General features: G+C 65.3%; 46 protein-coding genes (1 of these 46 running past the window's edge). 20 read left to right on the top strand and 26 right to left on the bottom strand.

What is annotated here, in order from left to right; all coding sequences use genetic code 11:
* The 3 genes from HNS03_RS21210 to HNS03_RS21200 all read left to right on the top strand — a co-directional run.
* Positions 1-1,915, top strand: partial view of a molybdopterin oxidoreductase family protein gene (locus tag HNS03_RS21210; RefSeq protein ID WP_367198054.1) — the 3' portion only. Its footprint begins 902 nt before the window's first position; only the last 1,915 of its 2,817 coding nucleotides appear in the window; the start codon falls outside the window, past its left edge; it ends in the stop codon at positions 1,913-1,915.
* Positions 1,912-2,679, top strand: coding sequence for a 4Fe-4S dicluster domain-containing protein (locus HNS03_RS21205; protein ID WP_367198053.1), 768 nt, complete (start codon positions 1,912-1,914; stop codon positions 2,677-2,679). The genes HNS03_RS21210 and HNS03_RS21205 overlap by 4 nt, the downstream gene beginning before the upstream one ends.
* Before the next feature lie 322 nt (positions 2,680-3,001).
* Positions 3,002-3,928 (top strand): dimethyl sulfoxide reductase anchor subunit family protein, encoded by a 927-nt coding sequence (locus HNS03_RS21200; RefSeq protein WP_367198052.1) that lies wholly within the window; start codon positions 3,002-3,004, stop codon positions 3,926-3,928.
* 239 nt (positions 3,929-4,167) lie between these two features.
* On the opposite strand, the gene HNS03_RS21195 is transcribed toward HNS03_RS21200, so the two are convergent.
* Both HNS03_RS21195 and HNS03_RS21190 read right to left on the bottom strand, forming a co-directional pair.
* On the bottom strand, positions 4,168-4,968 hold the full coding sequence (locus HNS03_RS21195) for a metal ABC transporter permease (protein WP_367198051.1): 801 nt from the start codon (positions 4,966-4,968) through the stop codon (positions 4,168-4,170).
* A complete protein-coding gene (locus HNS03_RS21190) occupies positions 4,961-5,698 on the bottom strand; it encodes an ATP-binding cassette domain-containing protein (RefSeq protein ID WP_367198050.1) in 738 nt (245 codons plus the stop codon). Before HNS03_RS21190 ends, HNS03_RS21195 begins: the two co-directional genes overlap by 8 nt.
* Positions 5,699-5,914: 216 nt before the next feature.
* Here HNS03_RS21190 and HNS03_RS21185 point away from each other — a divergent pair, with 216 nt between their 5' ends.
* On the top strand, positions 5,915-6,910 hold the full coding sequence (locus HNS03_RS21185; protein ID WP_367198049.1) for a zinc ABC transporter substrate-binding protein: 996 nt from the start codon (positions 5,915-5,917) through the stop codon (positions 6,908-6,910).
* A gap of 123 nt (positions 6,911-7,033) precedes the next feature.
* Here HNS03_RS21185 and HNS03_RS21180 read toward each other — a convergent pair whose 3' ends face one another.
* Positions 7,034-7,633, bottom strand: coding sequence for a nuclear transport factor 2 family protein (locus HNS03_RS21180; RefSeq protein ID WP_367198048.1), 600 nt, complete (start codon positions 7,631-7,633; stop codon positions 7,034-7,036).
* Between the two features lie 165 nt (positions 7,634-7,798).
* On the opposite strand from HNS03_RS21180, the gene HNS03_RS21175 reads away from it, so the two are divergent.
* A complete protein-coding gene (locus HNS03_RS21175) occupies positions 7,799-9,040 on the top strand; it encodes an SLC13 family permease (RefSeq protein ID WP_367198047.1) in 1,242 nt (413 codons plus the stop codon).
* On the opposite strand, the gene HNS03_RS21170 is transcribed toward HNS03_RS21175, so the two are convergent.
* Both HNS03_RS21170 and HNS03_RS21165 read right to left on the bottom strand, forming a co-directional pair.
* On the bottom strand, positions 9,030-10,196 hold the full coding sequence (locus tag HNS03_RS21170; RefSeq protein WP_367198046.1) for an FkbM family methyltransferase: 1,167 nt from the start codon (positions 10,194-10,196) through the stop codon (positions 9,030-9,032). The two genes, HNS03_RS21175 and HNS03_RS21170, sit on opposite strands and share 11 nt — an antisense overlap.
* A 252-nt stretch (positions 10,197-10,448) precedes the next feature.
* The gene (locus HNS03_RS21165) at positions 10,449-10,775 is read right to left on the bottom strand and encodes a hypothetical protein (protein WP_367198045.1); all 327 of its coding nucleotides are present in this window, start codon (positions 10,773-10,775) and stop codon (positions 10,449-10,451) included.
* Between the two features lie 207 nt (positions 10,776-10,982).
* Between HNS03_RS21165 and HNS03_RS21160 the strand changes: the two genes are divergently transcribed.
* Entirely contained in the window at positions 10,983-12,806 is a 1,824-nt protein-coding gene (locus HNS03_RS21160) for an ATP-binding cassette domain-containing protein (protein WP_367198044.1), read from the top strand.
* On the top strand, positions 12,806-13,624 hold the full coding sequence (locus HNS03_RS21155) for a TrmH family RNA methyltransferase (RefSeq protein WP_367198043.1): 819 nt from the start codon (positions 12,806-12,808) through the stop codon (positions 13,622-13,624). Before HNS03_RS21160 ends, HNS03_RS21155 begins: the two co-directional genes overlap by 1 nt.
* 36 nt (positions 13,625-13,660) lie before the next feature.
* Here HNS03_RS21155 and HNS03_RS21150 read toward each other — a convergent pair whose 3' ends face one another.
* From HNS03_RS21150 to def, 4 genes are all read right to left on the bottom strand, one after another.
* Positions 13,661-14,206, bottom strand: coding sequence for an adenine phosphoribosyltransferase (locus tag HNS03_RS21150; RefSeq protein WP_367198075.1), 546 nt, complete (start codon positions 14,204-14,206; stop codon positions 13,661-13,663).
* 136 nt (positions 14,207-14,342) lie between these two features.
* Positions 14,343-15,080, bottom strand: coding sequence for a tRNA pseudouridine(38-40) synthase TruA (truA, locus tag HNS03_RS21145; RefSeq protein ID WP_367198042.1), 738 nt, complete (start codon positions 15,078-15,080; stop codon positions 14,343-14,345).
* Between the two features lie 162 nt (positions 15,081-15,242).
* Entirely contained in the window at positions 15,243-16,175 is a 933-nt protein-coding gene (gene fmt / locus HNS03_RS21140; protein WP_367198041.1) for a methionyl-tRNA formyltransferase, read from the bottom strand.
* 72 nt (positions 16,176-16,247) lie between these two features.
* Positions 16,248-16,781: a peptide deformylase gene (gene def / locus HNS03_RS21135; RefSeq protein WP_367198040.1), complete on the bottom strand. Its 534-nt coding sequence runs from the start codon at positions 16,779-16,781 to the stop codon at positions 16,248-16,250.
* A gap of 160 nt (positions 16,782-16,941) precedes the next feature.
* Between def and rmuC the strand changes: the two genes are divergently transcribed.
* Positions 16,942-18,120 carry a DNA recombination protein RmuC gene (rmuC, locus tag HNS03_RS21130; RefSeq protein ID WP_367198039.1) on the top strand — a complete coding sequence of 393 codons (1,179 nt, stop codon included), beginning with the start codon at positions 16,942-16,944 and terminating at the stop codon, positions 18,118-18,120.
* Positions 18,121-18,168: 48 nt separating this feature from the next.
* Positions 18,169-19,113 carry a 2-hydroxyacid dehydrogenase gene (locus tag HNS03_RS21125; RefSeq protein WP_367198038.1) on the top strand — a complete coding sequence of 315 codons (945 nt, stop codon included), beginning with the start codon at positions 18,169-18,171 and terminating at the stop codon, positions 19,111-19,113.
* A gap of 438 nt (positions 19,114-19,551) precedes the next feature.
* Here HNS03_RS21125 and HNS03_RS21120 read toward each other — a convergent pair whose 3' ends face one another.
* The 3 genes from HNS03_RS21120 to HNS03_RS21110 all read right to left on the bottom strand — a co-directional run bounded on the left by HNS03_RS21120 (position 19,552) and on the right by HNS03_RS21110 (position 22,194).
* Positions 19,552-20,415, bottom strand: a complete 864-nt coding sequence (locus tag HNS03_RS21120) for an NlpC/P60 family protein (RefSeq protein WP_367198037.1) — start codon at positions 20,413-20,415, stop codon at positions 19,552-19,554.
* Positions 20,412-21,788 (bottom strand): M17 family metallopeptidase, encoded by a 1,377-nt coding sequence (locus HNS03_RS21115; protein WP_367198036.1) that lies wholly within the window; start codon positions 21,786-21,788, stop codon positions 20,412-20,414. The genes HNS03_RS21120 and HNS03_RS21115 overlap by 4 nt, the downstream gene beginning before the upstream one ends.
* Positions 21,789-22,029: 241 nt before the next feature.
* Positions 22,030-22,194 (bottom strand): hypothetical protein, encoded by a 165-nt coding sequence (locus HNS03_RS21110; RefSeq protein ID WP_367198035.1) that lies wholly within the window; start codon positions 22,192-22,194, stop codon positions 22,030-22,032.
* An 861-nt stretch (positions 22,195-23,055) separates the two neighbouring features.
* Here HNS03_RS21110 and HNS03_RS21105 point away from each other — a divergent pair.
* Entirely contained in the window at positions 23,056-23,553 is a 498-nt protein-coding gene (locus HNS03_RS21105) for a MaoC/PaaZ C-terminal domain-containing protein (RefSeq protein WP_367198034.1), read from the top strand.
* A 112-nt stretch (positions 23,554-23,665) separates the two neighbouring features.
* Here HNS03_RS21105 and HNS03_RS21100 read toward each other — a convergent pair whose 3' ends face one another.
* From HNS03_RS21100 to HNS03_RS21080, 5 genes are all read right to left on the bottom strand, one after another.
* Positions 23,666-24,697: a histone deacetylase family protein gene (locus HNS03_RS21100; RefSeq protein ID WP_367198033.1), complete on the bottom strand. Its 1,032-nt coding sequence runs from the start codon at positions 24,695-24,697 to the stop codon at positions 23,666-23,668.
* A gap of 196 nt (positions 24,698-24,893) precedes the next feature.
* Positions 24,894-26,393 (bottom strand): phosphomannomutase/phosphoglucomutase, encoded by a 1,500-nt coding sequence (locus HNS03_RS21095; protein WP_367198032.1) that lies wholly within the window; start codon positions 26,391-26,393, stop codon positions 24,894-24,896.
* 129 nt (positions 26,394-26,522) lie between these two features.
* A complete protein-coding gene (gene upp / locus HNS03_RS21090) occupies positions 26,523-27,152 on the bottom strand; it encodes a uracil phosphoribosyltransferase (RefSeq protein ID WP_367198031.1) in 630 nt (209 codons plus the stop codon).
* 115 nt (positions 27,153-27,267) lie between these two features.
* Positions 27,268-28,503 (bottom strand): DUF1688 family protein, encoded by a 1,236-nt coding sequence (locus HNS03_RS21085; protein WP_367198030.1) that lies wholly within the window; start codon positions 28,501-28,503, stop codon positions 27,268-27,270.
* Complete coding sequence (locus HNS03_RS21080) at positions 28,487-29,752, bottom strand: GTP cyclohydrolase II (RefSeq protein WP_367198029.1); 1,266 nt, start codon at positions 29,750-29,752, stop codon at positions 28,487-28,489. Before HNS03_RS21080 ends, HNS03_RS21085 begins: the two co-directional genes overlap by 17 nt.
* Before the next feature lie 275 nt (positions 29,753-30,027).
* Between HNS03_RS21080 and glk the strand changes: the two genes are divergently transcribed.
* The gene (gene glk / locus HNS03_RS21075) at positions 30,028-31,059 is read left to right on the top strand and encodes a glucokinase (protein ID WP_367198028.1); all 1,032 of its coding nucleotides are present in this window, start codon (positions 30,028-30,030) and stop codon (positions 31,057-31,059) included.
* 48 nt (positions 31,060-31,107) lie between these two features.
* Here the strand turns inward: glk and HNS03_RS21070 are convergent, their stop codons facing one another.
* The 3 genes from HNS03_RS21070 to HNS03_RS21060 all read right to left on the bottom strand — a co-directional run bounded on the left by HNS03_RS21070 (position 31,108) and on the right by HNS03_RS21060 (position 36,606).
* On the bottom strand, positions 31,108-34,338 hold the full coding sequence (locus HNS03_RS21070) for an autotransporter domain-containing protein (protein ID WP_367198027.1): 3,231 nt from the start codon (positions 34,336-34,338) through the stop codon (positions 31,108-31,110).
* A gap of 852 nt (positions 34,339-35,190) precedes the next feature.
* A complete protein-coding gene (locus HNS03_RS21065) occupies positions 35,191-35,889 on the bottom strand; it encodes a TIGR00266 family protein (RefSeq protein WP_367198026.1) in 699 nt (232 codons plus the stop codon).
* A gap of 258 nt (positions 35,890-36,147) precedes the next feature.
* On the bottom strand, positions 36,148-36,606 hold the full coding sequence (locus HNS03_RS21060; protein WP_367198025.1) for a MarR family winged helix-turn-helix transcriptional regulator: 459 nt from the start codon (positions 36,604-36,606) through the stop codon (positions 36,148-36,150).
* Between the two features lie 56 nt (positions 36,607-36,662).
* Between HNS03_RS21060 and HNS03_RS21055 the strand changes: the two genes are divergently transcribed.
* From HNS03_RS21055 to HNS03_RS21045, 3 genes are read left to right on the top strand one after another with little or no spacing between them, the layout of a single operon-like run.
* Positions 36,663-37,535, top strand: a complete 873-nt coding sequence (locus tag HNS03_RS21055) for a p-hydroxycinnamoyl CoA hydratase/lyase (protein ID WP_367198024.1) — start codon at positions 36,663-36,665, stop codon at positions 37,533-37,535.
* 7 nt (positions 37,536-37,542) lie between these two features.
* Positions 37,543-39,642, top strand: coding sequence for an acetate--CoA ligase family protein (locus tag HNS03_RS21050; RefSeq protein WP_367198023.1), 2,100 nt, complete (start codon positions 37,543-37,545; stop codon positions 39,640-39,642).
* A 20-nt stretch (positions 39,643-39,662) separates the two neighbouring features.
* Positions 39,663-40,814 carry an acyl-CoA dehydrogenase family protein gene (locus tag HNS03_RS21045; RefSeq protein WP_367198022.1) on the top strand — a complete coding sequence of 384 codons (1,152 nt, stop codon included), beginning with the start codon at positions 39,663-39,665 and terminating at the stop codon, positions 40,812-40,814.
* A 97-nt stretch (positions 40,815-40,911) separates the two neighbouring features.
* Here the strand turns inward: HNS03_RS21045 and HNS03_RS21040 are convergent, their stop codons facing one another.
* Positions 40,912-41,850, bottom strand: a complete 939-nt coding sequence (locus HNS03_RS21040) for an acyl-CoA thioesterase (protein ID WP_367198021.1) — start codon at positions 41,848-41,850, stop codon at positions 40,912-40,914.
* Positions 41,851-42,037: 187 nt separating this feature from the next.
* Between HNS03_RS21040 and HNS03_RS21035 the strand changes: the two genes are divergently transcribed.
* The 5 genes from HNS03_RS21035 to HNS03_RS21015 all read left to right on the top strand — a co-directional run bounded on the left by HNS03_RS21035 (position 42,038) and on the right by HNS03_RS21015 (position 48,519).
* A complete protein-coding gene (locus HNS03_RS21035) occupies positions 42,038-43,054 on the top strand; it encodes a TAXI family TRAP transporter solute-binding subunit (protein ID WP_367198020.1) in 1,017 nt (338 codons plus the stop codon).
* A gap of 188 nt (positions 43,055-43,242) precedes the next feature.
* Positions 43,243-44,256, top strand: a complete 1,014-nt coding sequence (locus HNS03_RS21030; RefSeq protein ID WP_367198019.1) for a TAXI family TRAP transporter solute-binding subunit — start codon at positions 43,243-43,245, stop codon at positions 44,254-44,256.
* Between the two features lie 105 nt (positions 44,257-44,361).
* Positions 44,362-46,305: a TRAP transporter permease gene (locus HNS03_RS21025; RefSeq protein ID WP_367198018.1), complete on the top strand. Its 1,944-nt coding sequence runs from the start codon at positions 44,362-44,364 to the stop codon at positions 46,303-46,305.
* Positions 46,306-46,357: 52 nt separating this feature from the next.
* A complete protein-coding gene (locus HNS03_RS21020; protein WP_367198017.1) occupies positions 46,358-47,350 on the top strand; it encodes an amidohydrolase family protein in 993 nt (330 codons plus the stop codon).
* Between the two features lie 440 nt (positions 47,351-47,790).
* Positions 47,791-48,519, top strand: coding sequence for an SDR family NAD(P)-dependent oxidoreductase (locus HNS03_RS21015; RefSeq protein ID WP_367198016.1), 729 nt, complete (start codon positions 47,791-47,793; stop codon positions 48,517-48,519).
* A 31-nt stretch (positions 48,520-48,550) separates the two neighbouring features.
* Here HNS03_RS21015 and HNS03_RS21010 read toward each other — a convergent pair whose 3' ends face one another.
* From HNS03_RS21010 to HNS03_RS20990, 5 genes are all read right to left on the bottom strand, one after another.
* The gene (locus HNS03_RS21010) at positions 48,551-50,158 is read right to left on the bottom strand and encodes an FAD-dependent monooxygenase (protein ID WP_367198015.1); all 1,608 of its coding nucleotides are present in this window, start codon (positions 50,156-50,158) and stop codon (positions 48,551-48,553) included.
* Between the two features lie 12 nt (positions 50,159-50,170).
* Positions 50,171-51,187, bottom strand: a complete 1,017-nt coding sequence (locus HNS03_RS21005; RefSeq protein ID WP_367198014.1) for an amidohydrolase family protein — start codon at positions 51,185-51,187, stop codon at positions 50,171-50,173.
* 73 nt (positions 51,188-51,260) lie between these two features.
* Positions 51,261-52,040 carry an IclR family transcriptional regulator gene (locus tag HNS03_RS21000; RefSeq protein ID WP_367198013.1) on the bottom strand — a complete coding sequence of 260 codons (780 nt, stop codon included), beginning with the start codon at positions 52,038-52,040 and terminating at the stop codon, positions 51,261-51,263.
* A 2-nt stretch (positions 52,041-52,042) separates the two neighbouring features.
* Complete coding sequence (locus HNS03_RS20995; protein ID WP_367198012.1) at positions 52,043-53,983, bottom strand: TRAP transporter permease; 1,941 nt, start codon at positions 53,981-53,983, stop codon at positions 52,043-52,045.
* Between the two features lie 486 nt (positions 53,984-54,469).
* The gene (locus tag HNS03_RS20990) at positions 54,470-55,417 is read right to left on the bottom strand and encodes a TAXI family TRAP transporter solute-binding subunit (RefSeq protein ID WP_367198011.1); all 948 of its coding nucleotides are present in this window, start codon (positions 55,415-55,417) and stop codon (positions 54,470-54,472) included.
* Positions 55,418-55,690: 273 nt separating this feature from the next.
* Between HNS03_RS20990 and HNS03_RS20985 the strand changes: the two genes are divergently transcribed.
* Complete coding sequence (locus tag HNS03_RS20985) at positions 55,691-57,406, top strand: thiamine pyrophosphate-requiring protein (protein WP_367198010.1); 1,716 nt, start codon at positions 55,691-55,693, stop codon at positions 57,404-57,406.
* The last annotated feature ends 265 nt before the right edge of the window (positions 57,407-57,671 follow it).

Genomic DNA, 57,671 nt, shown 5'->3' with positions numbered 1-57,671 from the left:
GGCGCTGAAAGGAACGGTCACGCTGGCCGACGGCAGGCGCGCTCGGCCGGTGTTCGAGCTTCTGGCGGAAAAGGTGCTCGCGCCGGAGCACGCCCCGGACAAAGTCGCGGAGACCTGCGGGATCTCCGCCGCCACCATCCGCCGGATTGCCGCCGAGATCGCCCACGCGGCCTTCCAGGAGGAGGTTGTGATCGATCAGCCGTGGACCGATATGCGCGGCGTCCGCCACGAGAAGATGATCGGCCGGCCGGTCTCCTTCCATGCCATGCGCGGCATCTCCGCCCATTCCAACGGTTTCCAGACCTGCCGGACACTGCATGTGCTGCAGCTTTTGATCGGCTCGGTGGAGACGCCCGGCGGCTTCCGCTTCAAGCCGCCCTACCCCAAGCCTGTCGACAGCCATCCGAAGCCGCATTGCGGCGTAACGCCGGGCAAGCCGCTCGACGGCCCGCATCTCGGCTATCCGATGGGGCCGGAGCATCTCTGCCTCGACGACGACGGGAACGCGGCGCGCATCGACAAGGCCTTCACCTGGGAGGCGCCGCTTTCCGCCCATGGCATGATGCACATGGTGATCGCCAACGCCCATGCGCGCGATCCCTACGGCATCGACGTCCTGTTCATGTACATGGCCAATATGGCCTGGAACTCGTCGATGAACACGCGCGGCACCATGGAGATGCTGTCGGCGACGAACGACGACGGTTCCTATGTCATCCCGAAGATCATCTATTCCGACGCCTATTCCTCGGAGATGGTCGCCTATGCCGACCTGATCCTGCCCGACACGACCTATCTGGAGCGCCACGACTGCATATCGCTACTCGACCGGCCGATCTCGGAGCCGGATGCGGCCGCCGACGCGATCCGCTGGCCGGTGGTGGAGCCGGACCGCGACGTGCGCGGCTTCCAGTCGGCGCTGATCGATCTCGGCGCCCGGCTCAAGCTGCCCGGCTTCGTGACGGAGGACGGCGCGCCGGCCTACCGCGACTACGCCGACTATATCGTGAACCACGAGCGCCGGCCCGGCATCGGCCCGCTTGCCGGCTGGCGCAACGACGACGACCGTCCCGGCCGGGGGGCGCCGAACCCCGACCAGCTTCAGCGCTATATCGAGAATGGCGGCTTCTACACCGCCCACATCCCCGACGAGGCGCAGTTCTTCAAGCCGTTCAACGCCGCCTATCAAGAGTGGGCGGTGGGCATGGGCCTGTTCGATAAGCCGCAGACCACCGTCTTCAACCTCTATTGCGAACCGCTGGCGAAATTCCGGCTTGCCGCCAAGGGCTATGGCGACCGGCAACCGCCCGACCATCTGCGCACGCGTATTCTGGAGACGTTCGACCCCCTGCCCGCCTGGTATCCGCCGTTCGAGGGCGAAATGGTCGATGGTTTCCCGATCCACGCGATTACCCAGCGCCCGGCGGCGATGTACCATTCCTGGGGCTCGCAAAATGCCTGGTTGCGCCAGATCCACGGTACCAACCCGCTCTACGTACCGGGCGCGATCTGCGATGCCCACGGTCTTCAGGACGGCGACTGGGCTCGGCTCACCTCCCATCACGGCACCATCAAGGTGCCGATCAAGCGGATGGACGCGGTCAATGCCCACACGGTCTGGACCTGGAATGCGATCGGCAAACGCTCCGGGGCCTGGGCGCTCGACAAAAACGCGCCCGAGACGACCAAGGGCTTCCTGCTCAACCACCTGATCCACGAGCTCCTGCCGCCGAAGGGCGACGGCCAACGCTGGTCGAACTCCGATCCGATCACCGGCCAGGCCGCCTGGTATGATTTGCGCGTGAAGATCGAAAAGGCGGAGCCCGGCCCCTTCAGCGAACCGCACCTGCCGGCGCAGGCCTCGCCCGTCGGCGTCGGCCCCGACGATCTCGCCTACGGGGAGGAATGGACATGACCACGCTTCCCGAAACCACGGAGAAGAAGCTCGGACTCGTTATCGACCTGGATACCTGCGTGGGCTGCCATGCCTGCGTGATCGCCTGCAAGGAGTGGAACACCGGCGGCTACGGCGCGCCGCTCTCCGATCAGGATCCGTATGGCGACGCTCCGTCCGGCTCGTTCCTCAACCGCATCCACACCTTCGAGGTGGCGCCCGCCGAAAGCCGCTGCGGCGGCGCGGCCTCGAGCGCCCAGATCGTTCATTTTCCGAAATCGTGCCTGCATTGCGACGACGCACCGTGCGTCACGGTTTGTCCGACCGGGGCAAGCTACAAGCGCTCCGCCGACGGCATCGTGCTGGTCAACGAGGACTGGTGCATCGGCTGCGGGCTGTGCGCCTGGGCCTGTCCCTATGGCGCCCGCGAAATGGACGCGGACGCCGGCGTCATGAAGAAATGCACGCTCTGCGTCGACCGAATCTACAACGAGAACATTCCGGAGGTGGACCGGGTGCCCTCCTGCGTGCGCACCTGCCCCGCGAACGCCCGCCATTTCGGCGACCTTGCCGACCCGGAGTCCGAGGTCTCCAAGCTGGTGGCGGAGCGCGGCGGCGTGGAGCTGATGCCGGAACAAGGCACCAAGCCCGTCAACCGCTACCTGCCGCCCCGGCCCAAGGCGGACATCGACGCGCCGGATAAGATCGACCTCGCCGCGCTCTGCGAACCGGAGGCGACCGGTTTTCTCGGCTGGCTCGACCGAGCGCTGGAGAAGCTCGGATGAGGAGCCATTTTGATGAGAAACGACAGCCCGAAACTCCGCGCATTCCCGCGAAGGCCACAGAGGCTTGCTCTTGGCAAACACCTTTTACTCCGCTCATTCCCGCGAAAGCGGGAATCCATAGGGCGGCAGAGCCGATCTCTGCGGGACTGACCGCGTGGGCTTTGGTAGCATTCAGGATCAGAAACGGCTCCGCTGCTCCGGTTCGTCGAAAGTCAGCATGGATTCCCGCTTTCGCGGGAATGAGCGGAGGATGGGGGACCGGTGCGGGTCGAGCGAAACGCCGTGACAGCGGGATGTTTCTCATCAAACGGGAGACCATCTGATGCATCCGGCCCCCTCCATCATCGTCTTCACGACGCTGTCCGGCATCGGGTTCGGGCTGATGGTCTGGCTCGGGCTGGGGCTCGGGCCGGACGGGATCGTCTTTGCCCTGCTGGCCTCCGGGCTTGCGCTGGCGTTCGCCTCCATCGGCCTGCTGGCCTCGCTCGGCCATCTGGGCAATCCTCAGCGCGCCTGGCGTGCCCTCTCCCAGTGGCGGACGTCCTGGCTCTCGCGCGAAGGCGTGGTCTCGATCGCGACCCTCATCCTGTTCGGCCTCTACGCGCTCGCCTGGGTGGTTTACGGACAGCGCACGCTCTGGCTCGGGCTGCCGGCCGCTGCCGGTGCGGTCGTCACCATCTATTGCACCTCCATGATCTACGGCTCGCTAAAGGCCGTGCCGCGCTGGTCTAAGCCGCCGACCTCGCTCCTGTTCCAAGCGATCGCGCTCGCCGGCGGGGCGCTGACCCTCTCCGCGCTCGCCCCCGTCTCCGGCGCGCCGGAACCGACGCTCCTGACACTGGCCGAATTGATCATGATCGCCGCCGCGGCAACCTGGCTGTTTTGGAGCGCGCGGGCGGCCGATGTCCGCCTCGACGCAGACGGCTCCAGCCCGGAGACGGCGATCGGGCTTCCCGGGATCGGGCGGGTGCGGCTGCTGGAAGCGCCTCACACCTCGCCGAACTATCTCATGAAGGAGATGGTGTTTCGGATCGGCCGACAACGAGCGGCGGCGCTGCGCCGCGTCGCCCTCGTGCTCGGCTTCGTGCTGCCGTTCTTCGCAATCGCGCTGGTGCTTGCCGTCCCCGCGCTATGGCCGGTCCTGCTGGTCGCAATCCCGGTCCATCTCGCCGGCATTGCCGCCTCACGTTGGCTGTTCTTCGCCGAGGCCCAGCACGTCGTTTCGCTCTATTACGGCCACCGCGCCTGAAAATCCCGAAGCCAGCGCGCGACCGCGCGCCGGGCTTTGTCGCGACGCGTTTCCGGACGGTGAACCGGTTCCCACTTCGCCTGAAAACGCTCCGAGGCCGCCCTCGCGCGAGCCGCGAGCGAGGCGAGCTGGCGTGAGCGGCAAAAACCTACAAAAACCCGTGCCCACTTTTCCTGGATTTGGCCTTTCCCGCGCAAATCCGGACGGAAAACCGGTGCCCACTTTTCCTGGATTTGCGTTCAATGCTGATCGTGGCCGCGGATCATGATCGCCCCGCCGGATATCGCGAACAACGCAAGCGCGGCCGATACGATGGTCGGGCCGGTGGGCGTGTCGAAATGGAACGATGCCCAGAGGCCGAGCAAGGCCGATGCCGCCCCGATGAGCGTGGCCAGCACCGCCATGGTTTCCGGCGTCCGCGAGAACGGTCGGGCCGCGGCCGCCGGAATGATCAGCATCGCCGTGATGAGAAGCGCGCCCACCACCTTGATCGCGACCGCCACCAGCACCGCCAGCGCCAGCGTCAGGATGATCTGCTCGCGCTTGGGATCGAGACCGCTGGCGGCCGCGAGATCACGGTCGAGCGTGGCGGTCAGAAGCGCGGACCAGCGCCAGCCAAGCAGTGCGAGCACGGCCAGTGCGCCGCCCCAGATCACCGCCAAGTCGGACCGGCTGACGGCCAGGATCTCGCCGAACAGATAGGCTTCGATATCGAGCCCGGCGCGCGCCGTGAGCGCAAACGCCACCAGGCCGACGGCCAGGGCGCCATGGGCGGCAACGCCCAACAGCGTGTCCATCTGAAAGGTGCGCCCGGCGAGCGAGGAGACGGCCAGCGCCATGGCGATCGCCACCCCGAGCACGCCGACGAAGATCGACGCTTCGAACGCAAACGAGAGCGCGACCCCCAGGATCGCCGCGTGGGCCGTGGCGTCACCGAAATAGGCCATCCGCCGCCACACCACGAAGCACCCGATCGGTCCCGCAGCCACTGCGAGCCCAACGCCGGCAAGGGCCGCGCGGACGAGAAAATCGTCAAGCATCGGAGGCCGTCCCCTCGCTCTCGGGATGGTGGTGGTCGTGTTTGTGCTGGTAGAGCGCGAACGCGCCCTGGGTGCCGGAGCCGAACAACGCGCGATATTCCGGCGCGGCCGAAACCACCGTCGGCGTGCCCTCGCAGCAGATGTGGCCGTTGATGCACAACACCCTGTCGGAGGCGCTCATGACAACGTGCAGATCGTGGCTCACCATCAGCACCGCACAGCCGAGTTCCCGGCGCACCGTCTCTATCAGCCGATAGAACGCCGCCGTGCCGGGCTGGTCGAGGCTCTGGGTTGGCTCGTCCAGCACCAGAAGATCGGGCTTGGACAAGAGCGCCCGCGCCAAAAGCACGCGCTGGAACTGGCCGCCAGAGAGCGCGCTCATCTGCCGCCGGCCGAGCCCGGCAACGCCGACATGTTCGAGCATCGCCGCCACGTCCGCCGCCGGGCGCCGCTTCGGCAGGCCGAGAAAGCGCGCCACGGTCAGCGGCATGGTGGCGTCCAGCGACAGCCGCTGGGGCACATAGCCGACCACCAAGCCCGGCGCACGGCTCACCTGACCTCGCGACGGCCGGATCGCCCCCACCAGAACGCGGATGAAGGTCGACTTCCCGGACCCGTTCGGCCCGACGACGGTGACGATCTCGCCGCGCTCGATCGCAACGTCGATGTCGCGCAGGATCGTGCGTCCCCCAAGCTCGACGCTGACCCCGCGCCCCGTTATCAGGCTCATTCGTTCTCCAATCCTCGCCGACGCCACAAAATGCTAGACGCCGTCGGTCGCGCCCTCTCCGATCTCACGGCTGGTGCACTGTGTCACGCGGCTTGCTCACTTTCTTGGCTGAGACGGCTGGACAAGCCAGTTGCTTCCGGTGCAAAAGAGTAATGTTATAATATTACGTAAATTCGGATCATGGCCACCCGCCATGGCCCGCTTGAAGGAGTACTCATGAGACAGATCGGATTGGCCCTTGTCGGCGCTGCGCTGCTGGGGACCACGGCCGCCCGGGCCGAGCCGCCGGCCGTCGCCACCGACATTCCGCCGGTCCACTCGCTGGTCGCCCGGGTGATGCAGGGTGTCGGCGAGCCGAGCCGGATCCTGCCGCCGAACGCCTCGCCTCATGGCTACGCGATGCGGCCCTCCGAAGCCGCCCTCCTGGATAGGGCTGAGGTGGTGTTCTGGGTCGGGCCGGAGCTGACCCCCTGGCTGGAGCGGGCGATCGGCACGCTTGGAAGCGATGCGACCTCCGTTGCCCTGATCGACGCGCCCGGCACCATGCGGCTGGATTTCCGCGAGGGCGCGACCTTCGAGGCCCACCATCACGACGACGAGGACGGCCATGATCATGACGAGGATCATGAGGCGCACGACCACGACGATGGGGAGGCACATGATCATGCGGACGAGCATGATCACGCGCATGAGCACCATGGCATCGACCCGCATGCCTGGCTGGACCCGGAAAACGCCAAGGTCTGGTTGGACCGGATCGCCGAAACCTTAGCCCAGGCCGACCCGGACGACGCGGCGACCTATCGCAAGAACGCCGAGGCCGGCAAGGCGGAGATCGATATCGCGGCGGCCGAAGTCACCGCCGAACTCGCCCCCGTCCGCGACAAGCCGTTCATCGTTTTCCACGACGCCTACCACTATTTCGAAAATCGGTTCGGCCTGGAGGCTGCGGGCGCCGTCTCGCTCAGCGATGCCTCAAAGCCGGGGCCGGCGCGGGTGCAGGAAATCCGCGACACGATCCGGTCGCTCGACGCCACCTGCGTGTTCGTCGAACCGCAGTTCAATACGAGCCTGATCGCCATCTTGATCGAGGGAACCGATGCGCGCCAGGGCACTCTGGACCCGCTCGGCGTCGACCTCACACCCGGTCCGGCGCTTTATCCGAACCTGCTTCAAGAGTTGGCGGGCGACATGGTCGCGTGCCTGAAGTAAAGCGTTTTCGGGCGAAGCGGATACCGATTCTCCGCCGAAAAACGCGTTAAAACAATTATGTGGGCTCTTAGGTGCGGCACGCTCGACAACAGCGTGTCGCCTCTTTGCAAGCCAAAAGCGCCGTCAGAGCGGCTTGCCCGACAACCAATCCGCACCGCGCGCGTAAAGACCCTCGACTACCTCGCCGAACAATCCCGGCATGTCGGGCTTCACGGTGAAGCCGAGCTTGGTTTGCAGATAGGCCAGATGGCGATAGCCGACCGGAAAGCGCGCCAGCAGTTCGGGATCGAGCTCCATTTTCGCCGCAGGATCGACCGGGTCCATGCGGTCCTTCTCGTAGATCGGCTGGCGTAGCACCAGGAGCCAGGCTCCGTCGCGCTTCTCCAAAAAATCGTAGAAGCGGCCGGTGCAGACCACGTCGACGAGTACCCCGGCGACCTCGGCGCGCTGGTTGATCGTCATCTTGGTCTGGGCGATGGCGCGGTTGCCGGCGAGATCGATCGACGTCCCGCCCAGAAAGTGCAGGATGTTGACGCCATTCTCGAAACCGCGCTTGCTCACCGCGATGAATTCGTCCCCCGTTCCCTGGAACCAGGTCGCCATCATGCGGCCTTCCGGCGCCCAGACCGTGCGAAACCGCTCCCAATCGCCGGCGTCCCGCCAGACCGCCCAGTTTTCCACCAGGTCGCGGATCGCCAGGCGATCGATCAGCTCTTCGGTCATGATTTTCTCCCCGCTCGATGGCCGCGTTGCCCGCACATTCATGGCAACGGGCACGCCTCTCGCCGCCTTCTACACGCGGCACGGAGTCGGTCCAATGCGACCTTGTGAGCGAATGAGCGAAACAATCATGGCGCCCCTCGTCAGGCCGCATGAGCCGGCGACGCCATGCCGTTGAGCCTCGCCGTCTCGATCGTCGTCTTCCTCCTGATCGCCGTGCGCGAATGGCTCCCAGCCGGGCTCAAGATCTGGCACGTCATGCTCGGCGGCGCCGTGGTGCTCCTTGTCGCCGGCGAGATCGGTCCCGCCGACGCGCTCAACGCGATCAACTGGACGGTGATCTTTTACCTGTTCGCCGTGTTCTCGATCGGGGCAGCGCTGCATTGCTCCGGCGCCTCCGATGCCCTGGCGACCCATTTGGCGCGGAAACGCTCCCCCCACCTGCTGGTCGGTGGATTGGTGTTCACGTTCGCACTGGTCGCCGCGCTCCTGACCAACGATGCCGCCGCCATCATCGGCACGCCCGTTGCCATCCGGCTTGCCACGCGGGCCGGGCTCGACCCACGCCGGTTGCTGGTCGCGCTTTGCGTCGCGGTTACCGTCGGCTCCATGGCGACACCGATCGGCAATCCGCAGAATCTCCTGATCGCGAGCGCCGGCCAGTTGGAGCATCCGTTTCGCGTCTTTCTCGTTTGGCTGATCGTGCCGACATTCGCTTTACTCGCCCTCACGGCCTGGTGGTACGGCCGGGCCATCCCGCCCGCACCCGAGGTCGCGCACGCGTTTGCGCACCCGAAGGCTTTGCGCGAACGCACCTGGCCGGCGCTCGTCTCGGCGGGACTGCTCGCCATCGTCGTGATCGGAACCGGGCTTACGGGAAGCGTGAGCGAAACCGGTCCCCTCTCGCTCGGAGCGCTCGCTCTGCTCGCCTGCGCTCCCACCTATCTGTTTGCGCGCCATCGTTGCGCACTTCTGCGCGCAGCGGACTGGCCGACGCTGGTGTTCTTTCTCGCCATGTTCGTGGTGACGGAAGCGCTGATTGAGTCCGGCTCGCTTCAGCTTTTGCTCGGAGACCTGCGGACCCGTCTCGGCGAGCCGCTTGTGGCTGCCATCGTCGCCTTCGTCGGAAGCCAGCTCTTTTCCAACGTGCCGTTGGTCGACATGTATCTGAAGCTCGCGCCGAGCCTGACCACGCCGACGCTGATGGCCCTTGCCGCAGTCTCCACACTCGCCGGCAATGTTTTCATCATTTCCGCGGCAAGCAACGTGATCGTGGTTCAACAGGCCGAGCGGCTGGGCGTTCGACCTTTCACCTTCACAGCCTTCACCCGCACTGTCCTGCCGTTCGGACTGGTGTCGACGGCCGTGACCACTGGCTGGGTTCTGGCAGTCCGCACCCTCACTGAGTGATGGCAGCTCCACCGATTTTCGACACCAGCCGGCGCAGTTTTCTGAGCTTTCGGGCCGTCCACAGGCCGAACCGCAGCTCCGCCGTCGCGCCGTCCAGCCGGTAGCGCGTCCGCAGACGCGTCAGCGTCGCCGTATCCTCGCGGACGCCGCCGAGCTGCGCCTTAACCGGCTCCAGGAGCGCCGACAGGCTTGCGCTATCCGGTTCGCCCGCGCCGGCCCCGGTCTGACTGAGACGGCTGGTGGCGGTATCGAGCGCCGTCTCCAGCGCGATCAAATCGGCATGCATCGCGGCGACCACCGCATCGAATTGGCGGAAGCCGTCGAGCACGCTGACGGGACGATCGAACGCGGCCGCCAGTTCGCGGCTTTCCTGCCGCACATAGTACATGTTGAGGCCGTCGAAGAAGACCCGCTCATATCCGGCCTCGAGCAGGATCGGTTCCCACGTCTGATGGCTCGGCGTCGACGACGTCGGAACAGTGGCCTCCACCACGATGAGCCACGGCCGGTGACGCGTCCAGTCGGCGGAGCGCACGACGTCGGCTTCCGAGCCTTCCACGTCGATCTTCAGGAAATGAATGTCCTGGCCGCCAGCATGCAGGTCGAGAATGTCTCGCAAGCGCATGGCCAACCGCCGTCGGCGTGCGGTCGGCCAGGAGAGCACGGCATTTGCCCCACGCCCGGCAACGTAGGAGAGCCCTTCGCCACCGTTCAAGACCTCGTGGAAATCGACCTCGCCGACCGTCTCACCGACCACGACCTGAAGATTGGTGTCGCGCGGCCGGGCGGCCGCGAGCCTGGCGTAGCTGGAGCCGGGCTCGACGTTCACGCCACTCCAACCGCGATCGTAGAACAGCTTGGTGACGGAATCGAACGCCGGATCCAGCGCCCCGACATCGACATAAAAGCCGCGTTCGACGTCGCTGAGCGCGCGCCAGAGATACACATCTTCCCAGTTTTGGGCGAAACTGAAATTCTCCCGGACCACCTCTGAGGGGTCCGGATAGGAAGCGAAGCGGCGCGGACGCACCGGGTTCGCGAGCGCGACCGGAACCGGCCGCCGCCAGGGGCCATAGGCTCCCGGACGCGCGGACTTCTCCGGCCACTTTCCGGGCATGACCCCGGATGGCCGATCGACCACATCGTTCCAAGCCAACTTGGCGCTTCCCCCCAAGATACGCAGGTACAAAAAACTCGAGGCGGGAGCATCCTGCGGCATGACTAATGCCGTCAAGATGCACTATGGTAGTCTAGAGTCGCTCTATCTTAATGCTTAAGATAAGCGCTTCGCGACAACCCACTGAGACTCAAGGGGCATCGCGCAAATGCAGTCACGCTTCAGGCGCGAATCATTCTCCGCATTTTTTTGAGCTAACAGAAAACTCGGGCGCGTGGCCTTAACACGGCCTTAAGCGGCGGCCGCATAGATCCGCTCAGCGACCTCGCGGGCCACATAGCGCCCCTTCCACGACCGCTCGGGCGCGAACAGCCAGCCGAGCGCACTTTGGGACAGCCATGGGAAGAAGTCGCGGGTGATCTCGGCTATGAACAGCCGATCGCCGGAATGGACGCTGCCTTTCAGGGCTCCGTAGATCGCATCCGCCTCGCGCCCGGTGTCGATCAGCCATAGCTCGTTGCTGACGCGGTAGGTCTCGCCGAAACGCTCGCTCAGCGTCTTGTCGAAGTCACTCGAGCGGGTGGCGCTCGCACCGTAATAGACCGTATAGACTGCCATATTGCCCTCCTCACCCTCTGATCTTCGGGCGGTTCGGATCCCGTCCCGATGCAACCGAGGATCAAGGTCGCTCCGAATTGGTTAACACCGGCTTAACCTTCCTGTCCGCGACGCTGTGGCAGGGCACGCACCGGTCCGGTTTCATCGCGCCGCGATCGGGCTTATCTGTCGAGCGATCGCACAACTGATTGGGACCGCCGCACGCTTATGGCTCAACCACCGATCCTGATGCTGCAGGACATCCGCCTGACCTTTGGCGGAACCACCCTTCTCGATGGCGCCGAACTCGCGCTCGGGCCTCAGGAGCGCCTTTGTCTGGTCGGTCGCAACGGATCGGGCAAATCGACGCTCCTGAAGATTGTGGCCGGGCTGATCGAAGCCGATTCCGGCCGCCGCTTCCTGCAGCCGGGCGCAACCATCCGCTATCTCGGCCAGGAGCCGGACCTTTCGGGTTTCGCCACCGTACGGGACTATGTCGACGACGGTCTCGCGCCGGGCGATGCCGACCATTCCGGCCAGATCCTGATCGAGGCGCTGGGACTGACCGGCGAAGAGGATCCGGCGCGCCTTTCCGGCGGCGAGGCTCGCAGGGCCGCGCTTGCGCGCGCCCTCGCGCCGGAACCGGACATTCTGCTTCTGGACGAACCGACCAACCACCTCGACCTGCCGGCGATCGAATGGCTGGAAGCCACGCTGAAGGCGCGACGCGGCGCCCTCATTCTCATTAGCCATGACCGGCGCTTTCTGGAGGCCCTGTCAAACGCGACGGTTTGGCTGGATCGCGGCACCACCCGCCGGCTCGATCGGGGCTTTGCCCATTTCGAAGACTGGCGCGACGAGGTGCTGGCGGCGGAGGAGAAGGAGCGGTCCCGGCTCGATCAGCGCATTGCGCATGAGACCGAGTGGCTGCGCTACGGCGTCACCGCGCGGCGCAAGCGCAATATGGGCCGGCTGCGCGCACTTCAAAACATGCGCGACGAGCGCCGCAACCTGCGCCGCTCGGCCGGCACCGTTTCCATGGCGGCGACCGAGGCCAGCGCGTCCGGCAAACGCGTGATCGCGGCGGAGAACGTGTCCAAGTCGTTCGAGGGCCGTCCGATCGTCCGCGACCTCTCCATCGAGATCAACCGGGGCGATCGGCTTGGCATCGTCGGCCCGAACGGAGCCGGCAAGACCACGCTGATCAATCTCCTGACCGGCAATCTCGCCCCGGACGAAGGCAAGGTTCGGCTCGGCACCCAGCTCGAGATGGTCTCCCTCGACCAGCGCCGCGCGGCGCTCGACCCCAACGAGACCCTATGGCGCACTCTGACCGGCGGTTCCGGCGACACCGTAATGGTCGGCGGAACCCCGCGCCACGTGGCCGGCTACCTGAAAGACTTCCTGTTCCTGCCCGAGCAGGCCCGCTCGCCGGTTTCCGCGCTTTCCGGCGGGGAGCGAGGCCGGCTGATGCTGGCGCGCGCCTTCGCCCGCCCTTCCAACCTGCTGGTGCTGGACGAGCCGACCAACGACCTCGATCTGGAAACCCTGGACCTGCTTGCGGAGCTGGTGGCCGACTATTCCGGCACCGTGCTCCTGGTCAGCCACGACCGCGACTTCCTCGACCGCACCGTGACCTCGGTTCTGGTGGCCGAGGGCGACGGGCACTGGATCGAATATGCCGGTGGCTATACCGACATGCTCGCCCAGCGCGGCGCACGCCCCGGCGCCTCGGAGCCGAAAGAGGAAGCCAAGCGCACCGCCTCCCCCGACAAAGGCAAGGACAAGCCGGCGCGTGCGGAGACGCGCCGCAAGCTTTCTTTCCGCGAAAAGCACGATCTGGAGACACTGCCCGGCAAGATCGAAACGCTGGAAAGCGAGATCGCGAAACTCCAGGAGAGGCTTGCCGACCCGGCCCTCTTCACCAAGGACCCCGACGGCTTCCACACCGCCACCAAGGCGCTGGAGACGAAGGCCGCCGAGCGCGATGCGGCGGAGGAGCGCTGGCTGGAATTGGAGATGCTCCGCGAGGAGCTTGAGAGCGCACGCTGATGGCGGATGCGGCCGGCCCCGCCTTTTTCTCCATCGACGACCCGGACGATCCGCGCATCGAGGCCTATCGCGATGTCCGCGAGCGCGATCTCGTCGGCCGCCAAAACAGCTTCATCGCCGAAGGCGTCGTCGTGCTCCGGGTGCTGTTGACGCGGTCCCGCTTCAAGCCGGTATCGCTTTTGGTCGCGGAAAACCGCGTGGATGCCGTGCGCGCGCTCGTCGAGGAGACCGGCTCGACTTGCCCCGTCTATGTGGCGAGCCGCCCGGTGATGGACCGGATCGCCGGCTTTCCCATTCATCGTGGGCTCCTGGGCCACGGCGTCCGCGACCCGTTGCCCGACTGGCGCGATCTGCTGCCGCCGCGAGACGAGTCCGCGCTGGTGGTGGTCGCGATCGGACTGGCCAACCACGACAATGTCGGCGGCATCTTCCGCAATGCCGCCGCCTTCGGCGCGGATGCGGTGCTTCTGGACGCAACTTCCTGCGATCCGCTCTACCGCAAGGCGATCCGGGTCTCCGTCGGCGGCAGCTTGCTCGTACCGTTCGCCCGGTTCGACGACGCGGAGGCTCTCTCGGCGGGTCTTGAAGCGGCCGAACTGACGTGCCTCGGCCTCGCCACCGACGGAACCACAACGCTCGCCGCCCGGCCCCGGCTTCGCCGGGTGGCGGTATTTCTCGGCGCGGAGGGCCCCGGTCTCCCCGCCTCGGTTCTGGAGCGGTTGCAGACGGTCCGGATCCCGATTGCGGCCGGATTCGATTCCCTCAACGTGGCGACCACCTCGGGAATCGTTCTGCATCATTTCTCGAAGGAGGAATAAGCGCCACGGCCGCTCGCTTGCATAAAAAACGAAGGATTAGTCCCCGGCGAACGACACCAGGGTGTGCACCACAACGCTCTTCTCGCGCAGCTTCTGCGAGCCGCCAAGGTCCGGCAGATCGACCACGAACGCCGCCCCGACCACACTCGCGCCCGACCGGCGCAAAAGCTCGGTTGCCGCGATTGCGGTTCCGCCGGTCGCGATCAGGTCGTCGATCACGAGGACACGCTGGCCCGGCGCGATCGCGTCGGCGTGGATCTCGATCGTGTCGACACCATATTCCAGGGTGTAGTCCTGGCCGATGGTCTTGCCGGGAAGCTTGCCCTTCTTGCGGATCGGAACGAAGCCGCGGCCAAGCTCGTGGGCGACCGCGCCACCCAGGATGAAGCCACGCGCCTCGATGCCCACGACCACATCCACCGGCTCGCGCAGATAGGGCCACAACAGCCCGTCGACCGCCGTCCTCAACCCGACCGGGTCGGCAATCAAGGTCGTGACGTCGCGGAACTGGATTCCGGCCTTGGGATAGTCGGGGATGGTCCGGATGAGGTCGGCAAGCGCGGGTTTGCCAAAGTCGGACATGTCGGCCATCGCCCCTTCCATCGTCGCATTCGTCGATCGGCCCGCCCGGCGGGGGACCCGTCATTACCTCGCCCGCTTAAGATGCTTTCCCGGATATGGCAAGGCAGACGGGCGGCAGCCCATCCTTCCGTCCGGGTTAGTAATCGACGCGCGTCAGATAGAGCCCGTCGGGCGGGGCGACCGGGCCGCAGCGGGCACGGTCGGCGGCATCGAGCGCGGCCTTGAGGTCCATGGGGCGCCACTTGCCGAGCCCGACCTGAACCAGCGAGCCGACCATCGAGCGCACCTGATTGTGGAGGAACGACCGGGCCGAGGCCTGCACGCTGATCTCGTCGGCGGCCCGCATCACGTCGAGCCGGTCAAGTGTCTTGTCCGGGCTCGCCGCCTGGCACTGTGCGGACCGAAAGGTCGTGAAGTCATGACGACCGAGAAGCGTCTGGGCGGCGGCATGCATCGCTTCGGCGTCGAGCGGCGCCGCCACCTGCCAGGCGTGCCCGGCGTCGAGGCAGAGCGGCGCGCGCCGGTTGACGATCCTGTAGAGATAGTGGCGCGCGCGGGCGGAAAAGCGCGCGTCGAAATCGTCCCCGACTTGGTCCGCAGCCACCACCGCGATCCTGTCGGGACGGAGGTGGGCGTTGGTGGCGTCGCGCACCGTATCGCTGGGCCAATCGCGGGGAAGGTCGACATGAGCCACCTGGCCAAGTGCGTGCACGCCGGCGTCGGTGCGCCCCGCCCCGCCGACGGTGACCGTTTCGCCCGCAAATGCCGCAATCGCCTGTTCTAGACGGCCCTGGACGGACTTTCCCTCCGCCTGGCGCTGCCAGCCAACGGTGCCGGCCCCGTCATATTCGATGATCAGTTTGTAGCGGGGCATGGAGGGACTGCCTGGAAGTCTGTCCGGTTGGTCCGGGAGCTGCCCCACCCTCCGCTCACTCCGGCGAAAGCCGGAGTCCTGTGAAGGTTTCGCAAGCACCCGTCGGATCGCCCTGGCTTCCGGCCTTCGCCGGAGTGAGCGCAAGATGGAACAGGCTGGGCTTTACAGCAGCTTCGCGCCCGGCTCCAGTCGGAGCCCGCGCAGGACGTCCTCCGCGGTCATCGGCGCCTTTCCGGCTCGCTGCACCTGGATCAGACGGAGGGCCCTGTCCCCGCAGGCAATCGTGCCCTCGCCGTCCAGAAGCGTACCCGGCACTCCCGATCCCTCGACCTTGCGAGTGCGCAGGATCTTCATGCGCTCGGCCTTGTCGCCCACCGGCACCTCGCACCAGGCACCGGGAAAAGGCGACAGCCCTCGGATTTGGTCGTGAACGGCGGCCGCCGGCTTCGACCAGTCGATCCGTGCCTCCGCCTTGTCGATCTTGTCGGCATAGGTGACGCCATCATCCGGCTGCGGCACGGCGTCGAGCGAGCCGCGCTCCAGCGCACCGAGGGCACGGACCATCAAATCGGCGCCGAGCCGAGCCAAGACGTCGTGCAGATCGCCGGCGGTCATGTCCTCGCCGATCGCCACGCGCTCCACCATGCACACCGGCCCGGTGTCGAGGCCCGCCTCCATCCGCATGATGGCGACGCCGGTCTCCTGATCGCCGGCCATGATCGCACGCTGGATCGGCGCCGCCCCGCGCCAGCGCGGCAACAGCGAGGCGTGGACGTTGAAGCAGCCGGCTTCCGGCACATCCAGTATCGTGCGCGGCAGGATCATTCCGTAGGCGATGACGATGGCGGCATCCGCCCCGTGGGCGGCAAAACCGGCGGCGGCCTCCTCGCCCTTTAGGCTCGACGGCGTCAGCACCGGCAGCCCGAAGCGCTCCGCCGCCTGATGGACCGGCGACTTGCGCGCCTCCATCCCCCGGCCGGCGCGGGCAGGCGCACGCGTATAGACGGCAGCCACATCATGGCCCTGGCCGACGATCTCCGTCAGCGTCGGCACGGCGAAGTCGGGCGTGCCCATGAAGACGAGCCTGAGCGGCATCCTCTCCCGTCTCCCTCAACTGCGATTTCCGGGAACGGGATCCGGGCGAAAACCGGGTCCCACGTAACCTGATCAGGCCAGGATCTTGGACTTGGAGTCGGCGTAGCGCGCCTGCTTGGCGAACTTTTTGGTGATACGGTCGCGCTTCAGCCGCGAGAGATAGTCGATGAACAAAACACCGTTCAGATGGTCGATCTCGTGCTGCAGACAGGTCGCCAAAATGCCGTCGGCATCGATCACCTGCGTCCGGCCCTCCCGGTCGAGATAGCGGATCGAAACCTGGGCGGGGCGCTCGACCTCCTCATAATATTCCGGGATCGACAGGCAGCCCTCGTTGTGGACGCTCATCTCTTCCGATTGCCAGGTGATCTCGGGATTCACCAGCGCCAGCGGCCGCTTCTCCTCGTCGTTGTGGGAGACGTCGCAGACCAGCACCCGCTCAAGCGCGCCGACCTGCGGAGCCGCAAGGCCGATCCCCGGCGCGGCGTACATGGTCTCCAGCATATCGTCGATCAGGGTGCGCACGCGGTCATCGACGGAGTCGACCGGGTCGGCCACCTTGCGCAGGACGGGATCGGGAAGGACGAGAATAGGGCGTTTCGACATAGCCTGGATTTATGGACTCAGAGGCTTTCGGTCAACGACAGCCGCGCCGGAAACGGCGATTCCGGCGCACGATATGCCGCATTTTTCACCTTGAACGAAAACGAGCGCAACCGTTGGCCGCGCCAACCGGAACAAAGCGCGAATCAGCTATAGTTCCTCCATGTCGGATCCGATTCTCGTTCTGTTCGGTCATGCGGTCACGCCGGCCGAGGCGCTGATTGTCGTCTCGGTGCTTGCGCTCGTGGCCCTTATCGTCGTCGTGCTGGCGCTTCTGCGTGCCAACCGCGCCCGGGCAGAAATCGAGCATCAAGCCCAAGAAAAAACCCGGGAATTGGAAACCCAGATCGCTGAAGTGATCCGCATGCAGGCGGAAACCTCCGGCCGGCTGCAGACGGTCGCCGAGGTGTTCGGCAGCCGCCAGTCGGAAATGACCCGCGCGCTGTCGGAACGCCTCGACGGCATGGGCAGCCGGATCGGCTCTTCCATGTCGGAAGCCTCCAACACCACTCACGACACCCTGCGCCAACTGCACGAGCGGCTTGCCGTCATCGACAGCGCCCAGAAAACCATGTCGGGCCTCTCCGACCAGGTCTCCCAGCTCGGCCGCATCTTTGCCGACAAGCAGAGCCGAGGCGCGTTCGGCCAGGGCCGGATGGAGGCGATCGTTCGCGACGGCCTGCCGGAAGACGCCTTCAGCTTCCAGCCGACGCTTTCCAACAACGCCCGGCCCGACTGCGCCATCCATCTGCCCAACGGTGCGCCGGACCTCTGCATCGACGCCAAATTTCCGCTGGAGTCCTTCGCCCGGATCGAGCAGGCGGAAACCGATCACGATCTGAAGGAGGCCCAGCAGGCCGCGCGTCGCGACCTGATCAAGCACATCGACGACGTGCGGAAGAAATATCTGATCCCCGGCGAGACCCAGGATCTCGCCTTCGTGTTCGTGCCGTCGGAATCGCTGTTCGCCCAGATCCACGAGCGGTTTCCGGAGGTGGTCCAGCGCGCCTATCGGGCGCGGGTGGTGGTGCTGTCGCCGACGCTGCTGCATCTGGCGATCCAGGTGGTGGTGACCGTCATTCGCGACGCGCGCATGCGCGAGGAAGCCCATGTCATTCGCGCCGAAGTCGGCCATCTGATGGACGACGTGAACCGGCTATTCGAGCGCGTGATGAAGCTGCAGCAGCATTTCGGCCAGGCCCAGCGCGACGTGGAGCAGATCGTGATCTCGGCGGAGAAGGTCTCCAAGCGCGGGACCCGGATCGAATCCCTCGAGCTCGATGACGACGAAGGCGACAAGGAAAGCCGGACCAAGCCGATGAAGGCCGCCAGCGGGGGCTGATCGCGCTTTCGGCTTGACGCCCTGTCTGCGAGACGGCACCTCGGCCCCATGAGCATCCTGTTTGCATCCCAAGGGTTCGGCGCCAACGCATGGCAGCCCGCCATCGAAGCCGCCGCCGGCGACCGTCCGATCGCCGTCGACGGCATCGACGCCTACGATCCGGAAACGATCCGCTACGCCCTGGTTTGGCAGCCGCCGCGCGAACGCCTCGCCGCCTTGCCGAACCTGGAGGCGATCTTCAATCTCGGCGCCGGCGTCGATGCGCTGCTTGCCGACCCGACGCTGCCCGACGTGCCGATCGTCCGCATCGTCGATCCGAACATGACCATGCGAATGACGGAATGGGTGGTGCTGCAGGTGCTGATGCATCACCGCCACGCGCTCGGCTATCTGCACCAGCAACAGCAAAGAGACTGGCGCGACCTGCCGCAGCCGCCGGCCGCCGTCGTGCGCGTGGGGATCATGGGGCTCGGCGCGCTCGGGGCCGATGCCGCTTCCGCGCTTGCCCGGCTCGGTTTCCAGGTCGCCGGCTGGAGTCGCACGGCGAAATCGGACCTTGAGATCGAAACCTTCGTCGGAGCCGGCGCGCTCGACGCCTTTCTCGGCCGGACCGACATCCTGGTCGTGCTGTTGCCGCTCACGCGGGACACCCACGGCCTCCTGAACCGGGAACTGTTTGCCAAGCTTGCCCAGGACGGCGCTCTGGGCGGCCCGTTCCTGATCAACGCCGGGCGCGGCCGGCTTCAGGTGGAAGCCGATATCGTGGCTGCCCTCGACAACGGTACCCTCAAGGGCGTCTCGCTCGATGTGTTCGAGACCGAGCCATTGCCGGCCGCCAGCCCGCTCTGGACCCGTCCGGACGTGATCGTCACGCCCCACGTCGCCGCCGACAGCTCACCGGATGCCATCTGCCGCAACATCTTCCAGCAGATTGCGGCCTACGAGCGCGGCGAAGGACTAAAGAACGTCGTGGATCGGGGGCTGGGATATTAGAATTTGCCCGTGACCGATTCTGGACGGGCAGACATTTCCAGCAGTGAATCGGCTGATAGCGACTGGCCACCCGTTTTTCTCCGCTCATTCCCGCGAAAGCGGGAATCCATAGGGTGCTGGAGAGGAACGAATAGTCGGACCACCGGCACAAAACTCGACCAAGACAGGCGGAACGCTTTCCGACCTCCCTCAGTCTATTCGCCATTTCACTATGGATTCCCGCTTTCGCGGGAATAAGCGGAGTCTGGGGTTTCCTCAGAAACCCACAGAAAGCCCGAAGCCAAAGGCAAGCTTGTCACCCAACCTTCCCCCCTCGCTCCGTCGTTCCTTCGGACTTGAGCGTGGCGTGCCGTCGGCTCCTACTCGTAACCGTCTCCGGTCCAGGTCGCGGAATTCACCTCAGGTCCGATTTTCTGAGGAGACACGGGCTCAGCCGTCTCACCCCAGCCGCCGCACCGTGCGGACGGGACCGACGACCTCGGCAATCCGCGCGATCGCCTCTGCCACCGGCTCGATCGCCGTCATCATATGAAAGGCGTTGGCGTGGAGCAGACGGTCCGCGTCCAGCATGATGCCGACATGGCCGGGCCAGAACAGCAGGTCGCCCCGGCGCGGTTTCCCCTCAGACACCTGCTCCCCCAATGCCTGTTCCTGCATGTCGGAATCGCGCAGCGCTGCGATCCCGGCCATCCGGCAGGCGATCTGAACCAGGCCGGAGCAGTCGATCCCGAACCGGGTCGTACCGCCCCAGAGATAGGGGGTGCCGACGAAGCTTTCCGCGACGCTCACCCAGTCGGACACCTTTGCGGAGATCGGCGCCAAGTGTTTGGCGACCACATACCCGCCGGTCTCCAAGCGGGCGAAACGAACACCGTTGCGCTCCTCTTCTCCCGTTACCGCCAGCGAGGCGCCCATCGGCACGCTGCCGAGCGGTGGCAGCTTGATGTCCGCCCCCGGAAACAGGAAGGTCGCCGCGACGAAGACACGATGCGACGCGGCCGGATCGGCTGCCCCCAGATCGTCCGCAGAGAGATAGCCGACATAGCCATCCTCCTCTCGCTGCACCCAGGCCCAGCCTTCCGGCGACACCTCGAACACGCGCACGAGATCGCCGGCAAGCGCCTCGGTATCGAGCGGCGCATCGGGCCGTGGCGCCCGACGCATCGGCCCGATTGCCGCCCGCACCCGGCGCGGCTCTCCCTCGGCGAACCGATCCGCCGTCACCGTTCCCTCAAGCCGTACGTCTGCCAGATCCGGCCGGATCGCGTTCAGGCGCGGGTCGAGCGCTTGCCCGTCACTCATGACGTGTAGCGCGCCTTCAAGAGCGCGTAGAGCGCCCGTATCGTCTGCGCGTCGCCGCCTTTCGGATGACCCGGCCGGTCGCTCGACGACCAGGCGTAGACGTCGAGATGGACCCAGGCGGCCGCCTTCTCCACGAAACGCTGCAGGAACAAGGCCGCCGTGATCGCACCGGCGAGCGGCTGCGAGGAGATATGGTTCACGTCGGCGATGTCCGAGCGCAGCCAGGATTTGTAGCCCGGCCAAAGCGGCAGCCGCCACAGGGGATCGTGCATCTTCTCCGCATGGGCGGCGATGTCGGCGGCAAGCGCATCGTCACCCGTGAACAGCGCCGGCAACTCCGGTCCCAGCCCGACCCGGGCCGCACCGGTCAAGGTGGCGAAATCGATCAGAAGTTCCGGCGCCTCCTCGTCGGCGAGCGCCAGCGCATCGGCCAGGATCAGCCGGCCCTCGGCATCGGTGTTGCCGATTTCCACCGTCAGCCCCTTACGGCTCTGCAGCACGTCGCCCGGCCGGAAAGCCGCGCCGGAAATGGCGTTCTCCGCCGACGGGATGAGCACGCGCAGCCGCACCGGCAGCTTGGCGTCCATGATGAGCTGGGCCAGACCGAGCGCGTGGGCCGCGCCACCCATATCCTTCTTCATAAGGAGCATGGAGCTCGGCGGCTTGATGTCGAGACCGCCCGTGTCGAACACCACACCCTTGCCCACCAGCGTCACCTTGGGCGCGTCCGGCGCGCCCCATTGCAGATCGATCAGAAGCGGAGCGCGCGGGCTCGCCTTGCCGACGGCATGCACCATCGGAAAGCCCTCTTCCAAGGCCTGCCCCTCGACCACCGACACGGACGCATCATAGCGCTCCGCCAGGCGCTGGGCGGCATCGGCGATCTCGGCGGGCCCGAGATCGTTCGCCGGCGTATTGACGAGATCGCGCACCAACCGGACCGCCTCGATCTCACGCGCCAGGTCCGGGCGAGCGATGTCGCTCGGCATGACGAGCTGGACGGCTGCCGGCTTTTCGGAGCGGTAGCGCTCGAAGCGGTATCCGGACAGGGCGAAGGCGAGCACGCTCATCGCCAGATCGTCGAAGCCCTGATGGAGCTTGTAGGTCCCGCGCGGCAGCTTGTGGAGCGCGCCGGCCGCGAACGGATCCTCAGAACCGGGGGCGCCCAGACCGAGCAGCGCCACCACGATCTGCCCGCTTGCGTCCGGACAGGCCAGAACGCTGCCGGCCTTGCCCTCGAACCCGTTGGCCTGCGCCCACTGGGACATCGGCTGCGGCAGGCTCGCGATCGTCTCCTCCACCGTCGCGGTGGTGGCGGCATAGACGGGAACGGCACCAGGTTCGGCCGCGGCGTCGACGAGGCAAGCGTCCAAGGTCTCTACTCCCTGTCATCAACAAAAAGGGTGCGCCGAACATCCGCAATCGGAGCTCGACGCACCCTTGTCTTTTAACAGGTTGACGGCGGACAGGAAGACGCGGAAGCGCCGCCCCGTCATCCGTGCCTGTGGGTCGGCTCGTCCGGAGCGCCCCGAATTTTTAAATCGCGGTCGCGCTTCGGATCGTTACCTGTCTGCAGTTTCGAGAAAGCCGGTTTCCCGCCCTTCCGAACCTGCGTCAGATACCAAAGCCGAAAATCCAGCCCACGAGATTGACGATCGGACCGCCCACGGCGACCAGGGCCACGGCGATGGCCGACGCCAGCAATGCTGCCACCAGCCCCAGTTCGCCAGCCTGTCCGTCGCGTTCGATCCGATCCATTTGTTTGACGCGGGTCCGCATGACCCACCTCCCGCTTGTCCGTTTGCTTCGCGTCACGCCGATCTTCTTTTGGCTCACTCGTGACGACGGCCTCATGGACGGGACCATGGCGAGCGGCCCCTTGCCCAAGCGTTAATTGCAGCCGGTCGCGACCTGCTGGCGGGGGCGAATCGAAGGGCAGGGTTAATTTCTTCTGAGCGAAATGACGCCAATTGCGCCGCTTTCGAGCCGGGCAGGAGATGCGCACGGCGTGCGCATAGGCGCCGATCCGGCGTCTGTGGCGACACCGCGCCGGCTCATCAGGAGTGTTTCTATCGAAAATTATCGTTTAATAACAATAAATTAGACCAAAATCCCGAAACACAGGTCGGCGAAAGCGAACGCACATAGTGCTGTTCATCGCACCATCGCATCGAGATTATGCGCACCCATTGCACTTTTTCTCTTGCAATATGAGCGCACCATGTGCATATTCAGCTCACGACAGAGATACGAGAACCTCGAAAGGAGGCTGCCATGCTTAATGAACTCGTCCTGGGTCGTGCCCTGTATTGCCGCCCTCGTTCCGAAGAGGTTCGGCAGCCTAAGTCTCGCCTTGGCCATACGTCCCGTTTGGCGTGGCAGTGGCTGATGGCACGATCCTAACCGAGCACGAAAACGAAGCGCGGGCCCAACGGCCCGCGCTTTTTTGTATCGCGGCACCCTCCGCCTCGCCGAAGATCCGGCGCCCTCGTTTCGCGGGAGTTCGCGAAACGAGGGTATCCGACACAGATCCGTCCCCAGAAAAACCGGTGCTCGCTCTCGTCCGATTTGCTCAAAAGCCTTGACGAACCGCCCTTTCGTTGAAGAGCGTACGGACGGGATTGGGGTTGGGAGAAGCAGATGGCGAGAGCGGACGCGTTCAAATCGGCGGGACAGGACCGCGGCGATCCGGCCGCAGCTCCGCTCTATTTCGAGGACCTTGTCGAAGGCGCGCGACTTCCGGCGTTGAAGGTGACGTTTACCGAAGACGACATCATCGCCTTCGGCCGCAGCTTCGATCCCCAGCCGTTCCATATCGATCCCGACGCCGCCAAGACATCCATGTTCGGCGAGCTGGTGGCATCGGGCATCCACACCCTCGCCGCCTGCACCAAACTCGTGGTGGAGGGGCAAAATGGGCTCGTGGTGCTGTCGGGCCTCGGGATCGATTCCGTCGCCTTCACGAACCCTGTGAAAACCGGCGACACACTGACCGTCGAAGCCTGGTGGAGCGACCTGAAGCGCTCCGCCTCCAAACCCGACCGGGGCTTTGCGCGTCTCAATTGCCGGGTGCGCAACCAGGAGGGCACGATCGTCGCGGACTATGCCTACCGCTATTTGATCGCAAGCCGGCCTTAGAGCCCCCACCGCTCAGATTTAAATATCCGGCCGACAAGAAATGGCTCCGGGTTCAATCGCCTGAGCACGCCCTTTCCGTTCAAATCGCGTCGACTTGAACGGGACAGTAGGCTCAGCCGGCCTCGAACCCGGTCAACACGGCCGCGCAGTTCTCCCCCAACGCATCCACCGCATAGCCGCCCTCCAGCACGAACAGGACCGGAAGGCCGAGCTTGGACAACCGGGTGCCAAGGCGGGAAAAATCGTAGGTCTTCAGCTTAAAGCGCGAAATCGGATCGCCTTCGAACGGATCAAGCCCGAGCGAGACGACCAGCGCATCCGGACCGGCGCGCTCGATGGTCGCGAGCGCAAGTTCCAAAGCGTGCGACCAGGTCTCCCAGTCGGCTCCAACGGCGAGCGGAAGGTTGAAGGTCGCGCCCTCTCCGTGGCCGGCGCCGATTTCGTCGGCGTGGCCGAGGAAATAAGGATACTCCTCCGCTGGATCGGCATGGATGGAGACGAACAGCACGTCGCCGCGCTCCCAGAAGATTTCCTGGGTACCGTTGCCGTGGTGATAGTCGAGGTCGAGGATCGCCACCCGGCGCCCGTCGGCGACCAATCGTTCCGCGGCGAGCGCGGCGTTGTTGAAGAAGCAGTAGCCGCCATAGCGCGCCCGCATGGCGTGGTGGCCGGGCGGACGGCAGAGCGCGAAGGCCGCCCGCTCGCCGGCCGACAGAAGCGCGGCTCCCGACACCGCAGTCGAGGCGCTCGACAACGCTGCGTCGAACGTCCCCGCCGTCAGCGGCGTGCCGGCATCGAAGGAATAGAATCCGAGCCGTCCGTCCAGATGGATCGGCGCCCGGTCCGACCTCAGCCCCGGCGTCGGCCAGACGAACGGGAACGCCTCTTCCTCGGCGCGGCCAAGTGCCCGGTGCTGCGCCCACATCGTCTCCAGAAAGGCGACATAGGCCGGGTCGTGCACCGTCTCCAGGAAGGCCCGCTCGATCGGATCCGGTGCCACGATCGGGCCGAGCCCGGCTGCCTGCACCGCCGACAGCACGATCTCCGCGCGCTGCGGGGTCTCGACGGCGGGCTTCAGCGTGCCATCGGAGATCTCATGGCGGGGCGCATGGGCGGCATGGGCCGGCGAATAGACGGTTTTCATGTTCTAAACCCTATCCGCGCGTTCGCGCGGCAAGACATCAATCTCCGCTCACTCTCGCGCCAAATGGGCTCGGAATTCCGAGCCCCCAAGCACCGCCCTATGGATTCCCGCTTGCGCGGGAATGAGCGGAGATCGGGGCCCCACCAGCGCGCGACCGCGCAGCGGCGAGCGGAGCGAGCTCGCGCGAGCGATAAAACTAGATGCTCTGGTTGTAGGCGCCGACTTCCGGGTTTTCCCGGAGCACGCCGTCGACGGCCTTGAACATCTCGCGCATGCGCTCTTCCGACACCGGGCTCTCGATCACGACCACCAGCTCCGGCTTGTTGGAGGAGGCGCGCACCAGGCCCCAGGTGCCGTCGTCGGCCGTCACGCGCACGCCGTTTACGGTGACGAGCTCGTCGATCTTATGGCCGGCAACCGGCTCGCCGTTGGCCTGCATGTCCTGGAAGCGCTTCACCACCTTATCGACGACGCCGTATTTCTTCTCGTCGTCGCAGTGAGGCGACATGGTCGGGGTCTGCCAGGTCTTCTGCAGTTCGCCGCGCAGGTCCGACATGGATTTTTCCGGATTGCGGTCGAGCATCTCCATGATCGCGATCGCGGAGACTAGCCCGTCGTCGTAGCCGCGTCCCACCGGCGGATTGAAGAAAAAGTGGCCAGACTTCTCAAAGCCCGCCACCGCGTTCAACTCCGTCACCCGACGCTTGATGTGGGAATGGCCGGTCTTCCAGTAGTCGATGTGGGCGTTGTTTTCCTTTAGCACCGGATCGGTCTGATAGAGCCCGGTGGACTTCACGTCGGCGACGAAGGTGGCGTTCGGATGCAGCTTGGAAAGGTCGCGGGCGAGCATGACGCCGATCACGTCGGCGTAGATCTCCTGGCCCTTCTCGTCGATCACGCCGCAGCGGTCGCCGTCGCCGTCGAAGCCGAACCCGACGTCCGCGCCATGCTCCAGAACCGCGTCGCGGATGGCGTGGAGCATCTCCAGGTCTTCCGGGTTCGGATTGTATTTCGGGAAGGAATGGTCGAGCTCGGTGTCGAGCGGCACCACCTCGACACCCAGGCGCTCCAGCACTTGCGGAGCGAACGCCCCGGCGGTGCCATTGCCGCAGGCCGCAACTACCTTTAGAGGCCGCTTGATACCGCGGTTCTTGACCAGGTCGTCCATGTAGCGTTGGGGGAAATTCTCCACGAACACGTAGGAGCCGCCGCCGGACAGGTCGAAAGCGGCCTCCAACACGATCTCTTTCAGCCGTCCCATCTCGTCGGGGCCGAAGGTGCGCGGACGGTCGGCACCCATCTTCACGCCGGTCCAACCGTTCTCGTTATGCGAGGCGGTGACCATAGCCACCGCCGGCACGTCGAGCTCGAACTGCGCGAAATAGGCCATCGGCGTCAGCGCCAGACCAATATCGTGCACCTTGCACCCCGCCGCCATCAGGCCGGAAACCAGCGCCATCTTGATCGACGACGAATAGGAGCGGAAATCGTGGCCGGTCACGATCTCCTGAGGCTTGCCCATCTCCTTCAGAAGCGTGCCCAGCCCCATGCCGAGGGCCTGGATGCCCATCATGTTGATCTCCTGACCGAAGATCCAGCGGGCGTCGTACTCGCGAAAGCCCGTCGCCTTCACCATCGGCTCGGACTCGTAGGCGTAGGTGTTCGGCGTCAGCTTCGCTTTCGGCTTGGGAAACATGGGGCAGATCCTTGGGTCGGGTCCGTCTTCGTTGACGAACGTTCTCGTAGCGCAGGCGAACCGGCTTGGAAACGCCGTTTGCGCCGAAGCGGGGATGTCGTGCCACAACGCGTCAACCGCGCCGCGCGTTCACTTCGTGCCAAACAGCCGGTCGCCGGCATCGCCCAGACCGGGCACGATATAGGCGTGCTCGTTCAGCCGCTCGTCGATCGCCGCCGTCAGGATCGGCACGTCGGGATGGTGGCTGCGGAGATTGGAGACCCCTTCCGGCGATGCGAGGAGGCAGACGAAGCGGATCTCGCCCGCCCCGCGCTCCTTCAGCCGGTCGATCGCCGCGATCGCCGAATGGCCGGTCGCCAGCATCGGGTCGACCACGATGGTCAGCCGCTCATCCAGCCCTTCCGGCGCCTTGAAGTAATATTCGACCGCCTGCAGCGTATCGGGATCGCGGTAGAGGCCGATATGGGCGACACGGGCGGACGGCACCATGTCGAGCATGCCGTCCAGAAGCCCGGTGCCGGCGCGGAGAATGGAGGCGAACACCAGCTTTTTGCCGGCAAGCACCGGCGAGCGCATAGGCGCGATCGGGGTCTCGATCTCGATATCTTCCAGCGGAAGATCGCGGGTCACCTCGTAGCAGAGCAGCATCGCCACCTCGCGCACGAGGCGCCGAAAGCCGGCGGTCGAGGTCTCCTTGCAGCGGATGAGCGTCAACTTGTGCCGCACCAACGGATGATCGACCACCGTCACGTCCTGCATAGGTGCTCCCTTTTCTCGCTCACGCCAGCTCGTTTACGCTCGCGGCTGCGCGGGCCGGCGCGCGGTCGCGCGCTGCTGGTGAAAGGCCGAATCTCTATTTTTTCGTCCCACGCGATCAGAATACCGTGCCGTCGCTTGCGATGCGAAGCGGCGGAGATCCGTCGGCACGACGCTCATAGGCGATGGCCCGGCCGGCCGCCCAGCTACCGCCTTCCAGCACGCAAGCAAGCGGAAAGATGTCCGCATCGAGTTCGAGCCGACGGCGTACCGCCTCTGCCAACCGATCCAGCAAAACCACCGTCAGCGCCCGCCAACCCACCACCAACGGGCTGTCGACGGCATGCACGCGCTCGGCATCGGCGGGATCCGCCAGGGCGATCACGCCGCCGTCCAGAAACAGGCCGCCGTTGCGATATTCCGCCAACCCCGGCAGGCCATCGAGATCGGTCACCGCGATGCCGGCAAGGTCGAGCGGCTCGATCAGCGACATCGCGAGCCAGGTGGAGAGCTTGTGGAAGGGAACCAGGTCGGCGCCGGGTCCCGCGCCGTCCAGCAACGGATGATGCCAAGTGTCGCCGAGCGGCAGACCTCCAAGCTCGATCCGGCCGGGAAAGACGGGCGTCAACGCGTCGAGCACGGTATCGAGGATCGCCGCCGCCGGCAGCTCTCCCTCTTCCGCCTTCAGGATCAGCGCATCGATCAGCCCGCCGGGGCGCGGGTCGTCCTCCAGTGCGAACACGTCGCGCCGGTTCTCCATAACATGGGCGAGACGGGCGAGAAGCTGCACCCGGCCGGAAAGCCCGACCAGCGGATTGGCCGGCCCGGCCTGAAAGCCGGCGGCGAGCTCCTCCTCCGACAGGGCCGCAAGCGCGATGGCATCGGCGCGCAGAGGATCGGCCGGAACGCCGGAAAACAGCCCGCCGGCAAACATCGCCAGCGAGGCGATCGCAAGCCCTTCGGATCGGGCATGGGTCTCGCCGGTCAACGCCTCGTGGTAGCGCCAGTCGGCGCCCGCGCCGGCGTCCAGAAGCACGCTGACGACAGCGAGATCGCCCGCCGCGCGCGCCGCCTGGCGAGCATCGTCGAAACCGCGCGCGGCGGCGAGCATGCCCCAGCGATCGAGCCCGCCAGCCTCAAAATGGCGCCAGCGCGCATGCAGCGGCACCGACAGGTCCGGAAAGCGGGCCGTCGTCACCGCGACCACACGGGCCGCGACTTCGTCGAGCCGATCGAGATGGAGGCTGAGGCCCGGAAGCCGCCCTTCTTCGGCAAGCGCGAACAGCCGGTGAGCCCCGGCGCGGACCGCATCCGCCGTCATCAGGGCGCGCGCCGCTTCAATCTGAGACGTCATCGATCCCCCGTCCACGAACATCGCCAAGCATCGCCCCATCCGCCGGCGTGGGCGCGTAGTAGCCGGCCGCCTTCTTGGCTTCGATTTCCACGTGCGCGTCGGCCGGCACCAGATCGTCGGGAATCGCAACCCGTTCGCCGATCGCCACGCCCGCGTTGATCAACGCCTCATACTTCATGTTCGACATCGACACGAAGCGATCGATCCGCGTCACGCCGAGCCAGTGAAAGACATCGGGCATCAGCTCCTGAAAGCGGGCGTCTTGGACACCGGCGACGCATTCGGTCCGCTCGAAATAGGCATCTGCCGTGTCGCCGGCAGCAGCGCGCTTGCGGGCGTTGTAGACCAGGAACTTGGTGACCTCACCGAGCGCCCGGCCTTCCTTGCGGTTGTAGACCACGAGCCCGACGGACCCGGTCTGGGCGTCGCGGATGCACTCCTCGATCCCGTGGATGAGATAGGGTCGGCAGGTACAGATATCGGAGCCGAACACATCCGATCCGTTGCATTCGTCGTGCACCCGACAGGTGACGCGGCCGGCGGGATCGGCGAGCCTCGCCGGATCGCCGAAAATATAGACCGTCGCGCCCCCGATGGGTGGCAGAAAGACCGCCAGATCCGGGCGCGTGACGAGCTCGGGATAGATGCCGCCGGTCTGCTCGAACAGCACCCGCCGCAAGGTCGGCTCCGCCACCTGGAAGCGACGCGCAATCCCCGGCAGATGCCAGACCGGATCGATCGCAATCTTGGTCACGGAGACGGCGCCGCCGGGATGCAGGATTGCGCCATCGGGCACGAGCCGGCCCTTATCGATCGCCTGGGCGACCTCCGCCATGGTGAGCTGGGCACGCGTGACGGCGATGGTGGGGCGGATGTCGACGCCCTCGCCGATCTCGTCGGCGAACGCCTCGCCCACCAGATGTCCCCACGGATCCAGGGCGACGATCGCCGCCGGGTCGCGCCAGGCCGGGTTTGCGGGGATATCCACCACCGGCGCGGTATCGGTCAGGTCCGGTCGCTGGATCGGGTTGAGCGCGCCGGCCGCGACCGCAAGCGCCCGGTAGAGCGCGTAAGCGCCACCATAGGCCCCGATGACGTTACGATCGGATGGACGGGTCACGCTGCCGATCACCGGCCCGCGCTCGCGCGCGGTGGGCGCGCCCCATGAAATCGGAAACCGGACAGGCGCACCGGCGCCGGGATGAGAGGTCAGCCGGATGTGGCTCGCCCGGTTGAGGGGTGTGGTCATAAGGAACTCGGTATCACTGTCGAACCGTTGTCATCGATCCTCTCATATTGGGGCCGTAATTGCGTCACGCCAGCGACGGTCGTAGCCGCCGCCCATTCCGAAACCGCGCTTCACGGCCCGCAAGTGCGTTGACCCGCCCGCCCCGTCGCGGCCAAATGAGAGGCACTGCCGGGGCTCTGGCCCCATATCTTCCCCGATGCGGACCGCAGGCGCCCGAACGGCGTTGGCGGTTGCGCGTTGTCCACGTTTGATCTTTCCGGAGACGAGGAGAGCCGATGGCGCGGCCCCACGCAGACAACGATCCGCTCGCGTTCCCGGTCCTGATCGCGGATATCGGCGGGACCAACGCCCGGTTCGCGATCATTTCGGACGCCTATGGCGAACTGAAGCATTTCCCCACCGTCTCGACGTCCGACTACGCCTCCCCCACCGTCGCGATCGAACAAGGCGTCCTTGCCCGCACTTCGATGCTGCCGAAATCGATCGTGATGGCGATCGCCGGGCCGGTCGATCTCGCGCCGCTGAAGCTCACCAACGCCGATTGGACCATCGACCCGGAGGAGCTGCTACACACCTTCGGCCTGTCGGACGTGGTCGTCGTGAACGATTTCGAAGCCCTCGCCCTGGCGCTACCTTCGCTGGACGAAAGCAATCTCGTGCAGCTTGGCGGCGGGACCACGCGCGCTCATGCGCCCCGGCTGGTGATCGGGCCGGGGACCGGCCTCGGGGTTGCGGCCCTGATCAGCGCGGCCGGCCAGCTCACGCCGATCCCCGGCGAAGGCGGCCACATGTCGCTCGGGCCGGAGACCGACGACGACTTCGCGCTCTGGCCGCACCTGGAACACTTCCACGGCCGCATCACGGGCGAAACGCTTCTGTCCGGTCCGGGGCTGGTGCGGATCTACCGTGGCGTCTGCGCGCTGGAAGGCGTGACGCCGGCTCACGACACCGGCGAGGAGATCAGCGACCACGCGACCGCCGGCGATCAGACCGCGAAAACCGCGCTGCGGTTGTTCTGCACCTATCTCGGCCGCTATGCCGGCGATCTCGCCCTGGTTTTCCTGGCTCACGGCGGTGTCTTCGTCGCCGGCGGCATCGCACCCAAGGTGCGCGGCTTCCTGGCCGACGGCCATTTCCGGCGGGCTTTCGAAGCGAAGGCGCCACACGAGGCGATCATGCGCACGATCCCGACCGCCGTGGTCGCCCACGACCGTCCGGCGCTGGAAGGCCTCGCCGCCTTTGCCCGCACCCCGAGCCGATTTTCCATCTCGCTGCATGGCCGCCGGTTTCGCCAGAGCGAAACCTGAAACGAGACGGCAAAAGGAAGGGCGGCGATCCCGCCGCCCCTTCCAAGATTAGAACGCGTAGGAGAAGCTGCCCTTCAGGCCCTGATCGCTGGCGCCGTCGGCGATCTGACCGGCGTAGCTGAGCGCCAACAGGGCGCCCGGCGCGACCTGCAGCTCCAGACCGGCATCGAGCACCAGCGCATCTTCGGCGATCGGCTGGCCGGTGATCTGATAGCTCTGGCCACCGCTTGCGAAAGCCAGCGGCGCGCCGGGATCGACATCCCCGAACGCATGCCGCCATCCGACCGTCCCCGACAAACGTACCGGCAGATAGGCCAGGTTGAGGTCCGCAGCCGCATTCAGTCCCAGCGTGGTGAAGGTCGTGTCCTGGGTCCAGCCGGGGCTCATCAGGGCAGCCGCACCCCCCGTCTCGGTGAAGCTGTCGGTGTCGAGATGGACATAGGCGATCCCCGCGAACGGCTCCAGCCGGCCGGGGCCGACGTCGACGCCGTAGGCCGCTTCGGCGAAGAGCTGCGTGCTGTGGGCATCATAGGTCGCGCTGAGCTGATCGCTGAAGCCGGGGAAGGCAACCGAGCGGTCGCTGTCGGTCGAATGCCAGGCGTACGCACCGCCGCCGCTCAGCGACAGGCCGCCCAACTGGGCCGCCGCGTAGGCGCCCAGCGAGGTCGTCTCCACATCAGCGGACGAATGGCGCGCATCGACATCGACGCTCGACTGAGCATAGCCTGCGAGCACGCCAAGTCGCGCGGCGGATCCGACCGCCCGATCGAGACCGACGGCGAAGCCGCCGATGGAGCGATCGACCGACGCAACGCCGCCGGAGCCATCCCAGTTGCCCCAGGAGCCGTAACCCTGGCCCCAGGCGGCGAAGGCAGGCGCGTCCGCCGAGGTCTCGCCGGTTGCCCCGGTCTCACCGTAGGCCAGCACATTCATCGACGGATCCGCGATCCGCTCGAACGCGCCACGGATGCGCGCACGAGCTGCGTCGCGCACGAAGCGGCTGTCCTCCACCATCGTGATTGCGGTCGAGGCATAGACCTCGCCGGAAAGCTGATCCAAGGCGTCCGGCGTCGTCGACGCGTTCAGCGCGGCGACCTCTTCCACGATCGGCGCATCCGGAGACAGGGAATCCAGCGCGCCGGCGACGGCCGCCTGGTTCGGCGTGGTCGCATAAGTTTCGAAGTCGACGTTGCTGCGCACCGTCTCGATGCGAACGGTCCCTCCGGAATAGACGACGGTTGCGTCCAGGAACGGATATTCCTCGGCGAAGGGATCGGAAACGGTGTCGAAGGTTCCGCCGATCCCGCCGTCGGCGATGAGGAAGGTCATGGTGTCGAAGCCGTAGGCAAGCCCTGGCTCGGCGACGAGCTGAAGCGTGCCGCCCTGAATGGTGATTGCGCCGCTTGCCGTCAAAAGGTCGCTCGAACCGCCTGGCGCCATCTCCACCTGGTAGGTCGATCCCGGCTGGAACGTCACCGATCCGTTGACCATGATCGTGCCGATCGAATTACCCGGCGCGATGGTGCCGGCATTGGTCAAAACGCCGTCGATCGTGCCGTTGCCCGACAGGAGGCCACTGTTGACCACGTCGCTCGCGATGGTGCCGTCGTTGGTCAGCGTACCGGCGTTGGAAACCGTCGTGCCGGTGAGCGCCGTTATGGTGCCGGCATTGTAGAGGGTGGCGCCGGAGGCGACGGCGACGGCGCCGACGATCGAGCCGGAGATCCCCAAGGTACCGCCGGAGACGGTCGTTCCGCCGGAATAGGTGCTGTCGCCGGCGAACACGAGGGTACCGGTGCCGTTCAGCGTGAACCCGCCCGAGCCCGTGATGTCGTTGGCCCAGACATCGAAGGCGTTGTAGCCGCCCTTCGAGGCGTCCATGACGATGGATGTGTCGGTTCGAAAGGCCCCGAAGCCGTCGGCGGCGGCATAGAGGTTGACCATGTCCCAGCCGGACCCGTTGTCGAGCGGTCCTCCGCCCGGCAACGCCGTAGTCGCGATCACGTCCCTGAGATGCTGCGCGTTGAGATAAGGGAACCGGGTGGCAAGGAGCGGAGCGACCGCCGCCACGGTATTTTCCGGGATCTCCGCCGTCGGATTGGCGTTCGGCGTGAAGCCATAGCCCCCGTCGCCGTTCGGGATGTCGCTGTAGGTGGCGAGATTCACGTATTGTTGGCGCAGGTCTCGAAAGGTCTGTGCCGTGGGGATGGCGCCCGACGCGATGCAGGCAGCAAGACCATTGGTCGAGCAGACGTCGGCATAGGGCGATTCGTTCAGCGCCGCAGCCTCGCTCCCGAACAAATGCTGGGCCAGCTCCGCGTTCGCTTGGCTGAACGTCGTCGGCAAAAGACCGAAGCCTTTTGCGTCGGTTCCGGAGTCCGAGGCGCCGTTTTGATTGACGTAGTAGCCGATGTCGTAGAGGCCGATCATACGGCCGCCGATCACGTCCAGCGGATAGTGCACGCCGAAGATGTTGCGGCTGCGGCCAAACTCCGCGGCCGCCATGACGAAGTCCTTGTAGAAGCGCGGCGCAACCATCGCGGTCCCCACGCCCTTCACCGTGCCGGAAGTGCTGTGGCCGCTCGGGAAGGCCTGGCTCTTCACATAGTCGCCCCAGTACTGCGCGTTATTCGGCCCAGACTGCAGCTTTCCTTGGACACCCGTCGGGTATTCATCCGACTGGATCGAGACCGCGTAAGCAGCAGGCAGATCCGAAAGCGTCGACCAAGGGCTGGAATTGATGCTGTGTGAGGTCATGAACGGTCGCGGGTTTGCGACACCGTACCCGTCTGGATAGTCTTTCGGGTTCGAAAAATTTCCATAAGAATCGTACTGAGAAAAATCGTCTTTCGCGGTAGTCGCCGAAATCCCGCCGCTGCCCAAGTCATCAATCAGCGCGAAATATTTCGACGTGTTGTTCCCGCTGCCAATGCCCGGCGCATTCTGGCCGGGGTTAATCAGGTCGCCGACATCGAACTTTTTGCGGTAGGTGGTGCCACCGGGATAGTTGGCGATGGTGAAGTCGGCCATCCGCCAGATGTTGAACACCTCGACATAGGGATAGTTCGGAAGGTTGCCGGGCGCGGTGCTCGGATCCGCCGCCCCCGATTGAAGTTGGGAATTGAGCGCAGCGAGCTCGCGATAGTCGTTGGCGGTGAGCGCCGGATTCACCTCGCCGAAGCTCGGATTGAAATAGACGCCCTCGATAATCTTCTCGGTTTCGTAGAGAACCGTGCCGGGATCCGGCGTCTGCTGCGCGTAATTCTCGAATGCGGACAAAAGGTCGAGATCCGTGCAGCTAAAATCGGCCGCGCAGGTCGTCGCGTTCGTTTGCGCCAGAGCGCTGGACATCGCGAGAAAAGAGACACTTCCAGCAAGCAGAGCCGCTTGAACAAATGCTCGGGGCCGCATGCGCTTTTCTCCGGCCTCAACGATCGGCGAAGCAGCTTCGCATTGCAGAAGACATTTGGACAGAGCCAAAGCTTTCTTCCTTTTTCTCGGATCAGGTGCAGACCGGAAACCGGCTCGACTGCGCTCAGGTCCGCAGTCGAGCCGGCACGCCCCCAACGCCCCCCGGCGTCGACGTCATCCTTTCCCTATCCGGTCAGGTGGACCTGATCCGATAGGCGAAAGGGCTCCGATCTCACCCCAGAACAACTCAGAATCGAACACCCGATGCGCGGCCGCCTCGGGTATGCGAGACTATTCAACGTCTGTTCCTAGCCAGTCAATACGATGGATTGATGAAAAGACAAGCTTTTCAAGCAAGAGAAACTTGTATCCGAAAATTGAAAGATATCTTTCAAAGATCGACTTCCAGAAATCGGCAGGCGATATCCAGAAATACTGAATTCAAAAACGATCCTATCGCGCAATTGGATAGGCCATGCCTGGTCACCGCGTCCCAATAGCGACCGATGGAGCCCGATCATTTCGGGCAAAATCGAGCAAAAGCACGAAAGCGCAGGCGGTTCCAATACGAGGTGGCTGGACGTCGGCGCGATATCCGTGACCGGCGCCCGCTTTTCCCGCCTCACTTGTGCAGCAGTCTGATGGGAACACTTGCTCGACAGCAATTGACTTCAGTCGAAGGCGCTGGAGCGCTTCCTGCTTGCTTAAGCAGCCTCTAACTTAGCGATGCTCGCCGGATGGCAGATAGGGCCGAAGCGCATGGGCAAGCTTCGCCGGCGTCAGCGATTGCAGCCAGATGCGCCCCGGACCCGACAGGCGCGCCAGGAACAATCCGTCCCCGCCGAAAATCGCATTGCGAACGCCGCGGATCGTGGTGATCTCGAAAGACACCCGCTCTTCGAACATGCCGATATGTCCCGGGTGGACCAGGAGCTCCTGCCCCGCCTCCAGATCGTAGCGCACGAGCTCGCCACCGAGCTCCACGAACGCGGTCCCGTGACCACCCAGATGCTGCAGGACGAAGCCATCGCCGCCAAACAGGCCCGCTCCGAGCGACTGCTGGAACCCGGTGGAGAGCGCCAGGCTCTTGCTGCCGGCCAGAAAGCCGTGGCGGTGGATCAGGAGACCCCGTCCCTCTTCCACGGTCTCTTCCAAAATGTTGCCGGGAATGGTCGCGGCGAATGCCACCACGGCCTCGCCGCGTTCCGCGGTGAACTCGGTCATGAACAGCCCGCCGCCCGAAAGCGCGCGACCGAGCGCCCCGAACAGGCCGGAGGAACCCGCCGTCGCGGTGGTCGTGTGCATGGCGACATTGGATGACATCCACGACAGCCGATCGGGTTCTGCCAGGACCGTCTCACCGGCCTCCAAGGTGAGCGTGAGAACGGGGAGCGTCGATCCGGTGATTTCGCTGCGCATATGGAATGCCTCGTGACGGACTGGAGAAAAATAGAGGGGAACACGACCGCGTCGTCCCGCAGGGCATGGCCGTTTCGCTACCCTGCCAGCGCTGCATGACCCGGTCACGACGCCAATCTTGGCGGACAGAAGCGCCATGGCAAAGAGTGCAAACGCGCGCAAAATCGACCGAGAAAACAATCAATAATTGTATTGTTTCTCGTAACCGTCGATATGCCGACTTTAGAAACAACTTTTAAGACAACTCAGGCTTTGCTGTTACCCGCCCCGCAGATCGATCAACAGCAGCCGCAGGATCCGGCGAAGCTCCTGCAGGTCGGCCTCACCGAGGCCTTTCAGCGACGCCGCCTCGATCTCGTCGGCGATCGCATCGCAGGCTTTCAGCATTTCCTCGCCCTCCGTGGTGAGCGATGCCGTCAGGATCCGCCGGTTTTCCGCGCTCGCCTCGCGGCGCAACAGGCCGCGCTTTTCCAACCCGGTGACGATTTCGTTCATAGTCTGCGGCGTCACGAAGAAACGGCGCGACAACTCCGCCGACGAAATCCCGTCGCGCGATCCGACGATCGCCAGCACCGTATATTGAATCCCGGTCAGGCTGAGCCCCCTCAGCGCCTGCTCGAGCTGCGAGCGGATCGCTTGGTTGGCCTGATTGAGCAGATACATCGTACGCGGTCGCGCCAAGTGGCGCGCATGGTGACCGGTGTCGTCGCTTGACAATATCAGGGCCCCTTATTTAAGCATCGCTGACAGTGTTTAGCTCAAGGAGCCGGCAAATGACAGGCAGCCCGAATGGGGCGCGGGACCCCGAGACCAGCGGCGCACGCGGATGGGGCGACACCGTCCTGGTGGACATCGAGGACGGTATCGCCTGGGTCACGCTGAACCGGCCCGACAAGCGCAATGCCATCAATCCCGGCATCGTGTGGGAGATGAACGCCGTCCTCGACGCGATGGAAGAGGACGACCGTGTCCAGGTGGTGGTGATCACCGGTGCCGGCGACGCGTTCTCCGCTGGCCAGGACCTGAAGGAATATTTCCGCGACGTCGACGCCGGCCCGCCGCTGGCGCGCGAGCGCCTCTATCAGGCCAACTCCGCCTGGCAATGGCGCCGGATGATGTATTTCTCCAAGCCGACCATCGCGATGGTCAACGGTTGGTGCTTCGGCGGCGCTTTCCAGGTGCTGATCGGCTGCGACCTCGCGGTGGCGGCCGAGGACGCCACCTTCGGCCTCTCCGAAATCAACTGGGGCATCATTCCCGCCGGCATCGTGACGAAGTCGCTTGCCGAAGTGATGAGCCAGCGTGACGCGCTCTACTACATCATGACCGGCGAAACCTTCACCGGCCGTCAGGCGGCCGAGATGCGGGTGGTCAACTTCGCCGTGCCTGCCGAGGATCTGCGCGAGCGCACCAAGGCGCTCGCCGACACCCTGAAGCAGAAGAACCCGTTCGTGCTGCGCTCGGCGAAGACGGCTTATCATCACGTGAAGTCGATGCCGTGGGATTCCGCCATGGAATATCTCATGGCCAAGTCCGACCAGACCAAATATCGCGATCCCGAAAAAGGCGACCAAAAGGGTATGTCGCAATTCCTGGACGACAAGACCTATCGTCCGGGCCTGCAGGCCTACGACCGCTCCCGCTGACGCCATCATGACGGAAACGCGTTCGAGCATCGACCGGCTCCTGAACCCGCGGTCGATTGCGATCGTTGGCGCCTCGCCGGAGCCCTTCACCCTCGGCAACAACGTGCTGTCGAACTTTTCGACCTTCGCCTACGACGGGCCGGTCCATCTCGTCAGCCGCAAGCACACCGAGATCGAGGGACGCTCCTGCGTCGGCCGGATCGCCGATCTGCCCGCTGGCATCGACCTGGTCGCCCTGGTGGTGCCGGCAGGCGCCGTCAAGCAGGCGGTGGCCGACTGTGCCGCGCGCGGCGTCGGCGGGATCGTCGTGTTCGCTTCCGGGTTCGCCGAGCTTGGCGAGGAGGGCATCCGCGCCCAGGCCGAAATCGCCGAGATCGCACGGGCGGCGGATATCGCCCTGCTCGGCCCGAATTGTCTGGGCTTCGCCAATTTCATGGCCGGTGTGCCGCTCACTTTCGAGCGGTTGTCGCCGACGGTGGTGCCGGGAACCGGGGTCGCGGTGATCGCACAGAGCGGCGCGATGAACGGCAACATCCGCGAGGCGCTCAGAAGCCGATCCGTGCCGGTCGCCTATGCGATCTCCACCGGCAACGAGGCGGTGACGGCAGCCGAAGACGTGATGACCGCACTGGTGGAGGATCCGGCGGTCGGCTCGTTCGCCGTGTTCGTGGAGCAGATCCGCGATCCGGCGGTCTTTCTGCAGGCAGCCAGGCGTGCCTACGCCCTCGACAAGCCGGTGGTGCTGATGCATCCTGGCCGCAGCGCCCGCTCCCGCGAGGCCGCCCAGTCCCACACCGGGGCGATGGCCGGCGACCACGCGGTAATGGAGGCGTTCGTGCGCGCCGCCGGCGTCACCCTCGCCGAGAGCTTCGACGAGCTGTTCGACACCGTGATCCTGCGCCACCGCTACCCGCAGGCTCGGGTGCGCGGGCTCGGCATCATGACCAACTCCGGCGCCGTGCGCGGCTTCTGCCTGGACTTCGGCGAAACGATCGGCCTGCCGCTGCCGGCGATCGCCCCCTCCACCGATCAGGCGCTGCGCGAGGTGCTTCCCGACTTCGCCGTGATCGACAATCCGCTCGACATTACCGCCATGGGGATGAGCAAGCCGGCGCTGTTCGGCGACACCTCGGCTGCGATGCTGGCCGATCCCGGCATCGACGCCTTGCTGGTCGCGGCGATGGGCGGCGCGCCGCCCCAGGTGATGGCGAAGTGGCAGTCTCTTAAACCGGTGCTGACGGCTGCCGACAAGCCGGTGGCCCTGGTCTTCCTGGGCGACGAATTACCGATGCCGGCGGAGTTCCTGGAGGAGATCCGCACCGCCGGCGTCCCGTTCTTCCGCTCGCCGGAACGGGCGATGCGGGCGCTCGCCAACATCGCCAAGCTCGATTTCGTGGAGGACCTTCCCACCCCCGTCCGGAGCGATCCGAGCGCCCAAACGCAAATGCTGCCGGAATATCGCGGCAAGGCGGTGCTTGCCGAGGCCGGCTTTGCCGTCCCGCGCGGCCGTCTCGCGACCAGCGCCGACGAGGCCGTGGCGGCGGCGAACGAGATCGAGGGGACAGTGGCGTTGAAGGTGCAAGCTGCGGCGATCTCCCATAAGAGCGATGTCGGCGGGGTGAAGCTCGGCCTCGGCGGAACCACCGCCGTGCGCTCCGCCTGGACCGAGATCGAAGTGGCGGTGGCGGATGCGGCTCCCGGCGCGCCGATCGACGGTCTCCTGGTAGAGGAAATGGCGCCGAAATTTGCGCTCGAGATGGTGGTCTCGGCGCGGCGCGATCCGTCCTGGGGCGTTGTCGTGATCGCGGGTCTCGGCGGCATCTTCACCGAGGTGATGCGCGATATCCGCATGTTCCCTGCCGGATTGCCGAAGGAGCGGATCAAGGCGGAGATCGACCATCTGCGCGGCGCAGCGCTGCTGTCAGGCTATCGCGGCGGACCGTCACTCGATGTGGACGCTGTCGCCGACACCCTCGACCGGCTCGGGCGCCTGCTCTTGGACGATCCCTCGATCATGGAGGTCGAGATCAACCCGCTCGCACTCTACCCGGCCGGCGAAGGGGTCCGCATTCTCGACGTTCTCGTCACGCTCAAGACGACGGAATAGACCGAAAACAGGAAACGACCATGGACTTTGGGCTCTCCGAAGAGCAGCGCCTGTTGCGCGACAGCGTTCGGCGACTGATGGACAAGCACGCTCCGCCGGACATGGTCGCCCACCACGACCGTCAGGGGCTCTACCCCTACGAGCTCCACAAGGCCTGGGCGGAAGCCGGGCTGATCGCCCTGCCCTTTCCCGAAGAGGCCGGCGGCCTGGGTGGCTCGGTCGTCGATCTGGCGATCGTCGGCGAGGAGATCGCCTACACCAGCGCGGACTTCTTCATGGCGTTCGCCGGGGGTATCTTCTGCGGCCTCAACATCGCCCGCAAAGGCCGTGCGGAACAGAAGGCGCGTTTTCTGCCGCCCCTTCTTGCCGGCGATCTCCGGATGGCCATCTCGATCTCGGAGGCCGACGCGGGCTCGGATGTCGGTGCGATGCGGACCTCGGCGCGCAAGGAAAACGGACACTGGCGCGTCGACGGCACCAAGCTGTGGTCGACCGGGGCCGGCGCGGACAACACGGTCCTGAATGTCTACCTGAAGACCGACCCAAGCGTGTCTCACCGCAAGGGCATGTCGCTCTTCCTGATCGACAACGACACCCCGGGGGTGGAGCTGAAAAAGCTCGACATGCTCGGACGGACGGCGACCGGCACCTATGAGATCCACTTTAATGGCGTCGAGGTCGACGAGGACCGGATCGTCGGCGGTGTCGATCAGGGCTGGGACGTGATCCTGTCGGGCCTGCAAGTGGAGCGGATCATGTCGGCAGCCGGCAATTGCGGCGCGGCGCGGGCCGTGGTGGATCTTGCTGTCGACTATGCCCGCGGTCGCACCCAGTTCGGTAAGCCGATCGGCGCGAACCAGGCGATCGCCCATATGATCGCCGATATGAAGACCGAGGTCGAAGCCGCTCGCGCGTTGATGTGGCAAGCGGCCTGGAAGGTCTCCATCGGCGAGGATGCGCTGTCGGAGATCTCCATGGCGAAACTGTTTTCGTCGGAAACCTATGTGAAGGTCGCCAACATGGGCATGCAGGTGATGGGCGCCTTCGGCTACTCCATGGAATATCCGATGCAGCGCCACTACCGCGACGCGCGTTCAGCGACGATTGCCGCCGGCTCTTCGCAAATGCAGCGCAACCTGATCGCCGGCCTGATGGGGCTGAAAGTCGCCTAGATGTGGAGCCTCTTCAGCTCGGACGGGAACTTCCCGAACGGCAGGAAAAGAAAATAGATTCAATAGCTTGGGCTAGGTCATAGCCCCCAAGCCAAGGTCATACGCCAAGCCCCGGCGTGATCACCTCCTGCATCCCCGCCTGGGCTTCCGGTGGGATCGCAATCACCTTACGCGCATCCAGATCGAACGAGACAACGACCCCGTCGGCGGACAACCAGGGCTGCCCCGTCTCCGGATCGAGCAGCCAGTGAATGATGCGCATGGTCCGCTCGCTCACCCCGGCGAGCCCGCTGCGCACCTCGAACCGGTCGCCGGCGCGCGGATAACGATGATAGATCAACCGGTACTCGACCATCGCACCGCCGATCCGCTCCGGCGCTATGTCGAGATAGTCGGCCAGATCGCCGCGCAGCGCCGGACCGACCATGGGCATCCCGTCCGTGATCGCCGCCAGGAAGCCCTCCAGACGTAATCGCCCGAACACGTCGCACATCTCCGCACCGATGGCGCCCCGGCTCGGGCAGATCAAACCGAGCCTGTCGGCCTCCGCCAGACAGGCCCGCGTAGCCATCGGCTCGAGCGTGACACTGCGAGGCTCTGCCTTTTCCGGGCAATCAATCCGCAACGCGTCCGCCCGGTCCGTCAGTTCCGCCGGCATGGCAAGCCTCTCCCCGCCGCGCGCGTCGATCAGCGCGAGCCGGACCCGCATCGTGGCCGCCAGCTCGCCGGAGCCGCTGTGCCAAAGCAGAAATTGAACGACCAGATGGTCCGCCTCCGTCGCGACCGTGCCGGCGGTCATATGCAACAACGCGCTGAGTCGGGCCTCGCGCAGGAAGCGGATATGGAGGTCGGTCACCAGAAGCGTCCGCTCGGCCGTTTCCTTGAAGGCACCGCTTAGTCCGATCGCCGCGGCAAACCCCGGAAGCCCGTGCCGGACGAGCGCCAGATAATAGCGAGCGCTCAAATGACCCATCTGGTCACACTCCCAGGCATTGACGCTGCCCCGCCAGACTTCCGGCCCGAACTGATCCGTCATTCAAAAACTCCCAATCTCCGCGGCCAACGTGGGCGGACCCTGCCCGTCGCGGTCCCCCTTGACCCTTGCCAGCCGCGTCAACTACCGTGACTATTTATAAGGGACCCTGATTAGATAACAGCACCCCGTCAAGGGCGGCGGCCGGCGAACCGAACCGGTGAACAGGGCAGCGCAAGGGAGGAGAACCATGACGACAGGTGTAAGACGCGCCGTGCGGTCGCTCGTCGCGGCCGGAGCGATTGGCGCGGCGCTGTGCGCAACCGCACACGCCCAGATGACGCTGGACCGCGTCACGATCGGAACCGGCCCGGCCGGATTGCTCTATTCCCAGATCGCCACCGCGCTGACCAGTATCATCCAGGACAAGACCGGGATCCCGTCGACGGCGCGCCCGCACGGCGGCACCTCCCAATATCTCCCGCAGCTTCACCGGGGCGAGATCCTGCTCGGCATCAATTCCGGTCTCGACGCAAGCTCCGCCTATCTCGGCAAGGAGCCCTATCCCCAGGCGATGGACGGCATCCGGGCGGTGCTGGCGATCGCCCAGGCGAACTATTCCTTCATCGCGCGCGCGAACGCCGGCATCGAAACGGTCGGCGATATGAAAGGCAAGCGCGTGGTGACCGCCTACCGCACACTCGCCCTCTTCGACGACGTCAACCGCGCCCTCCTGGAAACGGCGGGGCTGACCGAAGAAGACATCACCCCGGTCGCCGAAACCAACGTGCCGGACGCCATCCAGGCGCTCACCTCCGATCGTGTGGACGTGACGGCCGCGATCCTCGCCATTACCGCCCATCGCGAGGCGGATGCGGCGATCCCGGGCGGCACACGGGTGGTCGGGCTCGGACCGGACGACGCGCCGGTGGACGCGCTCCAGGGCTTCCATGTGGGCATCCTCGAGCCGGGTCCGGGAACCGTCGGTGTCAAGGAACCGACCAAGATCGCGATCTACGATTCCTATTTGAACACCGGCGTCCACGCCAACGCCGACGACATCTACGAGATCGCCAAGATCACCTACGAGAACTGGGCCGCAATGCAGAAGGCCGTTCCGGCGCTGCGCGGCATGACGGCGGACGACCTGGTGCCGGCGCGGATCAGCCATCCGTTCCACGATGGCGCGATCCGCTATTTCCGTGAAATCGGGCTCTGGACCCCCGAGCACGACAAGCAGCAGGCCGCCCTTTTGAAACAAGGCTGACACCTGCACGGAGGTGGCCGCTACAAACGGCGAAAATGTCCGCTCCGCCCCCTTGACCGAAGGGGGCATGCTCCGTACCGTGCCCACCTATATAAGGGACCCTGATCTGATACTCCGAAACACGGAGCAAGCGCCGCAGCAAGACGGCCGGCGATCAGGAGTGAAAACGCACAGGGGAGAAGACGTCCATGAGCCTGAAGGCGAAAACGGCGCTGCATGCGCTGATCACGGGCGCGGCGCTGAGCCTTGCGCTGGCCGGCTCGGCCGCAGCCGACATGACGGTGGATCGCATCACTGTCGCGACCGGCCCGGCCGGCACGCTCTACGCGCAGCTCGGGACCGCGCTGTCGACGGTGATCCAAGAGAAGACAGGTGTGCCCTCAACGGCGCGTCCGCATGGCGGCACGTCGCAATATCTGCCGCAGCTTCATCGCGGCGAAGTCCTTCTGGGCATCAACTCCGGCCTCGACGCCAACGCCGCCTATTACGGCAAGGAGCCCTACCCCCAGGCCATGGATCAGGTCCGGGCGGTGCTGGTCATGGCTCAGGCGAAATATTCGTTCATCTCGCGGGCCGACGACGACATCATCACCGTCGCCGATACCAAGGGCAAACGCGTCATTACCTCCTATCGCACGCTGGCTCTGTTCGATGACGTCAACCGGGCGGTGCTCGCCACCGCCGGGCTCACGGAAGACGACGTCACCGCGGTTGCCGAGACAAACGTTCCCTCCGCCATCAAGGCGCTGACGGAGGACCGGGTCGACGTGACGGCCTCCATCCTGGGCATTCCGGCCCACCGCGAGGCCGACGCGGCGATCCCCGGCGGCACCCGCGTGGTAGCGCTCGGGCCGAACGACGAGCCGATCAATGCGCTGCCGGCTTTCCATGTCGGCATTCTGGAGCCGGGGCCGGCCACTGTCGGCGTCAAGGAGCCGACCAAGGTCGCGATCTACGATTCCTACCTCAACACCGGCACCGCGGCGAACGCCGACGACATCTACCAGGTGGTGATGACCACCTACGAAAACTGGGGCGAACTGCAAAAGGCGGTGCCGGCGCTGCGGAGCATGAACCGCGACGCCATGCTGCCCGGCCAGATCAGCCACCCGTTCCACGACGGCGCCATCAAGGCCTTCAAGGAGCTTGGCCTTTGGACCCCGGACCACGACCAGCAGCAGGCCAAGCTGCTCGGCCAATAGGGCCGCACGATCCGAACATTGGGCCGGGCGGCCGGGCATCGATCCGACCCCGCCCGGTCATCAGACGGCACCTCCAACGGACTTTCGATACCGGTTGACCCGTCCATGTCGCGCGTGACGTCCGGCCTGCTCAATCTCTATTTCGCCTTTCTGCTGATCGGCGGCATCGCATGGGCGATGGACGTCCCGCTCAAGCTCGGGCTCAACCTGGTCGATTCCGAATGGCTCGGCCCCTATCTCGGGGTCGCCGTCGCCGCCGGATTTCTGCTAAAGCCCTACCGCAAAGAAGCCGGTCTTCTCGAAATCGTCCTCGGTCTGGTCGCGATCGCGACCTGGACGTGGATGTCCTACAATTTCGAGGCGTGGCTGTTCGACTTCATGGGCCACACGCCGCAGAAATACGTGCCCGGCATCTTCGCCGTCGTGCTGATGATGGAGGCACTGAGGAAGATCTGCGGCACCGGCATCGCCGCTCTGGTCTGGGTTTTGATCGCCTATGCCTTCGTCGGCTGGGTCCTGCCGCAACCCTTCCAGGCCGACCGCCTACCGCCGGAATCGGTGGTGATGTACCTCTATGCCGATACCAGCGGCATTCCCGGTCTGGTGCTGTCGATCGTCGCCTCGCTCGTGCTCGCCTTCATCGTGCTCGGCAAGCTGATGGAGGTCGGCGGCGCCACCACCTTCTTCACCGATCTCGCCATGTCGATGATGGGCCACCGCCGCGGCGGCCCGGCGAAGGTGGCCGTCATCGCCTCCAGCCTGTTCGGCAGCGTCTCCGGCTCGCCCGTCGGCAACATCATGTCGACCGGCGTCGTCACCATTCCGCTGATGAAGCGGACCGGTTTTACCGCCGCTCAAGCCGCGGCGATCGAAGCGGTCGCCTCCACCGGTGGCCAGATCGCCCCGCCGGTGATGGGAGCGGCGGCCTTCCTGATGGCCGAGTTCCTGCAGATCGACTACTACTTGGTGGTGTTCGCCGCGCTGCTGCCGGCGATCTTCTACTATATCTGCCTGTTCGTGCAGGTGGATGCGGTTGCGGAGCGCCGCGGCCTTGTCGGGCTGCCGCGCGCCGACCTTCCTCGCATCGGCGCCGTGTTCCGCTCCGGCTGGGTGTTCGTGCTGCCGCTCGGCCTTTTGCTCTATCTCCTGTTCTGGGCCAACAAACCGCCGGCGGAAGCCGCGCTCACCTCCGCCTTCACGCTGCTCGTGCTCGCCATCGTGAAAGGCCGCTTCCGGTCGTTGGCGGAATGGCGCTCGTTCGTGCTCGGAGGTGGCGAGGCGATGATTCCGATCGTGCTGATCGCCGGCGGAGCCGGCGCGGTGGTCGGCGTCATGAACGTCTCCGGCCTCGGCCAGTCCCTCTCCTTCATCATCATGCAGGTCGGCCATTCATGGGGCTTGCTGGCGATGCTGGTGCTGACGGCTATCCTGTCGATCATCCTGGGCATGGGCATGCCGGTGACCGCGATCTACATCGTGCTTGCCACCGTGATCGCCCCGTCTCTGATCGACATGGGCCTGACGCCGCTCGCCGCCCATCTCTTCATCTTCTATTTCGGGGTGATGTCGTTCCTCACGCCGCCGGTGTGCGTCTCTTCGTTCGTGGCGGCGAGCCTCGCGCGCGCCGGCATGTGGGAGACCGGTTGGATCGGCATGCGCTTTTCCGCGATCGCCTTCATCCTGCCGTTCGTCTGGGCCTACGACCCCGCGCTTTTGCTCGACGGCACGCCCCAGGCGATCGTCACCGTCGTTCTGACCACGCTGGCCGCGATCCTGGTGATCGGACGCTCCGCCCGGCTTCTGGAACGCCCCAACCCCGCGAGCATCACGCTGGCCGCGCTCGTCACCGCGCTGGTGGTCGCGATTGCCTCCGCGCCGGTCTGGGCGGGGCCGGAATCGATCCTCGCCCTTGTGGCGGCGGCGGTGGGCTACGCCGTGTATGCCCTGCTGCCCCGCATCACGCTGCCGGGGCTGCGCGAGGCCGCCGGGCCCGAGCACGCCGGCGAGCCCGGCGTGGCGCCGGCGACCGAGACCCCGCCGCACTCATAATCCCGGGCAAGCTCGGCTTACCCGAAAACGGACAACACGCAGGAGGAAGCCCGTGCATTCGAGCCCCGTCATCGACGTCCACACCCATATGATGAGCCAGCCCTATCTCGATCTCCTTCGCGAGAAGGGCGCTCCGAAATACACCTTCCGCACCCTGCCGGAAGGCGGCGAAGTGGTCGACATGTACGGCTCGCCATTCCTCACCCTGTTCCCGGCGATGCTCGACTACGAGATGCGCATCAAGGCGATGGATCAGGCTCGGGTCGACGTGGCGATCGTCTCGCTCACATCGCCGAGCTGCTATTTCGGCGATCCGCACATCAGCCTGGACGCCGCGCGCATCATGAACGACAGTTTCATCGAAGCCCAGCGCGCCTACCCCGATCGCATCCGCTGGCTCTGCTCGCTGCCCTGGCAATATCCCGAGCTTGCCAGGCAAGAGCTCGCCCGCTGCCTGGAGGCTGGCGCCGTCGGCGTCATGGTGCTTGCCAACATCGACGGCAAATCGCTCTCCGACCCCGCCTTCGCCGATGTCTGGCAGGCGATCGACGATGCCGCCCTGCCCGTGCTGGTTCACCCGACCGCCCCACCCGCCGTCGACCAGCTCGACATGCGCAAGCACAACATGGTGCCGCCGGTAGGCTTCGTCTTCGACACCACCATGGCGATCTCGCGCTGCATCTATGACGGCTTCTTCGACCGCTATCAGAAGCTGAAGATCATCGGCGCCCATGGCGGCGGCGCACTGCCGTTCATCGCCGGCCGGCTCGATCTCTGTTATGATAACATTCCGACCTGCGCCGCTCATGCCGAAGAGCGGCCGACCCAATATCTGAGACGCATCTATGTCGACGCGGTCGTCCATCGCCAGGACGTGCTGGATCTCTGCATCAATGTCTGCGGACCGGACAACGTGCTCTACGGCTCGGACTATCCGCACAATATCGGCGACATGACCGGCTGCCTCGCGCGCGTCGACTCGCTTGCCGGCGAGCTGCGTCACGCCGTTCGCGGCCGCAACGCCGAACGCTTGTTTAGGCTCTAAAGCGGGATGAGGAAAAGTGGGAACCGGTTTTCCGCCCGCATCCCGCTTTAACTTAAAAGACAATCAACGCGTCCCTTCGGACGCCGTCCGAAGGGGTTGATCTTGAGCGGGATGAGGAAAAGTGGGAACCGGTTTTCCGCCCGCATCCCGCTTTAACTTAAAAGACGATCAACGCGTCCCTTCGGACGCCGTCCGAAGGGGTTGATCTTGAGCGGGATGAGGAAAAGTGGGAACCGGTTTTCCGCCCGCATCCCGCTTTAACTTAAAAGACGATCAACGCGTCCCTTCGGACGCCGTCCGAAGGGGTTGATCTTGAGCGGGATGAGGAAAAGTGGGAACCGGTTTTCCGCCCGCATCCCGTTCTCACTTATAGAAATCGATCACAATGATTTCGGATCGAACCAATCCGAAATCATTGTGATCTGATCCAAGGAGGACTCATGCAGTCCATCGAAGGACAAGTGGCGATCGTCACCGGCGCCAGCAGCGGCATCGGGCGGGGTATCGCCGTAGAACTGGCCGCAGCCGGCGCTTTCACCGTGCTTGCCGCCCGCTCAGCCGACAAGCTCGAAACGCTGGTGGGCGATATCGAGGCAGCCGGCGGGCGAGCGATCTCGGTCCCGACCGACGTCACCCGCGAGGCGGACGTCGTGCGGCTCTTCGAAACGACCGTCGCGCGGGCGGGAGCTCCGAAGATCCTGGTCAACAATGCCGGCATCGCCGATGCGACGCCGACGGACGAGCTGTCGCTGTCACGTTGGCACGAGATGATCGAGACCAACCTGACCTCGGCCTTCCTGTGTTCCCGGGAGGCAATGCGGCTGATGAAACCCGCCGGCGGCGGGCGCATCATCAACATCGGCTCGATCTCCGCCAAGAGCCCGCGGCCGAACTCCATCGCCTACACGGCCAGCAAGTTCGGGCTGGAAGGGCTGACACGCTCGCTCGCCCTGGACGGGCGCGATTTCAACATCGCCGCCTCGGCCCTCAATCCGGGCGCCACGATCTCCTCGCTGGTGCCGGGCCAGACCGATCAGCCTGCTGCCGACCGCATCGTGCCGGAGGACGTCGGCAAGATCGTCGTGATGATGGCGAGCCTGCCTCCAGAAATCACGATGATCGAGTCCACCGTCGTGCCGCTCAAGGTGCCCTTTTTCGGACGAGGATAAAAGCAAAGCCAGGCGAAGTGAGGGCCGCCGTTCAGATCCGTCCGGCGGCCTTGCCGAGGATCGCTTCCGCCTGATCGCCGGCCGTGTCGCCGGCCCAAGCCACGAACTGGTCCGGCCGGATCAGGACGAGGCGTGCGCCGATCCGCTCGCGCCCGCCATCACAGGTATCTGTGACAACCTTCAGCGGGAGACCGTGCTTCGCCGCCAAGGCTTCAAACGCGGCGATATCAGCAGCCTCCGCGTCAAGCGCAAGCAACGTGAAGCCGGTGCCGAGCTCCTGGTAGAGATTGCGGCCTGACGAGAGCTCCTGCGGCGCCAGATGATGACCGGCCAGGGCCTTGAACGTGTGAGAGCCCACGGCACTGCACACGCCGCCCTCGGGCCCGAACACTACCGGTGAGCCCTCATAGTTCGGCTCGAAGGCATGCACCTCCGCCGTTCCCTTGGCGCGGTCCGCCCAAGCGGCCTCGAAGGCGGCACGATCCTTCTCCGGATCGTAGGCCTCCAGGAACTCTCGATCTTCGTTGATGAAATTCTCGATGAAGTCGCGCGCCGTCGAGGCAAATACCGGCTGGCGCTCGGCGTGATAGCTCTCGAGCAGCGCCTCGCCGCCCCATCCCTGCAGCCTCGCTGCCAACTTCCAGCCGAGGTTGCGCGCATCCTCGAAGCCGGTATTCACGCCGTAGCCGCCATAGGGCGGATGGCTGTGGGCCGCATCGCCGGCAATGAAAACGCGGCCGTTGCGATACTGATCGGCCACCGCGAAGCGCAAATCCCAGAAGCCGATATAGTCGAATTTGACATCGAAATCCGCGCCGGCCGCCCGGTGCAGATAGTCCGTAAAGTCGAAATTGTCCGTGGTGGTATCGGCGGGAACCGGCGCATGGAAGAACCAGGTCGAGCCCAAGTCCACCCGCCCGAAGAACAGCCAGTATCCCTTCAAATCCGGGTGCAGGACATTGAAGAACGACTTGCCCGGATAGCGCGTCAAAAGCTCATGCAACTGGCGCGACTTGAAGACCAGAAGCACCATCAGACGGTCATGGTCGGTGCGGGTCTGAGTGATGCCGACCGCCTCGCGCACGACCGAGCGGCTGCCGTCGCAGCCGACCGCATAGCGCGCCCGGATCGTCCGCCGAGCTTCCCCGTCCTTCTCGGCAATCGTGACCGATACGCCGTCGACGTCCTGGGCGATCGTCTCGCCGGTCCATCCGTAGACGATATCGATTGCAGGAATCGCAGCCGCCCGAGCTCTGAGCACCTCCTCCGTCGCATATTGAGGCAAGCGCTCGTTGTCGGTGAAATAGTAAGGCCGAACCAGCTCGCGCTTCAGCCAGTCGTAATGATAGCCGCCAAGCAGCGTCCCATAGGCGGTCAGCCCGCCGATCCCGTAGTCGGGCGGGATCGTCCGCGCCGACCTCAGCTCCTTCTCGGCGCCCCAGAAATGGATGTGCTCCATCGTCCGTTGCGTGAGATTCTGGCCTTTCGGGATCGGCTGCGGCGTGGCGTAGCGTTCGACGATCGCGACCGCCACACCACGCTGGCCGAGTTCGATTGCAAGACCCATCCCGACGGGGCCACCGCCGACGATGACCACGTCGCACGTGAACGCGGCTTCTGAGTTGGCTCCGTCGGGCATCGCTCTAGCTTTCTAGATCTTCAAGCCAAGAAGCTTGACGGCGTTGTCCTGGAAGATCTTGCGGCGCAGTTCCTCGGAGATGTCCATCTCCTCGATGATCCGGATCGTCTCGCGGATGTACATCGGGCCCGCCTCGGGATCGAACGGCGCATCGGAGGCGAACAGGACATGGTCCTCGCCGAAGAATTCGATCGCATGCTCGATCGCCTTCTGGGAGCCGAACGAGGCGGTATCGGCGTAGAAGTCCTTGAAATATTCAAGGTGCGGCCGCTTCAGCGCCTTTCGGACCGCGGCGAGGTCGCGGTCGGTCGTGCGGGCGCCCATCTGGTCCCAGCCGGGGCCGACGCGCCCCTCGAAAAAGGGCACCATGCCGCCGGCATGGTGGGTCACGACCTTCAGCCCCGGATATTTGTCGAAGAAGCCGGAGAAGACCATGCGCGCCATCGCGGCCGAGGTCTCGTAGGGCCAGCCGAACGTCCACCAGATCTCGTATTCGGAGCGGTCCTCGCTCAGATAGTCGGCGAAGTTCTCACCCCGCGCGGGATGCAGCCATACCGGCTTGCCGGCCTTCGCCATGTATTCGAAGAACGGACCGAACTCCGGCAGGTCCAGAGGCTTGCCGGACACGTTGGTGAAAATCTGCATGCCGACGGCGCCCAGATCTTCGACCGCGCGTCGGCTTTCCTCGACCACCTCGTCGAGATTGGTCATCGGCGCCGTGCCGATGAAGCCCGGAAAACGTTCCGGGTAATCACGGCAGAGTTCAGCCAGGGAATCGGAGCCGATCTTGGACAACTCCAGCGCCTTCGCCGGGTCGGCCAGCTTCTCCAGCGGCGGAGAGGCGAGCGAGAGCACCTGCTGGTAGTCCTCTCCGAACATGTCCATCACCTCGAAGCGTCGATCGAGGTTGGTCATCATCGGCACCGCACCGGACCGCCGGGTGATGTCGGTCATCTCGCCGATATGGTCGATCAGCGCGTCGAAGAACGGCTTCGGCCAGATGTGGTTGAAAATGTCGATCTTTTTCAAAGGGATCCTCCGTCATATTTGGTCTGAGAGGGGGCTCGGATATGGACCGGCCACGCTGGAATGCCGGCCGGTGTCAGGTGTGGCTTGCCTCACCCTCCGCACGGCGATGGGCCAGATAGTCGCTGATTTCTCCCGCCGACCGCTTGAGCGCGGCGCCCAGCTCCGTGACGCCGAACCGGCTCGCCGCCTCCTGGGATATGGTCAGGCACAACGAGGCGATCGGGCTCGAACCGCTGTCGAAGATCGGCGCCGCGATACCGGTCACGCCGGGCGTTACCTCGCCATAGGCCACGGCGTAGCCGGTGCGCCGGATCTGGCGCATGGCGTCGAGAATCTCTTCGCGGGACGCACCCAGCCCGGTGGCGCGCAGTTCGTCCAGATTGGCATCCACGAACGGCAACAGCTTGCGGCGTGGCAGGAAGGCGATGATGGAGCGCGAAATCGCCCCGCGAGCGAGTGCCATCGGGCGGCCGCGCGGATAGCTGGTCTGCACGTCATCGGTGGAGCATTCCGACGCAACGCACAGAAGCTTGTTGCCGTACCAGCGCACCAGCAGCGAATTGCACGGATAGGCTTTCGCCAGCGCCTCCAGATGCGGCTCGGCGCGCTGCACCAAAACGTCCGACTTGCGCATGAGGAAGTCGAGCTCCACCACGCGCGGGCCGAGCGTGTAGCCGCCAGCCGGCGTCGTGGTCAAAAAGCCGGCGTCCTTCAGGGATTTCAGATAGCGGTAGAGCGTAGGGCGGCTATAGCCGAGCCGCGCCATCAACGCGTCCGGCGTCCATTCCAGATGATCCTCGGAAAAGACGTCCAGAAGCGCGATCACGCGCTCCAGGCTGTTGCGGGATTCCATCGTCAGGACTCCGCCTGAACCACGCCGCGCCGGCTGCGGGCAAACTCCGTCGCCATCAGCGCGACCCCACCCACGACCCCGACGATGTCGCTATAGACCCCGCCCGAAAACGCGCCGGCCGGCACCAGGGCGGCAAGACCGAACAGCGCAAACAGGCCCCGCTTGGTCGGCGACAGCAGCGAGGCGAAATAGCCGGCCAGCGCCGCGGAGACGAGCCAGACACCGATGATCGCCGTGATCACGGCCAAGCCGATATGAAAGGAATCGCCCATCAGCAGCAGGCTCGGGGAGAACACGAACAGAACCGGCACCACATAGGCCGCCCAGCCGAACCGCATCGCGGCAAAACCCGTCGACATTGCCGGCGCCTTGGCGAGTGCAGCGGCGGCAAAGGCCGCCATGGCGATCGGCGGCGTGATCATCGACATCATCCCGAAATAGAGCACGTAGAGATGGGCGGCGATCGGCGGGATACCGAGCTTGACGAGCGCAGGCGCCACCAGCGCCGCAAGCAGCACATAGACGCCGAGGGTCGGCAGCCCCATCCCAAGCACGATGCAAACGATGGCGGAAAGCGCCAGCAGAAGGATGATGCTGCCCCCGCCGAGCTGCACCAGTGCATAAGTCAGATTGAAGCTCAGCCCCGTAAGGTTGAGAATTCCGATGACGAGCCCCGAGGCGGCCGAAATCAGCACGATCTCGACGACGGCATAGCCGGTGTTCGTCAAGCTCGCTCCGATCGCGCTCAGCGCCGGCCGCTTGCCGCGATAGCCGAGCGCGAGCGACGTGACGATGATGGAGACGGCGGCCAGCAGCGCGGCCCGCTCCGGCTGCCAGTTGAGCGAGAACAGAGTGAAGATCAGGATCGCGAAGCCGACGATGAAATGCGCCCCCTTGAGCACACCGCGCGCGGGCGGGATCTCAGACTTGGGCACCGGAGAGATACCGAGACGCGCGGCCTCCAGATCGGCCTGGATGAAGAGCGCGATATAATAGAGAAGCGCGGGTAGCAGCGCCGCGAGCACCACCGTCGCATAGGAAACCGACAGCATCTCCGCCATCAGGAAGGCCGCCGCACCCATGACCGGCGGCATAAGCTGACCGCCGGTGGAGGCAACCGCCTCGATCGCCGCCGCCTTGTGCGCCGGATAACCGTCCCGCTTGATCATCGGGATGGTGACGATCCCCGTCCCCACCACGTTGGCGACCGCGGAGCCGGAGATCGAGCCGAACAGGCCGGAGGCGAGCACCGAGATCTTCATCGACCCGCCGCGAAAGCGCCCCATGCCGAGCATCGCCGCGTCGGTGAAGAAGTTCGATCCGCCGGTCAGCCCCAGCAGCACGCCGAACAGAATGAAGGCAATCACGATGGTAGAAGCGACCGACATCGGAAGCCCAAGTATGCCGTTGGCATCGAAGGCCATGTAGCCGGCAAGCAAGTCCCAGGATTGGGCGCGCCCTTGCAGCCGGCCGGGCACGATATCGCCGAACAGGCCATAAAGGAGAAACACCGAAATGATGATGACGAGCGCCCAGCCGGTGGCCCGGCGCAGGGCTTCCAGCGTCAAAAGGATGGTGATCAGGCCCGGGATCCAGATTTCCGGCGGGCGCACGAAGATCTTGTTGATCAAAACCGGATAGCGCACCGCGATATAGCCGACCGCCGCCGCGCTCAAAACCGCAAGCACGACATCGAACCAGGGCACCCTCGGCCGGTCGTCCCCGCGCCGTGCGGGAAGCGTCAGAAACGCGATCGGCAGCACCAGGCCGAGCACGACCGCGAAGAATTGCTGCGGATAGAACCCAACGCCGAGATAGCGCGGCAACGAGACCGCCCAGGCGACCGCCGTCAGCGTCAAAAGGCAGGCGAGAACGTCGGCAATTGGCCGACAGGTTCCCATGGAGGGGCCGCGCGCAGCCCCTCCCTCGACGGTCCCGTTCATTGGCGTGGTCCTGGTTCAGGCTTCGACCACGGGGATTTCGAAGGCTTGAGACCTGAAATCATGAGCCGTGACCGATGCCAATTTCTTCAAGCCGCATGCGGGCGAAAAGCCATCTCCCGCTTTCCGCGAGCTAGCTTCAGATCGGTCCCTCCGGACCACGCCCGAAGGGACAAGTTGAGCGGGGGCGAAAAACCGACCCCCATTTCGCCTGACAAGGCGCTAGAGGCTGTTGTGACCTTCGAATAGGGCTGCGCCGATGCCGATTTCTTTGCTTCGGCAGGGGCCGTTCGATAATCGTACCGGGAGTACGGTCGAGATCGGCGACGAACCGGAGTGAGAAAGCGTCCGGCCCGAAGGGTTGGAGATAGGGTCGGCCAATGCGTCGAAAGGTTCCCAAATACGGTAGAGTATTCGCGGATCGCCTTTCTCCTGTTGTCCGACCCTCTCTCCCCCAAAGCAGCCTCTGCTCCAAGCCAAAAACAGCCTCTAGTTTAATCCCTCTTCTTTGAAGAACTTCAGCGCGCCGGGATGGTACTGGGCGACGCCGATATCGCTGGCCATGTCGGCCGGATCGAACTGTTTGAAGGGCGGGAAGGACGACGCCATGGTCTCCTTTCCTTCGTAGAGCGCCTTAGCCATCTGATAGACGACGTCGTCCGGCACGTTCGCGTTCGTGAACACGACCTGCGGATAGGCAAAGAAGCTCGCCGTCTCCGGAACGCCCGGCGTGGTGCCGCCCTCGATTTCGGTGAAGAAGGCCACCGGCCAGAACTGGCGCGCAAGCTCCAGGTTCTTTTCGCTCGGCTCGATCGGGATCGCGTAGATGCCGCCGACGGCCGCATCCGCTTCGCGGACCTTGCCGGCCCCGTGGGCGAAGATGAAGCCGACGCTGTCACCCGCCATGAAGGCATCCGCGCCCGCCACCACGCTGGGCACGTTGACCGGCTCCACGTCGTCCCGGGTCATCCCGGCGGTGGCGTACATGGCGTCGAGCTGCGGCAGGATGGTGTTCTGGGCGGTGTAGCCATCCACCATCGGCTTGCCCTTGAGGTCGGCGATCGTGCGGATGCCGCTGTCGGCACGCACGAAAATGGCCTCCCGGAGCGGCATGATCGTCGCGACGATACGCAGGTCCGGGTTGGCGTTCCCCTCGAACCACTCCTTGCCTTCGACCGCGTAGGCCACTTCCTGAAGGTTGGCGACACCGAACTCGATGCCGCCGGAGGCCACGAACGGAATGTACTGATTCGGGCTGGTCGCGGGCTGAATGGTGGCGTTCAGGCCGGCCTGGTTGGCCGCGTTCGCAACCGCCGTCCCGATATTGTGGAAAAGCGAGCCCGGATTGGACGTCGCAATGCCGACATTCTGGGCCGAGGCAGTCCCGGCGAAAGCCAGCCCGAAGGCGGCGGCCGCCATAGCGATCCGCAAACGCATGAGCTCTCCTCCCTTGTGTGATCGGTCCCGATTTCGTTGGACCGTACAGAAATCTTTATATATGAGATTTTTGAAAGAGGCTACCGTCTAGATCACGATGCGTTTCGGCCCGATCGAGCCCGGCTCGTGAATGTGGTCGATTCCAACGAGATGGAGCGGACGACAGGCGGATCATCCAAGCCGACCCGTCCTCGTCGCGTTCCAAATCCGCGCCTGGTCCAACGGTCATTGTCGAGCGGTAGCCACCGGAGGCCGGCGCCTGGGAGGAAATCCGTGAGCAAAGATCCGAACGCAGACGGCCACGTGCCGGCCAATGGTGCGGAAGCGGTCCTGACCGGCCTCAAGGCCAGCGGCGTCGACTATCTCTTCGCCAATTCCGGCACCGACTTCCCCCCGATCATCGAGGCGCTCGCCGCCTTGCCGGCCGGCCAGGCGCCAGAGGCGCTGACGATCCCCCACGAGACCGCCAGCGTGGCGATGGCGCATGGCTACTACCTCGTCACGGGCCGTCCGCAAGCGGTGATGGTTCACGTGAATGTCGGGCTGGCGAACGCATCGATGGGGATCATCAACGCGGCGAGCGACAACGTCCCGGTCGTGATGATGTCCGGCCGCACGCCGCTGACGGAAAGCGGGCGACCTGGCCATCGGGTTTCTCCGATCCAGTATGGCCAGGAAATGTATGATCAGGCCTCGCTGGTCTCCAATGTCAGCAAGTTCCACTACGAGCTGCGCTACCCCGAACAGGGCGGCCCGATCGCCGCGCGCGCGGTGGCGCTCGCCAACAGCGAACCCAAGGCGCCGGTCTATCTGAGCCTGCCGCGCGAACCGCTGACGGCGCCGATCGAGACTCCGAACCCTGCCCGCACGGCACCGCCGCCCGCAAGCATCGCCTATCCGGACCCTTCCGCCATCGCACAGGCAGCGGAGTGGCTGGCGCGGGCCAAAAACCCGGTCGTGCTATGCCAGCGCGGCGACACGGCCGGCCGCCTGGGCCAGACGCTTTCGGCGTTTGCAAACCGGCATGGGGTCGGCGTAGCCGAACCGTTCTCGATCCGCAACGTCCTGGCCTCCGCAGATGACATGTTCCTTGGCTACGAGGCCAAATCGGCGATGGCGGGAGCGGACGTCGTCGTGGTGCTGGACACCGGCGTGCCGTGGATCGACGCATTCCATGCACCCGCCGACGACGTGACCGTCATCCATATCGGCCCGGACCCGCATTTCACACGCATGCCCGTGCGCGGCTACAAGTGCGATCTCGCGATCGCCGCCGATCCCGTCGCCGCCATCGAGGCACTCTCCGCGGCAATGCCGGAACCTGACGCCGACGCTGTGGCTCGCCACAAAGCGTTTGCAGCCCGCTCGGCCCAGCGACGCGAGACTGCCAAGGCGGACGCGGAGGCCGGCTGCACCACCCCGATGACCGCGGAGTGGCTGAGCCGCTGCGTCTCCGAAGCGATGGACGAGAGCGCCATCGTGTTCGGCGAGCTCGGCTTCGTGCCGGGCGCGATGGAGCTCGCCGGGCCGAACCGGGCCTTCAGCAACCCGCATTCTGGCGGGCTTGGCTGGGGACTCGCCGCCGCTCTCGGCGCGCAACTTGCCGACCGGAACCGGCTCGTGATCGCCTGCATCGGCGATGGCTCCTACATCTTCGCCAACCCCGTCGCCTGTCACCAGATCGCCGAAGCGCTGCAACTTCCAATCCTCACCATCATCAAGAACAACGGCATGTGGAATGCCGTGCGCCGATCCGTCATCGGCGCCTTTCCGGAAGGTGCGGCCGCGCGCGCCAATGCCATGCCGCTGACCTCGCTGGAGCCGGCGCCGGACTATCTCAAAGTCGCCGAAGCCAGCCGCGCCCATGTGGAGCGGGTGGAGCATGGGCGCGACCTGCCGGCGGCCCTGCAGCGCGCCATCCACGTGATCCGCACCGAGCGGCGGCAGGCGCTGTTGGACGTGCGGATCGCCGTGTCGGATCGCAACTGACGGGCCACGCACCAAACCCGCAAATTCGCGAAGCCAGCGCGCGACCGCGCGCCGGCCGGAGGCCGCCCCGTCCAGAGCGAAGCGGCGAAGCCGCGACAGCGTGAGGACATATCTTTCAACGCAATTTCAGACGGAAAACCGGTTCCCACTTTTCCTGAAATTCGCGAAGCCAGCGCGCGACCGCGCGACCGCCGGAGGCCGCCCCGTCCGGAGCGAAGCGGCGAAGCCGCGACAGCGTGAGGACATATCTTTCAACGCAATTTCA

The organism is Amorphus sp. 3PC139-8 (assembly GCF_040750475.1).
In the GTDB taxonomy this organism is placed as follows: Bacteria; Pseudomonadota; Alphaproteobacteria; order Rhizobiales; family Amorphaceae; genus Amorphus.
This window is presented reverse-complemented; position numbering and strand designations above follow the sequence as displayed.

Excerpts from the sequence above, each read along its gene's own strand:
- HNS03_RS21205 (WP_367198053.1), top strand. The coding sequence starts at position 1,912 with ATGACCACGCTTCCCGAAACCACGGAGAAGAAGCTCGGACTCGTTATC.
- HNS03_RS21200 (WP_367198052.1), top strand. The coding sequence starts at position 3,002 with ATGCATCCGGCCCCCTCCATCATCGTCTTCACGACGCTGTCCGGCATC.
- HNS03_RS21195 (WP_367198051.1), bottom strand. The coding sequence starts at position 4,968 with ATGCTTGACGATTTTCTCGTCCGCGCGGCCCTTGCCGGCGTTGGGCTC.
- HNS03_RS21190 (WP_367198050.1), bottom strand. The coding sequence starts at position 5,698 with ATGAGCCTGATAACGGGGCGCGGGGTCAGCGTCGAGCTTGGGGGACGC.
- HNS03_RS21185 (WP_367198049.1), top strand. The coding sequence starts at position 5,915 with ATGAGACAGATCGGATTGGCCCTTGTCGGCGCTGCGCTGCTGGGGACC.
- HNS03_RS21180 (WP_367198048.1), bottom strand. The coding sequence starts at position 7,633 with ATGACCGAAGAGCTGATCGATCGCCTGGCGATCCGCGACCTGGTGGAA.
- HNS03_RS21175 (WP_367198047.1), top strand. The coding sequence starts at position 7,799 with ATGCCGTTGAGCCTCGCCGTCTCGATCGTCGTCTTCCTCCTGATCGCC.
- HNS03_RS21165 (WP_367198045.1), bottom strand. The coding sequence starts at position 10,775 with ATGGCAGTCTATACGGTCTATTACGGTGCGAGCGCCACCCGCTCGAGT.
- HNS03_RS21160 (WP_367198044.1), top strand. The coding sequence starts at position 10,983 with ATGGCTCAACCACCGATCCTGATGCTGCAGGACATCCGCCTGACCTTT.
- HNS03_RS21155 (WP_367198043.1), top strand. The coding sequence starts at position 12,806 with ATGGCGGATGCGGCCGGCCCCGCCTTTTTCTCCATCGACGACCCGGAC.
- HNS03_RS21150 (WP_367198075.1), bottom strand. The coding sequence starts at position 14,206 with ATGTCCGACTTTGGCAAACCCGCGCTTGCCGACCTCATCCGGACCATC.
- truA (WP_367198042.1), bottom strand. The coding sequence starts at position 15,080 with ATGCCCCGCTACAAACTGATCATCGAATATGACGGGGCCGGCACCGTT.
- fmt (WP_367198041.1), bottom strand. The coding sequence starts at position 16,175 with ATGCCGCTCAGGCTCGTCTTCATGGGCACGCCCGACTTCGCCGTGCCG.
- def (WP_367198040.1), bottom strand. The coding sequence starts at position 16,781 with ATGTCGAAACGCCCTATTCTCGTCCTTCCCGATCCCGTCCTGCGCAAG.
- rmuC (WP_367198039.1), top strand. The coding sequence starts at position 16,942 with ATGTCGGATCCGATTCTCGTTCTGTTCGGTCATGCGGTCACGCCGGCC.
- HNS03_RS21125 (WP_367198038.1), top strand. The coding sequence starts at position 18,169 with ATGAGCATCCTGTTTGCATCCCAAGGGTTCGGCGCCAACGCATGGCAG.
- HNS03_RS21120 (WP_367198037.1), bottom strand. The coding sequence starts at position 20,415 with ATGAGTGACGGGCAAGCGCTCGACCCGCGCCTGAACGCGATCCGGCCG.
- HNS03_RS21110 (WP_367198035.1), bottom strand. The coding sequence starts at position 22,194 with ATGCGGACCCGCGTCAAACAAATGGATCGGATCGAACGCGACGGACAG.
- HNS03_RS21105 (WP_367198034.1), top strand. The coding sequence starts at position 23,056 with ATGGCGAGAGCGGACGCGTTCAAATCGGCGGGACAGGACCGCGGCGAT.
- HNS03_RS21100 (WP_367198033.1), bottom strand. The coding sequence starts at position 24,697 with ATGAAAACCGTCTATTCGCCGGCCCATGCCGCCCATGCGCCCCGCCAT.
- HNS03_RS21095 (WP_367198032.1), bottom strand. The coding sequence starts at position 26,393 with ATGTTTCCCAAGCCGAAAGCGAAGCTGACGCCGAACACCTACGCCTAC.
- upp (WP_367198031.1), bottom strand. The coding sequence starts at position 27,152 with ATGCAGGACGTGACGGTGGTCGATCATCCGTTGGTGCGGCACAAGTTG.
- HNS03_RS21085 (WP_367198030.1), bottom strand. The coding sequence starts at position 28,503 with ATGACGTCTCAGATTGAAGCGGCGCGCGCCCTGATGACGGCGGATGCG.
- HNS03_RS21080 (WP_367198029.1), bottom strand. The coding sequence starts at position 29,752 with ATGACCACACCCCTCAACCGGGCGAGCCACATCCGGCTGACCTCTCAT.
- glk (WP_367198028.1), top strand. The coding sequence starts at position 30,028 with ATGGCGCGGCCCCACGCAGACAACGATCCGCTCGCGTTCCCGGTCCTG.
- HNS03_RS21065 (WP_367198026.1), bottom strand. The coding sequence starts at position 35,889 with ATGCGCAGCGAAATCACCGGATCGACGCTCCCCGTTCTCACGCTCACC.
- HNS03_RS21055 (WP_367198024.1), top strand. The coding sequence starts at position 36,663 with ATGACAGGCAGCCCGAATGGGGCGCGGGACCCCGAGACCAGCGGCGCA.
- HNS03_RS21050 (WP_367198023.1), top strand. The coding sequence starts at position 37,543 with ATGACGGAAACGCGTTCGAGCATCGACCGGCTCCTGAACCCGCGGTCG.
- HNS03_RS21045 (WP_367198022.1), top strand. The coding sequence starts at position 39,663 with ATGGACTTTGGGCTCTCCGAAGAGCAGCGCCTGTTGCGCGACAGCGTT.
- HNS03_RS21040 (WP_367198021.1), bottom strand. The coding sequence starts at position 41,850 with ATGACGGATCAGTTCGGGCCGGAAGTCTGGCGGGGCAGCGTCAATGCC.
- HNS03_RS21035 (WP_367198020.1), top strand. The coding sequence starts at position 42,038 with ATGACGACAGGTGTAAGACGCGCCGTGCGGTCGCTCGTCGCGGCCGGA.
- HNS03_RS21030 (WP_367198019.1), top strand. The coding sequence starts at position 43,243 with ATGAGCCTGAAGGCGAAAACGGCGCTGCATGCGCTGATCACGGGCGCG.
- HNS03_RS21025 (WP_367198018.1), top strand. The coding sequence starts at position 44,362 with ATGTCGCGCGTGACGTCCGGCCTGCTCAATCTCTATTTCGCCTTTCTG.
- HNS03_RS21015 (WP_367198016.1), top strand. The coding sequence starts at position 47,791 with ATGCAGTCCATCGAAGGACAAGTGGCGATCGTCACCGGCGCCAGCAGC.
- HNS03_RS21010 (WP_367198015.1), bottom strand. The coding sequence starts at position 50,158 with ATGCCCGACGGAGCCAACTCAGAAGCCGCGTTCACGTGCGACGTGGTC.
- HNS03_RS21000 (WP_367198013.1), bottom strand. The coding sequence starts at position 52,040 with ATGGAATCCCGCAACAGCCTGGAGCGCGTGATCGCGCTTCTGGACGTC.
- HNS03_RS20995 (WP_367198012.1), bottom strand. The coding sequence starts at position 53,983 with ATGAACGGGACCGTCGAGGGAGGGGCTGCGCGCGGCCCCTCCATGGGA.
- HNS03_RS20990 (WP_367198011.1), bottom strand. The coding sequence starts at position 55,417 with ATGCGTTTGCGGATCGCTATGGCGGCCGCCGCCTTCGGGCTGGCTTTC.